The sequence below is a fragment of the Streptomyces vastus genome (assembly GCF_039532825.1).
GTDB classification, from domain to species: Bacteria; Actinomycetota; Actinomycetes; order Streptomycetales; family Streptomycetaceae; genus Streptomyces; species Streptomyces vastus.
Genome location: NZ_BAAASJ010000029.1, coordinates 1 through 57,671, shown reverse-complemented (window position 1 = coordinate 57,671; position 57,671 = coordinate 1). Strand labels below are relative to the sequence as shown.

The following is a 57,671-nucleotide window of genomic DNA, read 5'->3' as shown; positions in this document are numbered from 1 at the left end:
AACGCGGGCGGCGACGCGTCCGCCCCCGCGGCCACCGGCGGCGACGACAAGATCCAGATCCCGGATGACATCCAGGACAGGCTCAAGGAGCACGGGATCGACCTGGACCAGTGGAAGGGCGGCGCCTGGAAGAACTGGGACAAGGACGACTGGTTGCGCGAGGCCGGCGACTTCGTCAACCCGATCATCGAGGACCTGTGGGACCCGGACCGCATGCGCGAGGCCGAGGACCCGGACCAGGGCAAGGGCGTCGACGACAACGATCTGTCGGGTGACCAGGGCGTCACCGACCCGGAGCCGGCGCCCGTGGAGGCGCAGCCCGTTCAGGCGGCGTACCACGACAACGCCCCCGAGGCGGGCAAGGTGTTCTTCGACTCCCCGGAGGGCACGATGGTCTGCTCGGCAACTGTCGTCGAGGACCCGGCCCACCCGGGCAAGTCCAACCTAGTATGGACCGCGGGCCACTGCGTGCACGCAGGCAAGTCCGGCGGCTGGTACCGCAACATCGCCTTCGTGCCCTCGTACAACAACGACGCCAAGTCGGCGGCGGAACTCACGAACGCCACCAAGGAGGAGGTCGCTCCGTACGGCGTCTGGTGGGGTGACTGGGCGCAGACCTCGGACCAGTGGATCGAGCAGGGCGGCGCGACGGGCGGCCAGGGTGCCTCGTACGACTTCGCCGTCATTCATGTGACGCCGGAGGAGGGCAGGGGCGGCAAGTCTCTGGAGGAGACGGTCGGTTCGGCCCTTCCCGTGGGCTTCGACGCTCCCGCCGTGTCCGAGGTCGGCGGCATCACGGCGACGGGTTACCCGGCCGCGAAGCCGTTCGACGGCGAGACGATGCACCAGTGCAAGGATGAGCCGGGGCGGCTCTCACTCGCCAAGTCCGAACCGACGATGTACCGCATCGGCTGCACGATGACCGGCGGTTCGTCCGGCGGCGGCTGGGTGGCGACGGGCTCCGACGGCAAGCCCGCGCTGGTGTCCAACACCTCGATCGGCCCGGTGACCGCGGGCTGGCTGGCGGGCCCGCACCTGGGCGAGGAGGCCAAGGGGATCTACGACGCGGTGAGCGAGAAGTTCGCGACGCAGTGACCGCACGCTGACGCGTGAAGGCCCGCCCCCTATGAAAGGGGGCGGGCCTTCATCATGTAGCTCTCCGGTTTAGAGGCCCTTCGTGGTCAGACGGTGGCCGCCGGGACGTACGGTGCCAGTTCAGCCGCCAGTTCCTCGTGCACCCGTACCTTGAGCAGCGTGCCCTCCGGGGTGTGCTCCTCGGAGATCACCTCGCCGTCGGTGTAGGCCCGGGCGACGAGTCGGCCGTGGGTGTACGGCACGAGTGCCTCGATCTCGACCGAGGGGTGCGGGAGTTCGACGTCGATCAGCGCGAGCAGCTCGTCGATGCCCTGGCCCGTACGGGCCGAGACCGCGATGGAGCGCTTCTCGATCCGCAGCAGCCGCTGGAGCACCAGCGGATCGGCCGCGTCCGCCTTGTTGATCACCACGATCTCGGGCACGCCGGTCGCGCCTACGTCGCGGATGACCTCGCGTACGGCGGCCAGCTGCTCCTCCGGTGCCGGGTGGGCGCCGTCGACCACGTGCAGGATCAGGTCGGAGTCGCCGACCTCCTCCATCGTGGAGCGGAACGCCTCGACGAGGTGGTGCGGCAGGTGTCGTACGAACCCGACGGTGTCCGCGAGCGTGTAGAGCCGCCCGGTGGGCGTCTCGGCCCGGCGCACGGTCGGGTCGAGGGTCGCGAACAGCGCGTTCTCGACCAGGACGCCCGCGCCCGTCAGCCGGTTCAGCAGCGAGGACTTGCCCGCGTTGGTGTAGCCGGCGATGGCGACGGAGGGCACCTTCTTGCGACGGCGCTCGCGGCGCTGGATCTCGCGGCCGGTCTTCAGGGCCGCGATCTCCCGGCGCATCTTCGCCATCTTCTCGCGGATACGACGCCGGTCCGTCTCGATCTTGGTCTCACCGGGACCTCGGGTGGCGAGGCCGCCGCCCTTGCCGCCGCCCATCTGACGGGACAGCGACTGCCCCCAGCCTCGCAGCCTCGGCAGCATGTACTGCATCTGCGCGAGCGCGACCTGCGCCTTGCCCTCTCGGGACTTGGCGTGCTGGGCGAAGATGTCGAGGATCAGGGCGGTCCGGTCGATCACCTTGACCTTGACGACGTCTTCGAGGTGGATCAGCTGGCCCGGCGAGAGCTCACCGTCGCAGATGACGGTGTCCGCGCCGGTCTCGAGCACGATGTCACGCAGTTCGTTGGCCTTGCCGGAGCCGATGTACGTGGCCGGGTCCGCCTTGTCGCGGCGCTGGATCACGCCGTCGAGCACCAGAGCGCCGGCCGTCTCCGCGAGGGCGGCCAGCTCCGCGAGGGAGTTGTCCGCGTCGGCCGCCGTCCCCGAGGTCCACACCCCGACGAGTACCACTCGCTCAAGACGCAGCTGTCGGTACTCGACCTCGGTGACGTCTTCGAGTTCGGTGGACAGGCCCGCGACACGGCGCAGTGCCGCGCGGTCGGAGCGGTCGAACTGGTCGCCGTCCCACTCGCCGTCGATCGCATGGCTCCAGGCGACGTCCTCTTCCATCAGGGCATCGGCCCGAAGACGATCGGGGTGGTTCTGCACGAGGCTCTGCTTGTCCTGGGAAGGGGAAGAAGAGGAGGTCATTGGGTCCTTACGTCGATGGAGGTACCTGAGGGACGACGAGCTGCCGTCCGTTATTGGAGACAACGTCCGGGGTCGCCGGGAGATTCCCGGCCGTGGAGTCCGACCGGTGGATCATGCCGCAGACCCGGGATGCTGCGTCGTCGACCTGATGATGGTTGCACGGCACGCCTGTCTCGTCATCTGAGTTACCGGGTGCTCTTCATCTGCTTGGTCGAGGGCTGTCGCGCGTGCTTCGCGCCCTTCTCTGCGGGTGCGGCGCTGCGCCACTCCGGGTGCCCCGGCATGGGCGGTGTCTTCTTGCCGTACAGCCAGGCCGTGAAGAACGCGCTCAGATCGCGCCCCGCGACGGCCGAGGCGAGGTCCACGAAATCCGCGGTTGTCGCGGTGCCGTCACGGTGGATCCTCACCCAGCGCCGCTCCAGCCGCTCGAAGGCCGGGCGGCCGATCTCCTGGCGCAGCGCGTACAGGACCAGGGCGCTGCCGTCGTAGACGTTCGGCCTGAAGATGCTGATCTTCCGGCCGGGCTCGGGGGCCTTGGGTGCCGCCGGCGGGCCTCCGGCGGCCCGCCAGGTGTCGGACGCCCGGTATGCCTCGCGCATCCGTGTCTCAAGGGGCCTATCCGCAGTCTCCTCCGCGTACAGGGCCTCGTACCAGGTGGCGTGTCCTTCGCTCAGCCAGAGGTCGGACCAGGTGCGTGGGGTGACGCTGTTGCCGAACCACTGGTGCGCCAGCTCATGCGCCATGATCGACTCGACGTACCACTTCGGGTACTCAGGACGCGTGAAGAGCTCTCTCTCGAAGAGAGAGAGCGTTTGTGTCTCGAGTGCGAAGCCCGTCCGCGCCCCGGCGATCAGCAGCCCGTACGTCTCGAAGGGGTACCGCCCGACCTTGCCTTCCATCCAGGCGATCTGCTCGGGCGTCTCCTTGAGCCAGGGCTCCAGCTTCTCGCGGTCCTTGGAGGGCACCACGTCGCGTACGGGGAGATCGCCCGGTCCGCTCCTGTGCTGCACGGAGGAGCGTCCGATGGACACCTGGGTGAGCTCGGTGGCCATGGGGTGCTCGGTCCGGTACGCCCAGGTGGTGGTCCCCGCATGGCGGACCGCTTCCAGCGGCAGTCCGTTCGCCACGGCCGTGTATGCGTCGGGCGCGGTGACACGGATGGTGAAGATCGCCTTGTCGGAGGGATGATCGTTGCCCGGGAAGATCCGGTGCGCGGCGTCGATCTGGTTCGCCATGGCGAGCCCGTCCTCCGTCCGCACCCAGCCGCTCTCCACGTCCTCCCCGGGCGTCGGATCACTGTCGTGGCCCACCGTGATCCGCATCCGGCTGCCGGGCGCCAGCCGCTCCGCGGGCGTGACCACCAAGTCCTCCCCCGCGCTGCGGAACTCCGCGGGCACTCCGTTGACCTCGACGGATCGCACTGTTCCGTGCGAGTAGTCAAGATTGACCTTCTCCAACCAGTCCATCGCCCGGGCGTCGATCGTTGTGACGGCCGGCAGCGGCTCGCTGTTGTTCCCGGAATAGGTGAAGGCGAGGTCGTACGCCATGACGTCGTACCCGGGGTTGCCGAGGTGTGGGAAAAGGCGGTCGCCGATGCCGAGCGGTTCCGCCGGCGTGGGGCCGCTCGCGGCGATCAGGCAGAGGGAGGAGGCGGCGAGCAGCGCCCTACGGAGTGATCTGGCGGCATTCGGGAGCAGAGCCCGGGTCCTGGAGGTGAGCGGCATGAACCACGGCTATCAGCACCCGTCCGGCGTGCGGTGACGACTCGCGCCGCGCACACTCGAACGGGTGGCCGATAGCCTGCCGATGGCTTGCTACGGAGTCATCGCCCGGTGCTGAGCCCGGCCCACGTCGTACACACCCGGCACGTTGCGCATCGCCCGCATCAGCGCGGGCAGGTGTGCGGCGTCCGGGAGTTGGAGCGTGTACGTGTGGCGTACACGCTGCTGGCTGGGGGGTTCGACGGTCGCCGAGACGATGGCAACACCCTCCAGGGCGATGGCTTCGGTCAGGTCGGCGAGCAGATGCGGCCGTCCGAAGGACTCGGCGACCAGCGTGACACGGCACTCCGTGGTGTCACCCCAGCGCACGTCGACCTCCCTGCGCCCCGCGTCTTTCATACGCGCCACCACAGCGCACTCGACACGATGAACTGTCACCACTCCCCCGCGTACAGCGAAGCCGGTGACCTCGTCGGGCGGTACAGGCGTACAGCAGCCCGCGAGGCGTACGGTCGCACCGGGCTCGTCGACTACGGCGTTCGCGTCGGATGGCGGCGCGGCAGAGCCGTCGGCAGTCGGTCTGAGGGGCGCGGCGGAGATCTCCGCCTCCGGGGTGTCGCCGGGCGAGGGGTGCGTGGCGAGCCAGCGCTGGATGGCGATGCGCGCGGCGGGCGTACGCGCGTGCTCCAGCCACTCCCTGGAGGGCTCTGAGGACGCGTCCTGACCCATGAGCAGTTGCACGGTGTCGCCGTCCCGCAGGACCGTACTGAGCGTCGCCAGGCGGCCGTTGACCCGCGCGCCCATGCAGGCGTGCGCGTCCTCGCCGTACTGCGCGTACGCGGCGTCCACGCAGCTCGCGCCCGCGGGCAGCCCGATCGTGCCGCCGTCGGGGCGTAACACGGTGATCTCCCGGTCCTGGGCGAGGTCTTCGCGAAGCGTGGACCAGAACGTGTCGGGATCCGGCGCGGCCTCCTGCCAGTCGAGAAGGCGCGAGAGCCAGCCGGGGCGGGTGGGGTCCACGCGCTCGCCGTCACTGTCCAGTTGCTCCTCCGAAGGAGGAGCATAGGGATTGCCGAGCGCGATGACTCCGGCCTCGGCGACCTTGTGCATCTGGTGCGTACGGATGAGGACTTCGGCGACCTGGCCGGCCGTGGGGGTGCCCTCGGACGAGTCTGTTCGAGCCTGGGGGACGGAGACGGCCGTGTGCAGTGACTGGTACAGGTTGAACTTGGGGACGGCGATGAAGTCCTTGAATTCCGAGACCACCGGCGTGAGACAGGTGTGCAGTTCACCGAGGACTCCGTAGCAGTCGGCGTCCTCGTTCACGAGCACCAGGAGGCGTCCGAAGTCGACGCCGCGCAGCCGGCCGCGCTTGCGGGAGGTGCGGTGCAGTGAGACCAAGTGCCGTGGCCGGATGAGCACTTCGGCCTGCAGTCCGGCCTCGCGCAGGATCGTGCGCACCTTTTCCGCGATCTCCGCGAGGGGATCGTCGGCGCGCGCCGCGTTCTCGACGATGAGCTCCCTGGTGCGCTTGTACTCCTCGGGATGCAGGATCGCGAAGACGAGGTCCTCGAGTTCGGTCTTGAGTGCCTGGACGCCGAGCCGTTCGGCGAGCGGGATCAGCACGTCCCTGGTGACCTTGGCGATGCGCGCCTGCTTCTCGGGGCGCATGACGCCCAGGGTGCGCATGTTGTGCAGCCGGTCGGCGAGTTTGATCGACATCACGCGTACGTCGTTACCGGTGGCGACGAGCATCTTGCGGAACGTCTCCGGCTCGGCGGCAGCTCCGTAGTCGACCTTCTCCAACTTCGTGACGCCGTCGACGAGAAAGCGGACCTCCTCGCCGAACTCCTCCCTCACCTGATCGAGCGTCACCTCCGTGTCCTCGACGGTGTCGTGGAGCAGAGAGGCCGTCAATGTCGTGGTCTCCGCGCCGAGTTCGGCGAGGATCAAGGTCACGGCGAGCGGGTGTGTGATGTAGGGCTCGCCACTCTTGCGCATCTGGCCGCGGTGCGAGGACTCGGCGAGGACGTACGCCCGGCGCAGTGGCTCCAGGACGGCGTCGGGGTGGTGGGCGCGATGTGCCTCGACCACATGGCTGATCGCGTCGGGTAGCCGGCCGCGGCCCGCAGACCCCAGGAGTGCTGCCCGGCCGAGGCGGCGCAGATCGATGCGTGGGCGGCTCCTCCTGCGATGCGCTTCGGGCGCGATCGGGCCGGGCGTCGCGGGGTTCGTGGCCTCCGCACTCATGGGCACCTCCGGCTGCGTTGACCGACGGACGGGGCACCCCATGGCGTACACGGCTCTGGGGATGGTGTCGTTCCCCCGTCCGGGCCGGTGCTTGATGCTATCGAGCCCAGCACGCTCGGCTGACCGCCTCACGCCGAGCGTGAAACGGATCACCCATTCGAGCGATGGTTCAGGGGTTTACGGTTTCGAGCCACTCGGCGTCGATCTCGCCCTCGGCGACGATCACCGCGGGTCCGGTCATCTCGATCTCGCCGTCGGGCCGCTCGCTGATCACCAGGCGTCCGCCGGGCACATCGACGGTGTACGTGGCCGGAGTGCCGGTGACGCCGGGATCGGCGCCGTCCCGTCTCGCCGCCGCCACAGCGACGGCACACGCGCCCGTGCCGCACGAGCGGGTCTCGCCGGCGCCGCGCTCATGCACGCGCAGGGCGACGTGCTGGGGGCCGCGGTCGACGACGAACTCGACGTTCACCCCGTCCGGGTACGCGGACGCCGGGCTGAACGGCGGGGGTGCGAACAGGTTGCCTGCATGGTCGAGGTCGTCGACGAAGGCGACCGCGTGAGGATTGCCCATGTTCACGTTGCGCGCGGGCCAGCTGCGCTCACCCACGCTCACGGTTACATCTCCTTCGGGGAGGAGCGCCTTGCCCATGCCGACGGTGATGTCGCCCTCCTTGGCGATGTGCGCCCTCTTCACCCCCCCGCGCGTGGCGACCGCGATGTCTCCTTCGGTCACATGTCCGGCGCGCTGGAGGTAGCGCGCGAAGACCCGCACTCCGTTGCCGCACATCTCCGCGATCGAACCGTCGCCGTTGCGGTAGTCCATGAACCACTCCGCCTCGGCGGCCATCTTCCTGGCCTCGGGGTGCGCAGCGGACCGCACAACATGCAGCAGACCGTCCCCGCCGATGCCCGCGCGGCGGTCGCAGAGGGCGGCGACGGCGGCCGGGGGCAGGTCGATGGCGTTCTCGGGGTCGGGGACGATCACGAAGTCGTTCTCGGTCCCGTGTCCCTTGAGGAAGGCGATCCGCGTGCTCATTCCTCGATCGTACGGGGTGGGTACGACACCGCGGCCCGGGCCAGGGGGCTTCGGATGGGTCTCCGCGACGCCGCGGAGGTCCATCAGGAGCCCCCCGGCCTCAGCGCAGGCGGGCCACTCGCCACACGGCGAGGACGACGACCAGCGCGACGATCACGGCGTACGCGATCACGACCCGCCAGTCCGGGCGACGGCCGGAGCCGCGCTGCGGCAGGCCGGGCCAGGTGTAGCCGACGCGGCGGGCGGCCATCATGCCCCAGCCCGCGGCGCAGGAGGAGATCAGCAGGCCGAGCATGGCGATCATGGCACCGCTGTCGCCGAAGTCGAACGCCAGCGGGAAGGCGAACATCAGGGAGCCCAGCGCGGCCAGGCCCACGATGGGCGCGAGCTGCCAGATCCGCAGCCGGCGCTGCGGACGCAGCTCGACCTCGACCTCGGGCTCCGCGAACATCTCGTCGGGCCCGGGTCCGTCGGCGGTCACGCCGCCCGGGGTTTCGTCGGGCCCGTCGGGGCTCAATCGGTCCCCGTCCGAATCCTGCTGATCCCTTACGGTGTCGTGCTCCGTGCCTTGTGCGGTGTCGCGAGGGCCGGCCTCCATCGCCACGCGCCCTCCCAACTCGGACTCCACTTGGTCGATCGAAGCTCGATGATGGCACGGTGTCCGAGGCCGGGATGGCGGGCGGAGCGTCCCGATGCCATGACGTGATCAGGCTGTAACCGGTCGTTCGACCAATGTCAGGGCGTGCCGCGGAAGTTCCGTGAGATCCGCCGCGGCCCCACTGAGCCAATGCACCCGTGGGTCGCGCCTGAACCAGGAATCCTGACGGCGCGCGAAGCGCTTGGTGGCGCGTACGGTCTCGGCCCGCGCCTCGTCGTCGGTGCACTCGCCGGAGAGCGCCGCCAGAACCTGCTGGTAGCCGAGCGCCCGCGATGCCGTACGCCCCTCGCGCAGGCCTCGCGCCTCCAGCGCGCGCACCTCGTCGACGAGCCCTTCGTCCCACATCCGGTCCACCCGGCGGGTGATGCGCTCGTCGAGTTCGGGACGCGCCACGTCGACGCCGATCTGCACGGTGTCGTAGATGGAGTCGTGGCCGGGCAGGTTGGCGGTGAAGGGCTTGCCGGTGATCTCGATGACTTCGAGGGCGCGGACGATCCGGCGTCCGTTGCTGGGCAGAATCGCATGGGCCGCCTCGGGATCGGCGGCCGCCAGCCGGGCGTGCAGGGCACCCGAGCCGCGCAGAGTGAGCTCCTCCTCCAGGCGGGCCCGCACTTCGGGGTCGGTGCCGGGAAACTCCAGGTTGTCGACGGCCCCCCGGACATACAGGCCGGAGCCGCCCACGAGGATCGGCCAGCGCCCCTCGGCGAGGAGGGCGTCGATACGGGCGCGGGCGAGCCGCTGGTACTCGGCCACGCTCGCGGTCACCGTCACGTCCCAGATGTCCAGGAGGTGGTGCGGGATGCCTCGACGCTCCTCGGGCGTCAGCTTGGCGGTGCCGATGTCCATCCCTCGGTAGAGCTGCATGGAGTCGGCGTTGACGATCTCGCCGCCGAGTTGCTGGGCAAGCTGGACTCCCAGATCGGACTTTCCCGCCGCGGTGGGACCGACGACGGCGATGACCCGCGGGGCGGGGGCTGCACTACTCACCGCAACAGTCTCGCAAACCTCTGGGCGTCTCCTCGAACGAGTTACGTGACGCCACGGGTCCGGGGTCGTTGCCTGTTGCGAGGTTCCAGCCGCCGGTTTTGAGGACCGGCGGACCGGGCGACGCAATGGGACGCACCGGGCGGCACGGAATTTCGCCCACACGAGTAGGGTATGGAGTTGATATGGGCGTTTTTGCACGGCTTCTTCGGAAAGATAAGCCTAAGTCCAAGAGGCCGGAGGAGGCGTCAACCACTGAGCCGCAGGCCGACACCCTGACGGCCCACCCCGAGGCGAAGGCTGACACGGAAGAAGCGGCCGAGGAAGCTGAGCAGTCGGCCGATACCGAGGTCGGGTCCGTGGAGAAGTCCGCCGATACCGAGAACGGGGCTGCGGAGAAGTCGGCGGAGTCCCAGGACTCCGAGGCATCGGACGGCGTGGAGATCCCCAAGCAGCAGTCCGCCGAGGAGGCGGCCGACAACGAGGCCGACGAGGGCGCCCGCCAGTAACTGTCCCGCGCGGGACGGTGAATCATGGGTCTCCTGGAAAGTCTGAAGACCAAGCTCACGCCCGCCAAGGGAAAGGTCTCGCACCTCGCGCAGCAGCATGGGGGCAAGATCGGGCAGGGTCTCGACAAGGCCGCGAAGCTGGCAGACAAGAAGACAAAGGGCAAGTACAGCGACAAGATCCAGGCGGGCACGAGCAAGGCGAAGGGTGCCCTGGACCGGCTCGCGCACAAGGAGAGTGACCGGACGGACGGCGGCGTGACGCCTCCTCCACCCGCACCACCACCGCCCTCGGCATCCTGAAAGACAGCACATCGGCGGACGGCCAGGGAGCCCTTGGGGGTTCCGGGCCGTCCGTCGTGTTGTCGGCTTGTTGGCAGACGCCCAGCAAGCGACACAGACTCAGCGCCGCCGCCCCAGGGCTCAGTGTCCGCTTGTGACTCAGTGCCGGGCTCAGCTCCACCCCAGTGGCCCTCCGCCTACACCAGGCCGAGCCGCGCCCACTACGGCCGCGCCCGTCACCTCGCGCCTACGACCAGGCCGCCACCAAGTACCCCACGCCGTAAGGCGCGTCCTCGTACAGCAGGGCGCCGCTGAGCCCCGCGCCCTCGGCCGCTCCCGCGAGCACCTGCCAGGGCGCCCGGCCGGAGGCCATCAACTCCCGCGCCAGCGCGGCGTCCAGCGCCTCGAGCGCCGCCACGTCCGCCGCCGCCAGCGCACGCGCGACCTCCGCGTCGAACTCCGCCGCCCGCTCGTCCAGATACCCCGGTGCCTTGAGCGACCGGCACGCGCTGGCGTCGCCCATCACCAGCAGTGCCACCCTCTCGGCCCGCGCGACGATTTCCTTCCCGATCTGGATACACCGCTCGGCCGCGAAAGGTTCCCCCACACCGAGACCTTCCACAGGAGCGTGGGACCAGTCCGTTCGCTGCAGCAGCCAGGCGGCGACGGCGAGCGAGGCGGGAAGCTCACGCTCCGGCGCGGCCCAATCCGGCTTTCCTCCGCCCGGACCAACACCCTGAACAGCGCCCAGACGCACCTCGAGGGCCACGCCGAACCCGCCCAACGAACCTCGCGTGCCCTCCTGATACGGCCCTTGCCGACTCTGCTCGGCGGGGCCGACGACCACGAGCCGGTCGGGGCGGGCGGCGGCCAATACGCCGAGGGCCTCCGCACATGCCGCGCGCGCGATGTCCAACTCGGGCGCCGCGCCCGCGGCGACCTCGGGTACGAGCAGCGGCGGACAGGGGCAGACAGCGGCGGCGACCAGCATGATCGCCAGCCTACTGCCGCGGTTCCGAGTCGGAGTTCCAGACCAGCTCGGCGGCCCGGAGCACCATCTCGTGCGTGAACACAGCGCCTTGGACATACACGTAGTAGGCGTCACCGCCGAGGTAGCGGTAGATACGCCTGTGCCGCTCGCGCCGTCCCGACTTGTACGAGCGGGCGGTCTCGGCGAGCCTGCGCCCGGCGTCCTCGCGCGAGCCGTCGAACTCGGCGATCGTCTCCATCCCCGGCACCGAATCCCCCTTCGGTACTCCACCATGATCATCCAGCGCGCCATGCCCCCCTTCGCGCGTGCGGGTCAGTGTGCGGAGCAGCCCCCCGCTGGGGCCGGCAGCGGCGCGGGTACGCCTACGGCCGGCAGTCCGAGCATCACGCCCGCGGGCTTCGCGGTCTCGGTCGTGTTGCGCTTCTCCCAGGCGTCCCCCGCACGCGTGCGGCGCACATCGAGGACGGCGCCCTCGGCAAGCAGGTGGTGCGGGGCGGCGTAAGTGATCTCCACGGTGACCACGTCACCGGGGCGGACCTCGGTGTCGGGCTTGGTGAAGTGCACCAGGCGGTTGTCGGGAGCGCGGCCGGAGAGGCGGTGCGTGGCGCCGTCCTTGCGGCCCTCGCCCTCGGCGACCATCAGCTCCAGGGTGCGACCGACCTGCTTCTTGTTCTCCTCCCAGGAGATCTCCTCCTGGAGGGCGACAAGACGCTCGTACCGCGCCTGCACAACCTTCTTGGGGATCTGGTTCTCCATGGTGGCCGCCGGGGTTCCGGGACGCTTGGAGTACTGGAACGTAAACGCTTGCGCGAAGCGGGCCTCACGGACCACGTGCAGAGTCTGCTCGAAGTCCTCCTCGGTCTCTCCGGGGAAGCCCACGATGATGTCGGTGGTGATCGCGGCGTGCGGGATCGCGGCCCGGACCTTCTCGATGATCCCGAGATACCTGTCCTGTCGGTACGAGCGGCGCATCGCCTTCAGGACGGGGTCGGAGCCGGACTGAAGCGGCATGTGGAGCTGCGGCATCACATTCGGCGTCTCGGCCATCGCGGCGATCACGTCGTCCGTGAAGTCGCGCGGATGCGGCGAGGTGAAGCGGACGCGCTCCAGGCCCTCGATCTTCCCGCAGGCCCGCAGCAGCTTGCTGAAGGCTTCACGGTCGCCGATGTCGGAGCCGTAAGCGTTTACGTTCTGACCGAGCAGCGTGATCTCACTGACGCCCTCGCCGACCAGGGCCTCGATCTCGGCGAGGATGTCGCCGGTCCTGCGGTCCTTCTCCTTGCCGCGCAGCGCCGGGACGATGCAGAAGGTGCAGGTGTTGTTGCATCCGACGGAGATGGAGACCCACGCGGCGTACGCGCTCTCGCGGCGGGTCGGCAGCGTCGACGGGAACGCCTCGAGCGACTCCGCGATCTCGACCTGCGCCTCTTCCTGCACGCGGGCGCGCTCCAGGAGGACAGGCAGCTTGCCGATGTTGTGCGTACCGAAGACGACGTCTACCCAGGGCGCCTTCTTCACGATGGTGTCGCGGTCCTTCTGCGCGAGACAGCCGCCGACGGCGATCTGCATCCCTGGCCGCTTCGACTTCATCGGCGCGAGGCGGCCGAGATTGCCGTACAGGCGGTTGTCGGCGTTCTCCCGCACAGCGCACGTGTTGAAGACGACGACATCCGCGTCACCGTCCGCCCCCTCGGGCGCACGTACGTAGCCGGCGTCCTCCAGCAGCCCGGAGAGCCGCTCGGAGTCGTGGACGTTCATCTGGCACCCGTAGGTGCGCACCTCGTAAGTCTTCGCGCTCATCTCGTACACCAGAGTACGGGGTCCCCAGGCGCGCGTTGGCCGGGTATTCCGGGCCGTACGGTCCCCACGCGCGCGTAGCGGGTGCCTTGCTCGTCCGGCCCTGGTCATCCCCGTCGGTGAGCTGGCAGGATCGCGCGCATGTTCCAGGAACTCTCCCGTATCGGCAGACGTCGGGCCCTGCAGGTGTCGGCCGCCGCCTTCGTGGCCTTCGGGCTGCTGTTGTGGTGGCTGCTGCCCCTGGGCGAGAGTTCGCCGGGCGGCACGGTGGTCTTCAGCACGGGGACGCGTACCGGGGTCTACGAGCTGTACGGGAAGCTGCTGCGAAAAGAGCTCGCGAAGGACATGCCGGGCCTGGACGTGCAGCTGCGGAACAGCGAGGGGTCGAAGGAGAACCTGGAGTGGGTGGCTACCGGGAAGGTCGACTACACGATCGCGCAGGCCGACGCGGTGGAGCAGTACAAGCTTGACGGCGAGCCGGGCGCAGACCTGCTGCGCGGCTGCGCGCGGCTGTACGACGACTACGTGCACGTCGTCGTCCCGCGCGCCTCCTCCGTGGACTCCATCGCGGAGCTGCGGGGCAAGAAAGTGGCCGTCGGACCGGCCGGTTCCGGCGTGCGGCTGATCGCGGAGCATGTGCTCAAGGCGGCCGGCCTCGACCCGAAGAAGGACATCGAGCCACTGCCCGACGGCATACGAACGATGCCGGAGCTGCTCCGGGAGGGCAAGATCGATGCCTTCTTCTGGTCCGGGGGGCTCCCGACGTCTGCCGTGGCCGACCTCGCGACCAGCCTCGACATCAGGCTGGTCGAGATTGGTGAAGAACTCGTCGAGAAGCTGCACCAGCAGCGCGGGGCGTCCGGCTACTACCGGGCCGCCGTCATGCCCGCAGACGCCTATCCCAAGGCCCAGGACTCCCCAGTGCAGACGATTGCGGTGACCAACCTGCTCGTGACGCGCGTCGGCACCGATGCCGAGCTGACAGAGCGGCTGACCCAGACGGTGATCGACAGCCGCGACCGCATCGGTGGCCAGGTGCACGCGGCACAGCGGGTGGACCTCCGCACGGCGATCTACACCGACCCGCTGGATCTGCACGAGGGCGCGCGGCGCTACTACCGCTCGGTCAAGCCGTAGCAGACACCAGGCAGGCACTGAAGGGACCCGTACAAACGGCAGTGGTGAGGGGCAGCCCGGAAGGGACTGACGAAGCTCTCCGCAAGCCGTGGAGGCCCGCTCAAGCCGCAGGCCCCGAGCGCGGCACGGTCACCGTCACCCTCAGACCGTGCGGCTCGTGGCGGTCGTACGCGATCGAGCCGCCGCCCGCCGCGAGCAACGTCCGGGAGATGGACAGCCCGAGACCCGACCCCTTGATGTTCTGGTGGCCGGCGCTGCGCCAGAAGCGGTCGCCGATGCGGGCGAGTTCCTCGTCGCTGAGGCCCGGTCCGCGGTCGGTGACGACGATGGTCGAGACCTTGCCGTCGGAGGCTACCTCGACCTCGACGCACTCACCCTCGGGTGTGAACTTCAACGCGTTGTCGATCACCGCGTCCAGGGCGCTGGAGAGGGCGATCGGGTCGGCCCAGGCGGTCGTGGCGGGGCAGGCCCCGACGAGCCGTACGCCCTTGTCGTCGGCCACCGGCGACCAGGACGCCACGCGCTCGGCGGTCAGCTCGCCGATGTCGGTCAGCCGCAGGTCCGCCTCGGTGTGCTCAGCGAGGGCGAGGTCGAGGAGATCGTCCAGGACCTGGGCGAGGCGCTTGCCCTCGGTGCGGACAGAGGCGATCTCCTCGTTGCCCTCGGGGAGTTCCAGGGCGAGCAGTTCGATGCGCAGCAGCAGAGCGGACAGGGGGTTGCGTAGCTGGTGCGAGGCGTCGGCGACGAAGGCGCGCTGCTGTTCCAGTACGTCCTCGACGTTGTCGGCCATCTCGTTGAACGACCGGGCCAGGCGCCTGAGTTCCGGCGGACCTCCGGCGGCCGCGACCCGGGACTTCAGGCGCCCGGTCGCGATGTCGTGGGTGGTGGCGTCGAGGACGCGTACGGGCCTCAGCACCCAGCCGGTCAGGCGCAGCGCGGCGCCGAGCGCGAGGAGCATCGCGGCGGCCTCGCCCGCACCGATGATCAGCCAGCCGTACAGGATTCTTGAGCGCATCTGCCCGGTGGGCGAGTCGGTGACCACGACCGCCACGACGTCGCCGTCCCGGATGACAGGAGACGCGACGACGAGACGGTTGCGTTGCCACGGCCAGACCTGCGCGGGCTCGTGGCTGCGGCGGCTCGCGAGCGCCTCGTTGAACGAGTCGAGGACCTCACCTTCCTCCGGGTCGAGGACCTCACCCTCCTTCGGGAGGTTCCAGTTCGTTGGTGCGTGGGCCATCGGTCCTCGGCCGCGATAGAAGACGCCGGCCTTGATGCCGTACACCTTGTGGTATTTGACGAGTTCCTTCTGCAGGGTCTTACCGCGCTCGCCCGGGGGGGTGACCGGTGAGCCGCTCGGGCTATCGATGTCGACGAACTGTGCGAGCGACGCGAAGTGTGCCGTGTCGTCGATCCTGTCGACGACCACCCTCTGCTGCTGGGCCGCCGCCAGGCTCACGGCGAGTGGGATACCGAGGGCGAGCAGGACGGCCGCCATCAGGATGATGAGCAGCGGAAGGAGACGTGAGCGCACCTGAACCTGCTACGCCGCGGGCGCGACGAGCCGATAGCCGACGCCGCGCACGGTCTCGATCAGGGCGGGCATGCGCAGCTTGGAGCGCAGGGAGGCGACATGCACCTCCAGGGTGCGCCCGGTCCCTTCCCAGCTGGTGCGCCACACCTCGCTGATGATCTGCTCCCGCCGGAAGACCACTCCAGGGCGCTGGGCGAGCAGCGCGAGAAGGTCGAACTCCTTGCGGGTCAGTTGGACAACTGACCCGTCCACGCTGACCTGGCGGGTGGGCAGTTCGATACGTACGGGACCCAGGTGCAGTGAGGTCTCTATAGGGACAGTCGTTTCGTCGGGAACGGTGCGCCGGCTCACGGCGTGGATACGAGCGAGCAGTTCACCGGTGTCATAGGGCTTCACTACGTAGTCGTCGGCGCCTAGGTTGAGTCCGTGGATCCGAGAACGTACGTCGGAGCGCGCGGTCACCATGATGACCGGGATACTGGTGCGCTTACGGATCTTGCCGCACACCTCGTAGCCGTCCTGGTCGGGCAACCCCAGGTCAAGCAGGACCACTCCGAAACCCGCACCCTCCGGGACGAGCGCCTGGAGCGCCTCCTCCCCGCTGCGGGCGTGCGTGACGTCGAAGCCATGGCGCGCGAGGACCGCGGACAGAGCGGCGGCGACATGGTTGTCGTCCTCGACGAGGAGCAGTCGCATTCCGGCCCCCTTCGGTTCATCGGCCATACAGTCTCGGCGCGTAGAGATGGGCACGCGCGCGTGCACCAAGGCAGTCACGCCGATGCGCAAGTACGGCGTCAAGGGGGTTCGGGTCGCGGCGGGTTTCCGTTACCCAGCCGGTACGGACCGGAGGCGACCGTTCACGAAGAGTGTCCGGTTGCTACCAGATCGTTATGCTCAATTTCCCCTCAGATGTAATGACGCTGGTCGTACGGCGTTACTACTGTCCTCCGCAACCGAGGAGGACGGAGCAAGAGGCCGATGACCGAAGTATCGGTGACCAAGGACGCCGTACCCACGGCCGACGATCTGGTCGTGCTGAAGAACGTCAACAAGCACTTCGGCGCGTTGCACGTGCTCCAGGACATCGACCTGACCATCGCTCGTGGTGAGGTCGTCGTGGTCATCGGACCCTCCGGGTCCGGAAAGTCCACCCTGTGCCGCGCCATCAACCGCCTGGAAACCATCGAGTCGGGAACCATCTCGATCGACGGAAAGCCGCTGCCCGAGGAGGGCAAGGAACTCGCCCGGCTGCGTGCCGACGTCGGCATGGTCTTCCAGTCGTTCAACCTGTTCGCGCACAAGACGGTGCTCGAGAACGTGACGCTGGGCCAGCTCAAGGTCCGCAAGGCGGACAAGAAGGCCGCGGAGGAGAAGGCACGAGCACTGCTCGACCGGGTCGGTGTCACCGCCCAGGCCGACAAGTACCCCGCACAGCTCTCCGGCGGCCAGCAGCAGCGTGTCGCGATCGCGCGGGCGCTGGCCATGGACCCCAAGGTCATGCTCTTCGACGAGCCGACCTCGGCCCTCGACCCGGAGATGATCAACGAGGTCCTGGAGGTCATGCAACAGCTCGCACGCGACGGCATGACCATGATCGTCGTCACGCACGAGATGGGCTTCGCTCGTTCGGCTGCCAACCGTGTCGTCTTCATGGCGGACGGCCGAATCGTCGAGGAGGCTGTGCCGGACCAGTTCTTCAGCAACCCGCGCAGTGACCGTGCCAAGGACTTCCTGTCGAAGATCCTTCACCACTGACGACCTGCGCCACTCGCAACGACGGCATTCTCCTCACCACTCAAAGGATGTTCACCATGAAGCTTCGCAAGGTCACCGCCGCGGCGGCCACTGCGCTCGTCCTCTCCCTTACCGCGACGGCCTGTGGTGGAGACGGCGACAGCGACAGTGCCGACACCGGGTCGGGCTCCGGGGGCGGCGACAAGATCAAGATCGGCATCAAGTACGACCAGCCCGGTCTGGGCCTGAAGGAGCCCGACGGTTCCTTCTCCGGCTTCGACGTGGACGTGGCGACGTACGTGGCCAAGGAACTCGGCTACGACGCCAAGCAGATCGAGTTCGTCGAGACCAAGAGTGCTGACCGTGAGAACGCGCTCGCCCGTGACGACGTCCAGTTCATTGCGGCCACGTACTCCATCACGCCGGAGCGTCAGGAGAAGGTCGACTTCGCCGGCCCGTACCTGCTGGCCCACCAGGACCTGCTGGTCAAGGCGGACTCCGACATCACCGAGGCCACGGACCTCAACGGCAAGAACCTGTGTTCCGTGACCGGCTCGACCTCGGCACAGAACGTCAAGAACGACTTCGCTCCGAAGGCCAACCTCAAGCAGGTCGGCGGCTACTCCGAGTGCATCGCCGGCCTGCAGAGTGGCGCCGTGGACGCGGTCACCACGGACGACTCGATCCTCGCCGGCTTCGCCGCGCAGGAGCAGTACAAGGGTCAGTTCAAGCTCGCCGGCCTCAAGCTGAGCAACGAGAACTACGGCATCGGCGTGAAGAAGGGCGACACCGAGACCGTGAACAAGATCAACGCCGCCCTGGAGAAGATGGTCAGCGACAAGTCCTGGGACAAGGCGGTCACGGACAACTTCGGTCCGGCCAACTACAAGAACGAGCCCGCGCCGAAGATCGGCGACATCGTCAAGTAGCGCGAAGGTCCACTGGCGTGCCGTCGCCGACTGCGATCAAGGCGGCGGCACGCCGCGCTGTCCACGTAACGCCACACACCCGGAAGCGCGGGAAATCGTGTTCGACTTTCTTTCAGACTATGACGACCCGAGCCTGTTGGGCGCCTTCTGGACGACGGTACAGCTCACCGTCCTCTCCGGCGTCGGCTCCCTGGTCTGGGGCACCATCCTGGCCGCGATGCGGGTCAGCCCGGTGCCGCTCATGCGCGGGTTCGGCACGGCCTACGTCAACATCGTCCGGAACATCCCCCTGACCGTCATCATCGTCTTCACCTCGCTCGGCCTCGCCGATATCTTCCGTGTGACGATGGGTACGTCCGACTTCGACGTCCGGGCCTTCCGCCTGGCGATCCTCGGTCTCGTCGCCTACACCGCGGCCTTCGTCTGCGAGGCGATCCGCTCCGGCATCAACACGGTGCCGCTCGGACAGGCCGAGGCAGCCCGTGCCATCGGGCTGAACTTCACCCAGACCCTGCGGCTGATCGTCCTGCCGCAGGCGTTCCGTTCGGTGATCGGCCCGCTGGCCAACGTGCTGATCGCCCTGACCAAGAACACGACCGTGGCGGCCGCGATCGGCGTGGCCGAGGCCGCCCTCCTGATGAAGGAAATGATCGAGAACGAGGCCCAGACGCTGCTCATCGGCGCCGTCTTCGCATTCGGGTTCGTGGTACTGACCCTCCCGACCGGCCTCTTCTTCGGCTGGCTGAGCAAGCGACTGGCGGTGAAGCGATGAGCTCGGTTCTCTACGACACTCCGGGCCCCCGCGCCAAGCGGCGCAATGTACTCCTCTCGGTGGTCTTCTTCATCCTGCTCGCTCTGTTCCTGTGGTGGATCTGGCAGACGATGGACGACAAGGGCCAGCTGACGTGGGCCCTGTGGAAACCGTTCACCGAGTCCCAGGCCTGGACGACATATCTGCTGCCAGGCCTCGGCGACACGCTGAAGGCCGCGTCACTGGCCATGCTGATCGCCCTTCCTCTGGGTGCGGTCTTCGGTATCTCGCGCCTCTCCGACCACCGGTCGGTACGGGGTTCGGCCGGCGTGGTGGTCGAGTTCTTCCGGGCAATCCCGGTCCTGCTGCTGATGCTGTTCGCCAACGAGTTCTACGACCGCTTCACGAACGTCAGCAGCGAACAGCGGCCTCTCTACGCGGTCGTCACCGGCCTGGTGCTCTACAACGCGTCCGTCCTCGCCGAGATCGTACGAGCCGGCATCCTGTCCCTGCCCAAAGGCCAGTCGGAGGCCGCGAAGGCGATCGGCCTGCGTAAGGGCCAGACGATGACCAACGTCCTGCTGCCGCAGGCCGTCACGGCCATGCTGCCGGCCATCGTCAGCCAGCTCGTGGTCATCGTGAAGGACACCGCGCTGGGCGGCGTGATGATCGGGTTCACCGAGCTGCTCAACACGCGCGGCACACTCGCTGCCAACTACGCCAACGTCGTTCAAAGCTTCGTCGTGGTGGCGGTCATCTACATCGTGCTCAACTTCATCCTCACCAGCTTCGCGAGCTGGCTGGAGAAGAGGCTGCGGCGCAGCAAGAAGAGCACAGGCGCGGTCCTCGGGGCCGACAACGTGGACGACATCAACGCCGGCGAGGTGGGGGGCACGGCGGCGACCGGAGCCGGCGGCGGAACCTGATGGGAAGTCAAGCAGCGTGACCCGTACGGAGGCAGTGGCATGATCGCCACTGCCTCCGTCACTTGACGCAAACACCGGCAATAGGTTGCATACGTTCTGTGATCGCGCACCCCGCTCCACCTGCAAGTCCCGATAAGACACTCAGGACACCGCTCCGGGCAGGGGGAGCCACGCCGTGGACCCGGTGATCATCGTCGGAGCGGGGCCTGTCGGGCTCACGCTGGCGCTGGCCCTGGCGCGTCAGGAGGTGCCTTCCGTCGTTCTTGACGAGGGCCCCGGCAAGGACGAGCAGCGGCTCGCACGAACCGTCGTACTGCGCGAGGACACCGCCGCGCTGATGGAGCGGCTCGCGGGACTCCCGATCGCCGAGGCGGGATTTCGTTGGGCCGGATGGCGGTCGATGCGGCGCAAGCAGGTGATGCAGCAGATCACGTTCGGCGATGACGAGCCCGCGCCGCTGCACATCGCTCAGCACGTGCTGACGGCCGCCCTGCGGGACGCGATCGCGGGCGAGCGCCTGATCAAGGTCGCCGTGGAGAACCGCCTCGACTCGATAGAGCAGGAGAAGGCGGGCGTGACGGCGCACACCCGCGGCCCCAAAGGCACATGGTGGCGCGGCAGTTACCTGATCGGTTGCGACGGTCCGCGCTCGACCGTGCGCAAACTTCAAGACATCCGCTTCGCGGGACGTACGGCGGTGGAGCGGCACGCCGTCGCGGCGCTGCGTACGGAACTTCCGTGGCCCGGGGAGGCGTTGTTGCATCGGATGCCGCCGTGGCGGACGTCCGGGCCTTCGGCCGGGGAGGTGACCGGGCGTCCCCTCGCCGACGGCGTGTGGCGGCTGGACTGGCTGCTGCCGCCGGGGAAGGACCTGGTCACCCCCGATCTGCTGGTGGCGCGCGTCCGGGAGACCCTCGCAGGCTGGAGCGGGGGTTCCACTCCTCCGTACGAACTGCTCGACACCGGAGTCCACATCGTCCACCACCGCCTGGCCCGCCGGTGGCGGGCCGGCCGGGTCTTCCTCGCCGGGGACGCCGCACATCTGCTGGGCGCGCTCGGCGCCCAGGGGCTCGACGAGGGCCTGCGGGACGCCGACAACCTCGCATGGAAGCTGGCTCTCGCCTGGCACCACGGGCCGCATGAGGCGCTGCTCGACAGCTACCAGGTGGAGCGGCGCGCCGTCGTCGCCGCCCGGCTGCGCGCGGCCGACCAGTCGCTGCCGCTGCTGCGCGCCGGCGGAGGCCTGCGTTCCGTCGTGCCCGGCTCGGCGCGCGGCCATGATGCGCTGCTTACAGACGGTCACCTGGGACGCGGGCCGCTGGGCGCGCCGGGGGCGTACGCCGATTCGCCGCTCACGCCTCCACGCGCCGAGTCGGCGGTCGAGGTCGCAACAGAGGTGGGTGCCCCGGTCGTCGATGTGCGGGTGACGGCGGAGGACGGTTCGTTCGTGCAACTGCGGGATCGGCTGGGTCGTGACGTGCTCCTCGTGCTGTTGATCGCGCCGGGTACGGGTGTGTGGGAGCGCAAGCACTGGATGACGGCCGGGATCATGCCTCGCCTTGCGGCCGCCGTGACCGCGCTGCCGCACCCCGCCGAACTGCTCGTCGCGGAGGCCTATCCGGGCGCCGCCGCACACACAGTGCTGCTGATCCGCCCCGACGGACACCTGGTCACGGCGCTGAGCGGGGTGCGCCCGGCAGATCTGTACGAGGCCGCCGAGGCGACGCTGGGCAGACCACGGGCCACGGCCGAGGCCACGGCGGGAACGAGCTGAGCCGCCCCCTGTCCACACGGTGCCACCGAGCCGGTTGTCCATACGGCGACCCCGAGTTGACCGGCCCGCACCGCCATGGTGTACTCCGGACCGTGACAGACACCTGTGTGCACCTGTGGCGGAAGGTCCATGTGGACCTCGTCCGCTATGCGGGCTGCGTGTGTCACTCGTCCTGCTGAATTCGCATCCCAATCAACCGCGCGCGCCACCCACTGTTCGGCCCGCGCCCCCGCGCGAACACTCATCAGGACGGTACCCGTGTCTGTGTCACCCTCTGTCTCCGCTCCCACTGACACCACGCCCACTCGCGCCACCCCCACGCAGGCCGACCTGCTCGACTTCGTCCGGCGAACGGCCGCCGACACCGAGCTGATCGCCTCACTCCCCCTCGACCCCGAGGGTCGTACCTGGGTACGTCTGGAAGGCCCCGGCGGCAGCGAGGCCTGGCTCATCGGATGGCCGCCCGGCACCGGCACCGGATGGCACGACCACGCCGAGTCGGTCGGGGCCTTCCTCACCGCGTCGGGCGAGCTCAAGGAGAACTCGCTCACGGCCCGGCTGCCCACCGACGGCTGGAAGACCCTGGAACTCACCGATGGAATCGACCAGGAACGACGACTGCCGGCCGGCAAGGGACGCGCCTTCGGCCGCAACCATGTGCACGAGGTACACAACGAGTCCACCGAGCAGCACGCGATCTCCGTCCACGCCTACTACCCGCCGCTGCCCCGGATCCGCCGCTACAGCCGTACCGGCCAGATCATGCGCCTCGAGCAGGTCGAACGACCGAAGGACTGGCAGTGAGCACCGAACGACCCGTGGGAATAGACGAGTTGCTCGAGCGCGTTCGCTCGGACCTCGACCGCGTAGAGCCTGCGGATGCCTACCATGCCGCGCAGGCCGGCGAGGCTCTACTGGTCGACATCCGCTATGCCGCTCTGCGCGACCGTGACGGCCTGATCCCCGGCGCCCTCGTCGTCGAGCGCAACGAACTGGAGTGGCGACTCGACCCACAGGGCAGCCATCGCGCCCCCGAGGCCACGAGTCACGATCTCCGGGTCGTGGTGGTCTGCAACGAGGGCTACGCGTCGAGCCTCGCTGCCACGTCACTGCGGCAGTTGGGGCTGCGCCGGGCTACGGATCTGGTGGGGGGCTTCCAAGCGTGGCGGGCGGCTGGACTTCCGGTGACTGCCTAACTTGCACCGCCTCCTGCTGCGGTCCGGCGAACACCTGATGCCCGCCCACCCATAGGCGGCAGGGACGGGCGACCAGCGCCTCCCACCCACCCATGGGCCACTTCGCCCACCAGTTCCGCACGGCCTTGAGCGTGACATCGAACATCGCCGCGGCATCGTCACAACCCCGTTGCTCCACCAGCACGGCCACCGCCAGCATCCGCAACGCCTCCTGCGCCGAATGACAGGTGCCGCGCATACCCATCAGATTACCCATACGGCCTTCAACGGCACAGAACCGAATGTTTCGGATCAAGTGACGGAGTATGCCATCTCGCTTGACACGGACATCTTTGATGTCAAATGGCAAAATATTGCACCGGAGGGGGCTGCGGAGGCCTGAGGATTAACCACTCTTTCAAATCACGCCGGAAAGCCTCATGGGAGCACGCCTGGGCGAGCAGCGTGAGCCGCCTCATCACCCCTCCTTTCTGCGGCAACCTCAGATTTTCCTCAATAATCAAGAATGCGATTGCCCAGACAGTCTTGACCATGACAAGCTTCTTATCGACCAAGCGGGGTTCTCAAGAACCACTCGCTTACCACGAAGGAGCAAAAATCATGCATCGCAAAACGGGGGCCGGCCTCACCGTCGGCTTGATGACCCTCGGCGTATTCGCGCTCACGGCGCCGAGCGCACAGGCCGCATCCAAGCACGCCCATGTTGAACTCGGGAATCGCTGCTACGCCGACGTGTATGTCACAAATGACAACACAGCAGGACGCATTAAGGGCTTCTTCGGCGTATTCTGCCGAAATGGAGGAGAACTGTGGGTCACGCCGGGCATCAGGCTCACCAAGGGCGGAAGCTTTGTTAAGCGGGGGAGCCCGGGCATCCGCTCCATCAACAAAAACAAGGGCGTAAACTTCAGCCTCTTCACAAACAACTCCTCAGGAAAACAGTGCTACAAGGCACACCTTCAGGTACAAATTATCGCCCCCAATGGCGAGACAGCAAGCACTAAGGTCGCCAATACGGCATGCCTTAAGGTCTAACCACCCTGGGCACATGTGGGCCCGCCTCGCTTTGGAGGCGGGCCCACATGACATAATTGCAACTTGTTGGGATGAGGAGTATTTCGCCAGGCAGGTTGTGTTGGCCAGGGTCCCCTATCCGGGGAGCTCACCTCTTCTTCCTGTGCCCACGACCACTCTGAGCCCTTTTCGTGCGCCCAGCAGAACAGGAGGTGACACCGTGACGTCACGGTGTCACCTCCTGTTCTGCTGGGCGCACGAAAAAGCCTCACTGGCTTCCGTGTCTTAAGCGACCTGGACCCTCGCTCAACCTGCATGCCCCTCTCCGTCCAGATCCTGGCCTTCCGCCTCGAGCACCTCCCTGACCACGCGCAGGGCCATACTCTCCTCGTAACCCTTGCGGGCCAGCATTCCGACGAGCCGGCGAAGCCTCTTGTCTCGGTCTACCCCTCTTGTGGAGCGGAGCTTGCGGGCCACCAGCTCGCGGGCAGTCTGCTCCTCCTGCTCGGAGTCGAGCCGTTTCACGGCCTCGTCGATGAGGACCGAGTCGATCCCTTTGGTCCGCAACTCCTGTGCCAGCGCCCGCCGGGCCAGGCCCCGGCCGTGGTGCCGGGACTCCACCCAGGCGTCCGCGAAGGCGCTGTCGTTGATCAGGCCGACCTCTTCGAAGCGGGACAGCACCTCGTCCGCCACGTCGTCCGGGATCTCTCGCTTGCGCAGCGCGTCCGCGAGTTGCTTTCGCGTGCGCGGGGTCCCGGTGAGCAGACGCAGGCAGATGGCCCGCGCCCGCTCAGCCGGGTCCCCTGAAGGCTCCCCCGCCTCGGCCCTCGACGAGGAAGGGGGGCCTCCGTTCTTCGAGCCGCCGGACGACTCCCCGAAGCCGCGCCTCCGACGGCCACGAGACCGTCCATCACGGCCACCGCCCCGACTTACGCCGCTACTTGGCGCACCGTCATCGCGGGGCGAACCGTCACCACGGCGCGGGCCACGCCGGCCGTCACCGTCCGGATCACTGCCGTACGCCCCCTCGGCGCTCGCGCCAGTGCCGTCCAGCCCGTCACCGCCCATTGCCCTGTCTCCGCCTCCGACGGAGCCGACGTCACCTCGGTGGCTCTGCCCTTCCGGGCCACCGGGATAGACGTACTCAGCCCAGTCGGTTCGTCGCGTCACGGATCAGCTCTTGGGCGCCGCGGCCTTGGACTTGGTGGCCTTGGCCGCCGGAGCAGGCGCCGTCTTCACAGCCTCGTTCGGGACGGCCGAGACCGCCGCGTCCGCGCCCGGCTCGACAGTCGGCTCCACTGGCTTCACGCCGACGCCCAGCTTCTCCTTGATCTTCTTCTCGATCTCGTTGGCGAGATCGGGGTTGTCCTTCAGGAAGTTACGAGCGTTCTCCTTGCCCTGGCCGAGCTGGTCGCCCTCGTACGTGTACCAGGCGCCTGCCTTGCGGACGAAGCCGTGCTCCACGCCCATGTCGATCAGGCCGCCCTCGCGGCTGATGCCCTGCCCGTAGAGGATGTCGAACTCGGCCTGCTTGAAGGGGGGCGCTACTTTGTTCTTGACGACCTTGACACGGGTGCGGTTGCCCACCGCGTCCGTGCCGTCCTTCAGGGTCTCGATGCGGCGGATGTCCATGCGCACCGAGGCGTAGAACTTCAGCGCCCGGCCACCGGTCGTGGTCTCCGGACTGTTGTGCACCATGACGCCGTCCACGAAGTAGTTGTGCGTGCCCTCGACTTCGATGTCGAACTTCTTCATGGAACGCGTCGGCGGCTTGACGTGGATGTCGAGGATCCTCGACGCAACCAGGCGCTGTGTCTCCTCGATGAACTCCGGCTCGACACCGAATCGCCCACGGAAGCGCGGAAGGAGCTTGTACTCCATGGAGGGGTGCACGAAGGGAGCCACCATCTCCTGGAAGCGCGCCGAAGAGTCCGTGCCGAACTGTAGGACGGCCATCTGCCGCTCACCTGCGAACCGGAGGCGCACGTCCAGGCCATGCGTGTCTCGCAGATAGTCGACGATGCGCTCCCGTGAGCCTTCACTCATGGCTTCGACGCAGATCTCGATCCGACCCGAGCCTCCTTCCGTACGCTCCTGAAGCCCCTGAGAGCGCACCGTGAAGCAACCGTCATCCATGTACCAGACGGCCAGGGCCAGCGGGGTCAGCGCCTTGAGGTGCTCCCAGGTGATGTGCTTCCTGTCTCCGCCGAGGTAGACCACTTCCCTCAGCTCGTCCAGCTCTGGAAGCGGAGAGAAGTCCGCGAAGACCGCGCCCTTCTCGTTCTGTGTCCGAGAGCATCCGATGTTCCCGAGCAACGAGACCTTCCAGTCCAGGTACTCGGCCTGCTTGGCACCGTGCCCCATACGGAACCGAACTCCGGTGCGGCCCTTCCTGTTCGGGGAAAGGCTGCCGTCGCCCATCAGTGCCCCGAGGACGACCTGCTCCTGCTGCTCGCTCAGCGCCTTCTTCTCACTGATGAGCACGCGGTCTCCGGCGATCAGCTCACCCGCCTCACGCCAGCCTCCTGGGGTGCGGATCAAGTGGTTCTCCGTCGCGGCGAACTGCGCCTTGCCGTTCTTTCCGGACTTGGCCACGGTGAACTGCAGGAACCGCTCGGCGTTCCCGTTGTCGAACCAGTTGGTGATGCGTCGGGGGACGATCTTGTCGGTGTCCGGGTCGTAGGAGAGGACCTCAACATCCATCCGCTGGTTGACGATCTTGCCGATCTTCTCCTGCGTACCGTCGGCGAGGGTGACCCGAGTCGAGTAGTTGAAGCACCCGAACATCACCCCGATCTTCTCGCGCAGCTGGTTGATGAAGATCGCGGTGGTCTTGGACTGGTTGAGCGCGCTGGTGATCTTCCGGAGGGCCTGGCTCATCAGGCGGGCCTGCAGGCCCACGTGCGAGTCGCCCATTTCGCCCTCGATTTCCGCGCGCGGTACGAGGGCGGCGACGGAGTCGATGACGATGAGGTCGAGGGCGCCGGAGCGGACCAGCATGTCCACGATTTCCAGGGCCTGCTCGCCGTTGTCCGGCTGGGACAGGATCAGGTTGTCGATGTCGACGCCGAGCTTCTTCGCGTACTCGGGGTCGAGGGCGTGCTCGGCGTCCACGAAGGCGACCTGGCCGCCGGCCTTCTGCGCGTTCGCCACCGCGTGCAGCGTCAGGGTCGTCTTGCCGGAGGACTCCGGTCCGTACACCTCCACCACTCGGCCGCGCGGGATGCCGCCGACGCCGAGCGCTACGTCGAGTGCGGTCGACCCGGTGGGGATGACCTCGATGGGCTCGTTCGGCCGCTCGCCCATGCGCATCACTGCGCCCTTGCCGAACTGCCGTTCAATCTGTGCGAGTGCGGCTTCGAGGGCCTTCTCGCGGTCGGTTCCTGCCATGGGTTCCACCCGATTTGCTTGAGTCGATCGCTTCACGTCAAAGACGCTAACGCCTGCCACTGACAATGCGCCCCGACGCCCGTCCTGCCTGTGGATAACTCGGGCACTTCCCCGCGAAATCGCCGTCGAGAGCCCCGCCGGAGATTCCATAAGAATGGATGTTCGATTTTGGTGTCAAGCGCACCACCCGCCTCAACCGCGACCCGTGAGCGTGTGCGTGGATGCCCTACGAGGAGTCCCGCACGGCTCTCCCGGCCGCTTCCTCCTCCGCTTCCCCGTCCACGACCGGCTGCGTCCTCCCCGACCCGCGCCCCAAGCCTCGTATGCGCGCGAGGAGAGCGCCCGAGCCCCGCCTGCGGTGTCCGTGTACCCGAGGGTCGTCCGTGACGTCGTACCGCCGGACATACGCCCCCAGAAAGGCCTGCAGCGTGGCGACGGCGGGAATGGCGACCAGTGCGCCGACGGCGCCGAGCAGCGCGGTGCCCGCGATGACGGATCCGAAGGCGACTGCCGGGTGGACGTCCACGGTCCTGGCGGTCAGTTTGGGCTGCAGCACGTAGTTCTCGAACTGCTGGTAGATCACGACGAAGACCATCACCCACAGCGCGTACCAGGGATTGACCGTGAAGGCGATCAGCATGGGCAGGGCGCCGGCGAGATATGTGCCGATCGTGGGGATGAACTGCGAGACCAGGCCCACCCAGACGGCGAGCACGGGCGCGTAGTCCACGCCGAGGGACTCCAGCAGGATGTAGTGCGCTATGCACGAGATCAACGCCATCAGGCCGCGTGAGTAGATGTATCCCCCGGTCTTGTTGACGGCGATCTCCCACGCGCGCAGCACCTCGGCCTGGCGGGCGGGCGGCAGTACGGAGCACAGCGCGCGCCGCAGTCGCGGTCCGTCGGCGGCGAAGTAGAACGAGAACAGTGTGATCGTAAGGAGCTGGAAGAGACCGCCCACGACCTGGGCGGACACGTCCAGGACGCCGCCCGCGCTGTTCTGCACGTATCTGCGGAGCCAGTCGGAGCGGAGCAGGCTGTCCTGAATGTCGACGCGGCTTAGCTCCGTGTGGAAGGTCGTGTTGATCCAGCTGATCACCGAGTCGACGTACTTCGGGAAGTCCTCGACGATGTCGATGATCTGTCCGGCGAGCATCGAGCCGAGCAGGGTGACGAAGCCCGCGCTCGCGATCATCACTGCGAAGAACACGAGCGCGGTGGCCAGTCCTCTGCGTATGCCGTATCCGGCCATCCAGCTCACCGCGGGTTCGATGGCGAGCGCCAGGAAGAACGCGATCAGGATGTTGATCAGCAGCCCGGTCAGCTGGTGGAAGGCCCAACTGCCCAGCTGGAAGCAGGCGATGAGGGCGAGGGCGAGCAGCATGGCGCGCGGCAGCCAGCGTGGCATGCGGGTGCGCCCCGTCGGGTCTTCGGCCGAGGGCCGCGGGGGCGGCGGCGTGCCGAGCGGGGATGCCTGTTGGCCGACCTGGGCGGTCTCATCTGTGGATGCCACCGTACAAGTCTCACCTAAGCCACCGACAATCGGTCCCGGTCGTCGGATCTTCGTGGTCGGTCAGCGCTTTTCGTACGGAACGTTCATGGCCGTGCACACCGCGCGCCACACGTCCTTCGCCTCCCAGCCCGCGTCCAGCGCCTGGTGCACGGTGCGTCCTCCGAGCTCCGACATCACGTGATCGCGAGCGAAGGTGTCGGCGTACCCCTTGCCGAAGTGTTCCGCCATCCGCTGCCAGAAGACCGTCAACCGCATGACTTCAGTATCCCGCCCCTGAGAGTGGGGCCGAGCCGGGACCGCTTGTCGAGAACGCTTTCCGTCATACGGTCGGACCATGGCCGAAACTGGAGCATCCCCACTCCCCCCGAAGCGCCCGGCGCACTCCCCGCTCGCCCGCGCCGAGCACTTCGTCTGGCTCACCGCGCGTGTGCTGGAGCAGCGGCGTTTCGCGTACCACTTCCTCGGTGGCGGTGCCGACGCGGTGGAGACCGCGCTGGCCGCCTACCGCAATGAGGACGAGGGGTACGGCCACGCGCTTGAGCCCGATCTTCGTGGCCCGGTCAGCCAGCCCCTGCACACCGGGCACGCGCTGCGTGTCCTGGACTCGATCGGGCGGTGCGGCGGGCAGCGGGTGGAGCGCGTGTGCCGTTATCTGACCGCCGTGTCGACGAAGGACGGCGCGCTGCCGGCGATCCATCCCAGCCAGCGCGGCTACCCGGTGGCCCCCTTCGTACCGGTCGTGGACGATCCGCCCAGTGAACTCCTCGCCACAGGGCCCGTGGTGGGCCTGTTGCACCGCAATGAGGTGTGGCATGCCTGGCTGTTCAGGGCCACCGACTTCTGCTGGCAGGCGGTGGAGTCTCTGGAGAAGTCGCATCCGTACGAGATCGAGGCGGCCGTGGCCTTTCTGGACTCGGCTCCCGATCGTTCGCGCGCGGAGGCGGCTGCCGACCGGCTCGGTCGTCTGGTGCGCGAGCACCGGCTCGCGGCGCTGGACCCGGAGCGGTCTGAGGAGTTTCCGGTGGCGCCCGGTTACGCGCCGGGCGAGCACCACTTCGCGCACGACTACGCGAAGACACCGGACTCGCTCGCGCGCGCGTGGTTCACCGACGAGGAGATGGCGCGCTCGCTGGACTTTCTGGCCGACGCGCAGGAGGAGGACGGCGGTTGGCCGATCCGTTGGCGTCAGTGGGCGCCGGGCACGGTCCTGGAGGCGCGTCCGATCGTCACGATCGAGGCGTTGCGCACTCTGCGGGCGTACGGGCGCCCTGTCGGCTGACGTGTCCGGGGGGGGCTTCCAGGGCGGCGCGTACGTAAACCGGCCTCTACGCGCGCGTGCCGCCAATCGGCCTCCACGCGCGCGTGGCCGCCCTGTACGTCAGCCGGTCATCGCCCGCACCCCTGCCGTAACCACCACAGCCGCCGCGACGACGAGCAGGAAGGGAGCCCGCAGAATCAGCGCCACGGCGGCTGCCGCGAGCCCGGCGGCCTTCGCGTCCAGGACCAGGACCCGGCCGTCGGCGAAAGTCTGCTGGGCCGTGAGGGCGGCCAGCACGGCGACGGGCAGCAGGGCGGCCAGCCGTTGGACGAGCGGCCGTTCCAGGACACCCGCGGGGACGAGGAGACCGATGAGCTTGACGGCATAGCAGCCGACGGCGGTCACGGCGATCGCGATCCAGATGTTCAACGGTCCTCCCCTGGTGCCTCGTTGGCGGGCTTCCCAGCTGGCGTACGCCCCATGCGGCGGCCCTCCGCCCACAGGACGGCCGGGGCGGCGAGCGCGGCCACCAGGACGGGCACGCCGACGGGCAGTACGGGCAGAAGTCCGAGGCCGAGGACGACCGCGAGGCCCGCGACAGCCCGCTCCGTGGTCGTCTTGAGCATCGGCGCGAGGAGGGCCAGGAAGACGGCGGGCCCGGCGGCGTCCAGGCCCCATGCGTTGGTGTCGCCGATTGCTTCGGCCCCCAATGCGCCGAGCAGGGTGGTGAGGTTCCACAGCACGTAGAGGGTCAGCCCGGTGACGGTGAAGCCGATCCGCACGCTACGTCGTGTGGGTTGAGCGAGCGCTACGGCCGCGGTCTCGTCGATGACCCACTGGGCAGCGAACGGCCGCACCGCGCGCGGGAGGGCCAGCAACTGCGAAAGACGCAGCCCGTAGAAGGCGTTGCGCATACCGAGGAAGAAGGCGCCCGCGGCGGCGGTGAACGGGTTGCCTCCGGCCGCGAGCGCTCCCACGAGGGCGAACTGCGAGGCGCCGGTGAACACCAGGAGGCTGAGCGCGCAGGTCTGCAGCAGCGTGAGGCCGCTTCCTGCCGAGGTCACCCCGAAGGCGAAACCGGACAGTCCGACGGCGGTCCCGACTCCGAGGGCGTCTCGTACGACGGCGGCGTCGGGTTTTCCGCCGTCTTCACCAAGTGTGTCTGCGAGAGCTGTCTGTTCTGCCACGCCTTGGACGGTAGAAGGAGCCCCTCCTGTGGGTCTTGTACGTTCTTGCGCTCGCGCTGGTATGCCCCTGGCGGCACGCCCACGATCCGGGTGAAGTGGCGGTTGAGGTGCGGTTGGTCGGTGAAGCCCACGACGTGGGCGGCTTCTGCGGGCGCGGTGCCGGCGTCGAGGAGGTGGCGTACGCGGCGTACGCGGGCGTCGGTCAGCCAGGCGTGCGGAGGCATGCCGTAGGTGTCCCGGAAGGCGCGCAGCAGCGCGAAGGGGCTGGTGCCGAGGTCGGCGGCGAGCCGTTTCAGGGTGGGCGGGTCGGTCATCCGTTCCTCGAGGACAGCACGCGCGCGTGCAGCGATTCGGGCGCCCGCCGTGCGCGGGGCGCGCTGCGGGAGCGGCCCGCCGTTCAGTCGCAGCAGCCGGGTGACGGCGACTCTCAGCAGGGTGTCGGCGGCGAGTGCGTTGCCCTCGTCGGTTGCACGCAGCACTTGGTGGACCAGGCGTGCGGCGTAGGGGTCGTCGAGCACCGGGGTGGTGAATCCGGGGGTGCCGCGGATCACGGTGGTTTCGGCGGCGATCTCGGCCACCAGGTCGGGGGACGGGTAGACCGCCCCGTACCGCCAGCCCTCGGGACCGCCCGCGCGACCCGTGTGCGGGGTGTCGGGGTTGACCAGGGCCAGGGTGCCTGGTCCCGCGTACTGGTCGGCGCCGCCGTGATGGAACACCTCGACACCGTCGGCGATGGCGGCGATGACGAAGTTCTCGTGGGTGTGCCGGACGAAGGTTTTCCGGATGTACCGGGCGCGCAGCAGGTCGACGCCTGGCAGTTCCGGGTACTGCCAGTGCCGCGCTCGCTCACCCGAACCTGCCATGTGCCCATTCTGCGCCAGGTCGCCCGCTGGGTTCGGCGGGTTTCGGGCAGTACGGGTATGGCTGCCGCCAGGCCGGATTCGCCCTCCGCTGGGAGCCGAGACGGTTCGGGGTCACGACGGGTCCCGAACGGTGCGTACGCCCTCGTGGCAGCGCGGAGCGCCCCGCACCCAGCGCCGACCCTCGCCACAGCCGTGCCTCTGGCCCAAGCGCCTCGCGCAGACCCCCGACGCGAGACCGTTTTCGCAGGTCAGACGCATTGTCAGTGGCGGGGTGCAGGATGGGGGCATGGTCAGGTCTGCGCATGGTGCCCTCGACGGCTTCTCGCCCGCGACCCGCGGCTGGTTCGCGGGGGCCTTCTCCGCGCCCACCGACGCCCAGGCCGGGGCGTGGCGGGCCATCGGTGCGGGCTCGGATGTGCTCGTGGTCGCGCCGACCGGCTCCGGCAAGACGCTGGCCGCGTTCCTCGCCGCGCTTGACCAGCTGGCCTCCACGCCGCCGCCGGCCGACCCCAAGAAGCGCTGCCGGGTGTTGTACGTGTCGCCGCTCAAGGCGCTCGCGGTCGACGTCGAGCGGAATCTGCGCAGCCCGCTGACCGGCATCAAGCAGGAAGCGGTGCGCCTCGGGCTGCCCGAGCCCGAGGTGAAGGTCGGCATCCGTTCCGGCGACACCCCGCCCGCCGAGCGCCGCGCGTTGTCCACGCGCCCGCCGGACATCCTGATCACGACACCGGAGTCGCTGTTCCTGATGCTCACCTCGGCCACGCGCGACGCACTGACCGGTATCGAGACGGTGATCCTGGACGAGGTGCACGCGGTCGCGGGCACCAAGCGCGGCGCCCATCTCGCCCTGACCCTGGAGCGGCTCGACGAGCTGCTGCCAAAGCCTGCGCGCCGCATCGGCCTGTCCGCGACGGTGCGTCCAGTGGATGAAGTGGCGCGCTATCTCTCGCCGCGCCGCAAGGCGGAGGTCGTCCAGCCGCTGTCCGGCAAGGAGTTCGACCTGTCGGTGGTCGTTCCGGTCGAGGATCTCGCCGAGTTGGGGGGCTCCCGGGTCGCCGACTCCGACGAGGGTGCCGAGCGCCCGTCGATCTGGCCCCATGTCGAGGAGCGGATCGCCGATCTCGTCCAGGCGCACCGCTCGACGATCGTGTTCGCGAACTCCCGTCGGCTCGCGGAGCGGCTGTGCAACCGGCTCAACGAGATCGCGTACGAGAGGGCGACGGGTGAGCCTTTGGAGGAGCACCATGGCCCGGCCGAGCTGATGGGCGGTTCGGGCGCGGCCCAGGGCGCCCCGCCGGTCATCGCGCGCGCCCACCACGGCTCGGTTTCCAAGGAGCAGCGAGCGCTGGTCGAGGAGGACCTGAAGGCGGGCCGGCTGCCCGCGGTGGTCGCCACCTCCAGTCTCGAACTGGGCATCGACATGGGCTCGGTGGACCTCGTCGTGCAGGTCGAGTCCCCGCCGTCGGTGGCTTCCGGTCTCCAGCGCGTCGGCCGCGCGGGGCACCAGGTCGGGGCGGTCTCCACCGGTGTCGTCTTCCCCAAGTACCGAGGGGACCTCGTCCAGGCCGCCGTCGTCACCGAGCGGATGCGCACCGGCTCCATCGAGTCCCTCCGTATCCCCGCCAACCCCCTGGACGTGCTGGCCCAGCAGCTGGTCGCCATGACCGCCCTGGACACCTGGCAGGTCGACGACCTGCTCGCGACGGTCCGCCGGGCCGCACCCTTCGCGTCGCTTCCGGAGTCCGCGTTCACGGCGGTGCTCGACATGCTCGCGGGCCGCTATCCGTCCGACGCCTTCGCGGAGTTGCGGCCACGCGTCGTCTGGGACCGCGTTGCCGGGACGGTCACCGGCCGCCCAGGCGCGCAGCGCCTCGCCGTCACCTCCGGGGGCACGATTCCGGACCGCGGTCTCTTCGGGGTGTTCCTCGCGGGCGCCGACCCCAAGAAGGGCGGAGGCCGTGTCGGCGAGCTCGACGAGGAGATGGTCTACGAATCCCGCGTCGGCGATGTCTTCACACTCGGCACCAGCTCCTGGCGCATCGAAGACATCACGCGCGACCGCGTCCTCGTCTCACCCGCGCCCGGAGTGCCGGGCAGGCTGCCGTTCTGGAAGGGCGACCAGTTGGGCCGCCCCCTCGAACTGGGCCGCGCGGTGGGCGCGTTCCTCCGCGAGGTCGGCTCCCTCCCGAAGGACGACGCCCGGCTTCGGCTCCTCGCCGCCGGCCTCGACGCCTGGGCCGCCGACAATGTCCTGTCCTACCTGGCCGAACAGCGCGAGGCCTGCGGCCACATCCCGGACGACCGCACCATCGTCGTCGAGCGGTTCCGCGACGAGCTGGGCGACTGGCGAGTCGTCGTGCACTCCCCCTTCGGCGCCCAGGTCCACGCCCCCTGGGCCCTCGCGCTGGGCGCCCGCCTCTCCGAGCGGTACGGCATGGAGGCGCAGGTCATGCACGCCGACGACGGCATCGTGCTGCGCCTCCCGGACGCCGACCTGCTGGGCCTGGACCTGCTCGACCAGGAACCAAGGACGATGGGCACCGAGTATGACTCGGAGCAGGCCCCCGTGGGCGCGGCAGACGTCGCCTTCGACAAGGGCGAGGTCGACCAGATCGTCACCGACCAGGTCGGCGGATCAGCCCTGTTCGCGTCCCGCTTCCGCGAATGCGCCGCCCGCGCCCTGCTGCTGCCGCGCCGCAACCCCGGCAAGCGCACCCCACTGTGGCAGCAGCGCCAGCGTGCCTCCCAACTGCTCCAGGTGGCCAGCGAGTTCGGATCCTTCCCGATCGTCCTGGAGGCGGTCCGCGAGTGCCTCCAGGACGTCTTCGACGTCCCCGGCCTCGCGGAACTCATGGGCGACATCGAGTCCCGCAAGGTGCGGCTCGTCGAGGTCACGACACCCGAGCCGTCACCGTTCGCCCGGTCACTGCTGTTCGGGTACGTCGCACAGTTCCTGTACGAGGGCGACTCCCCGCTCGCCGAGCGACGCGCCGCCGCCCTGTCGCTGGACTCTCGGCTCCTCGCCGAACTCCTCGGCCAGGCCGAGCTGCGCGAGCTCCTGGACGCCGACGTCCTGACCGAGCTGGAGCGCGAACTCCAGTGGCTTACCGAGGACCGCCGCGTCAAGGACACCGAAGGCGTCGCGGACCTATTGCGCCTGCTCGGCCCCCTCACGGACGCGGAACTGACCGAGCGCGGCGCGGAACCGGAGTGGGCGCCAGAGCTTGCCGCGTCCCGCCGCGCCATCCGGGTCCGGATCGCAGGCGCCGACCACTGGGCGGCGATCGAGGACGCGGGCCGACTGCGTGACGCGCTCGGCACGGCGCTGCCCGTCGGCGTCCCGGAGGCCTTCACCGAGCCGGTCAAGGACCCGCTCGGCGACCTTCTCGCGCGGTACGCACGCACCCACGGCCCGTTCACCTCGACCGCGGCGGCGGCACGCTTCGGCCTCGGTACGGCGGTCACCGAGGGCGCTCTGCAGAGGCTCGCCGCGAGCGGCCGTGTCGTACAAGGAGAGTTCCACCCGGCCGGCATCGGCCAGGAATGGTGCGACGCGGCGGTGCTGCGGCGGCTGCGGCGCCGTTCGCTCGCGGCGCTGCGGCAGGAGCTGGAGCCGGTGCCGCCCGCCGCGCTCGCCCAGTTCCTGCCGCAGTGGCAGCATCTGGGCAGCGGGCACGGGCTGCGCGGCATCGACGGACTCGTACGCGCCGTCGAGCAGTTGCAGGGCGCCTCGGTGCCCGCCTCCGCGCTCGAGAAGCTCGTCCTGCCGTCCCGTGTCGCGAACTACGCTCCGGCGATGCTCGACGAGCTGACCGCGGCCGGCGAGGTGGTGTGGGCCGGAGCGGGCGCACTGCCGGGCAAGGACGGCTGGGTGTCGCTGTATCTGGCGGACGCGGCGCCCCTGCTGCTGCCGGCCCCGCATCCTCTGGAGCTGACCGCGCTCCATCAGTCGGTCCTGGACGCCCTCTCGGCGGGCTATGGACTCTTCTTCCGCCAGATCGCCGACCAGATCCGCGCCACCACGCACCCCGACGCCACCGACCCCCAACTCGCCGACGTCCTTTGGGACCTGGCCTGGTCGGGTCGGCTGACGAATGACACCCTCGCCCCTATGCGCTCCCTCCTGGGCTCTGGTCGCACCGCGGGTTCCACCGCACATCGCGCGAAGCGCACGGTGCCGCGCGGACGGTACGGCAGCCTGACGGCCGCGGCACGCCCCGCCTCCCGCACCGGCCCTCCCACCGTCGCGGGCCGATGGTCACTGCTCCCCGACCGCGAGGCCGACGCCACCGTGCGCGCCCACGCCCTGGCCCGCATCCTGCTCGACCGGCACGGCGTGGTCACCCGGGGTGCGGTCGCCGCGGAAGGGGTCGAGGGCGGCTTCTCGGCGACGTACCGCATCTTGTCCGCCTTCGAAGACAACGGACAGGCACGCCGGGGCTATGTGGTGGAGGGGCTCGGTGCCGCACAGTTCGCGATGGACGGCGCGGTGGACCGGCTTCGCGCGGCGGCCAACGCACGCGAGCGAGGCGCGACTCTGCCAGACGCGGCGTTCCCGGGCGCCAACGCCGGCTTCCAGGACCCCTACGCCGACGCCCCCTCCGACACCGGCTTCCCCGGCGGCCCCGCCTCGCGCCCCCGTCCGAGCAACGCCACCCGTGCCATCGTCCTGGCCGCCGCCGACCCGGCAAACGCGTATGGGGCGGCCCTCCCCTGGCCCGACCCCCCGGCCGACGCGGGTCACAAGCCCGGCCGCAAGGCGGGTTCCCTGGTCGTGCTCGTCGACGGCGAGCTGACCCTCTACATGGAGCGCGGCGGCAAGACCCTCCTGGCCTGGCCCTCCGCCTCGGACGACACCCCGCTGAACGACCCACGCCTGCGCATAGCCTCCGAGGCCCTCTCCGCAGCCGCTCGTGCGGGCTCCCTCGGCACGGTCACTGTGGAGCGTGTGAACGGCGTCTCGGCCCTGACGTCGCCCTTCGGCACCCTCCTGGAAGGGGCCGGTTTCCACGCGACGCCGCGGGGCCTGCGCATGCGCGCATAAGGCCACTCGGCGCAGTACACAAGCACCGACGGACCTGACGAAGCTCGGAGCACCAGGCGGCGCCGGACTGGCCACCGCCGCCTGCTTCCCTCCCCGACGCCCGCTCGCTCGCCTCCCAGCCGACCGCCGGCCGTCCCAGGCGACCAGCCGTCTCTCCCGCCCTCAGCCACACAACCCGACCGACACCCGCCCGCCAGCCTCCCCGCGTTCCCGGGCCAAGACGCCCCCGCCCACCCCATGCCACCCTGGACCCCATGCCCGAAGGAGACACCGTCTGGCAGACCGCCCGGCGCCTGCACACAGCGCTCGCGGGCCGCGTGCTCACCCGCTCCGACCTCCGGGTGCCCAAGTACGCCACGGCCGACCTCACCGGGCGTACCGTCCTGGACGTCACCCCACGCGGAAAACACCTGCTTACCCGTATCGAGGGCGGGCTGACGCTGCACACGCACCTGCGGATGGACGGTTCCTGGAAGGTGTACGCGCCCGGCGAGCGCTGGAGCGGCGGCCCCGGCCACCAGATCCGCGTGATCCTCGGCACCGCGGAGCACACAGCCGTCGGCTACCGGCTCCCCGTACTCGAACTGCTCCGCAGCACCGACGAGCATCGGGCCGTAGGCCACCTCGGCCCCGACCTCCTGGGCCCGGACTGGAACCCCGACAAGGCCCTGGAGAACCTCCTGCGCGACCCGACCCGCCCGCTCGGCGAAGCCCTCCTCGACCAGCGCAACCTCGCCGGAGTCGGCAACGTCTACAAGAGCGAGCTCTGCTTCCTGCTCCGGGCGACTCCATGGCTGCCCATCGGTGACCTCCCTGCCGAACGTGCCGCCCAACTGCCCGCCCTCGCCAAGAAACTCCTGGAAGCCAATCGCGACCGCCCCGCCCGCAGCACCACGGGACGCCGCGACCAGAACCTCTACGTGTACGGCCGCACACCCCGCCCCTGCCTGCGCTGCCGCACCTCGATCCGTACGGCGAACCAGGGCGACGGCTCCCGAGAACGTCCCACGTACTGGTGCCCGACATGTCAGTCGGGCCCAGCCCCCGATACGAGGCCTTCCTGATCACGTACACCCTCATCACGTACAACCCCTCCACGCACCATCCCACTCCCATTCCGTACGACTAATTGACGACCCGTCAGAAACTCTCATACGGTCCCTTCATGCCCGTCACGGCGTACGACCTCACCGGACGCACCGCTTTTGTCACCGGCGCCGCGAGCGGTATCGGCCGCGCCTGTGCCGTGCTGCTCGCGGAGGCAGGGGCTGTCGTCCACTGCGCGGACCGCGATGACCGGGGCCTCGACGAGACGGCGGCCCTGATCAAAGACAAGGGCGGCGTGGCCCACACATACGCCCTAGACGTCACCGACCGCGCCCGGCTCGGCCAGGCCGTCGCGGCCTGTGAGCGTCTCGACGTGATGGCCGCCGTCGCCGGGATCATGCACAGCAGCCCGGTCCTGGAGACCCGCGACGAGGACCTCGACCGAGTACTCGGCGTCAACTTCAAAGGCGTGCTGTATGCGTGCCAGGAGGCGGCCCGCGCCATGATCGCGTCCGGGACACGCGGCAGCATCGTCACCATGGCCTCGGGCGCTGTCGACACCGGAGGGCCCGGGCTGCTCTGCTACGGGGCGGCGAAGGCAGCCGTCGTCCAGTTGACGAAGACCCTGGCGACCGAGATGGGGGCGCACGGCATCCGCGTCAACGCGGTCGCGCCGGGCTGGATCCGCACGCCCATGACAGACCGCCATGACGACGAGTCCCAGGCGCGGATCGAGGCGTTCATGGCCCGGATGTCACCGCTGGGCCGGGTCGGCGAGCCGGAGGACATCGCGCACGCGGTCCTGTACCTCGCCTGCGACGCCTCGGCCTTCACGACGGGCCAGATCCTCCGCCCGAACGGCGGCGTGGCCATGCCTTGGTAGGCAGTGGCAATGCCTTGGTAACACCGGTGCCGATCCGCTCCCCAATCCGTGGCCCAGGCCTCGTGTCAGCCTTGGCCCGGGCTTTCGGCACACAGTGCACCGGAAGCAGACTCAACCCCCACCCCCCGGCCACGACCATCCCCTCCCACGCCCCGGCATCCGACGCAAACGCCCATCGCACCACTCCGCACCACCACAGCGCCCCGCCCCCGAGAGCCAGCCCCCACCGCCCTATTCGCACCGCTCGCCACGCCATGGCGCCACCTCCAACCCGCCAACCGACGCTAGACCGCGACTGTCAACCACCGGCAGGGCGCATCAATCCCCACGAGGCACACCCGGCGCACCCACACACCAAAGGCGCCGTCGCTCTGCTTCGAGCACCCCCAGCCCCTCAACCATCGCCGTCCCGGGACACACCGGCAAACGGTGCAAAAGTGATGAAATCGAAACGCGAATGCCCCGGCCGCCGCCCTCCAGCAACGCAAAAACCCCGACCGCACCCCTCCAGGTCTCCCCGGAGAGACCCCGATCGGGGCCCTCACACAGTTCTCAGCCGATTCTCAGCTCAGCCGGTTCTCAGCTCATGAGAGCCGGCTCACGACCGATCACAAACCAGCAGCCGTCAGGCGGCGACTACGTCGACCGCCTCGGCCGGCGCCTTGATCGTCACTCGTTCCGGTGGCACACCGGTCACTGACACGGAATTGAGCATCGGGCGTACTGGCGTTGGCACAGGCTCAGTGGCCGCTGCCGACCGGGCCAGCTCGGCGAGCGCGAGTTCGTCGCTCACTTCTCGCATGAGCTCGGACATCCGTACGTCCAGCGCGTCGCAGATCGCGGAGAGCAGCTCGGAGGAAGCCTCCTTCTGCCCCCGCTCCACCTCGGAGAGATAGCCGAGTGAAACTCGGGCGGACGAGGAGACTTCGCGCAGAGTACGGCCCTGGCGCTGGCGCTGCCGACGCAGCACGTCACCAAGCAGGCGACGGAGCAGAATCATCGGTGGCTCCCTCCTCGGGCCGTGTAGCCGCATCCTTCTCGCCCCACCGTACCGCCTTGCGCCGCGGCCGTGCGGGGAGCGATGTCGTGTTCACTCAGGGCTGCAAACATCAATTCCCCCCGTTCTGTTCCGTATCCTGTGCCCGCTCATTTCCCAGCTGTTCGTGCTCGAGCTCCTCCAGGAGAAGCCCGAGCACGCTCCGTACACTCTCCATACGGATTTCCGTCCGGCCGCCGTTCAACCGCAGCGCCGCCACTTTCCCGCCACCAAAACCGCCGCCGACCTCCGCGGAAGGCCCGTCGACGGCAATGAAAACCGTGCCGACGGGCTGCCCATCCTGGCTTTCGGGACCGGCGACACCGGTGGTCGCGAGGCCCCAGTCCGCGCCGAGCACCTTGCGTACACCGGCCGCCATCTGGGCCGCGACCTGCGGATCCACCGCCCCGCGCTGTTCCAGAAGGGTGGCGTCGACCCCGAGTACATCCTGCTTCACATCGGTGGCGTACGAGGTCACGGAGCCGCGGAAGGCCTTGGACGCCCCCGGCGCGGCTGTGATCTCCGCTGCCACCAGGCCACCCGTCAGGGATTCTGCGACAGCCAGCGTCTCGCCTCTCACTGTCAGTAGTCTCAGCACTTCAGCAGCTTGGGAAGCAGTCATTCCGCCTCCTTCGCCGCTGCTTTCCGCTCGGCGAGACCCTGGCGTCGCAGCACAATGGCTTGTCTCACATAGTCGAGCCCGGTCACCACGGTCAGGGCGACCGCCACAGCCATCACCCAGAACCTCAGGGTCGCCAATGGCCCCGTCAGCGCCAGGACGTACATCCCGACCGCCGTGCCCTGGGCGAGCGTCTTCATCTTGCCGCCGCGGCTCGCCGGAATGACGCCGTAGCGGATAACCAGAAAACGCAGCAGGGTAATTCCGAGTTCCCGCCCGAGGATGACACCCGTCACCCACCACGGCAGATCGCCGAGCGAGGACAGACAGATCAGCGCTGCCCCCATGATCGCCTTGTCGGCGATCGGGTCGGCGATCTTCCCGAAGTCGGTGACGAGGTTGTACGTACGCGCAAGGTGGCCGTCGAAGATGTCGGTGATCATGGCAACCGCGAAAGCGGCCCAGGCCCAGGCCCGCCATACCGGGTCGTACCCGCCCTCGGCCAGCATCAGCGCGACGAAGCCCGGCACGAGGACGAGGCGGAGCATGGTCAGGAGGTTCGCGACGTTCCAGAGGCTGGCCTGGTTCACGGCCACGGCGCCCAGCTTCCCGCCGCGCGACGACTTCGAGCCCTGAGCCCCGGAAGCGCCCGTACCGGGGGCACTGGCGGCAGCACCACGCGTGCCGGGCGTGCCGGGGCCGCCCGCCGCGGATGCCGGGACTCCCGTCATCTGGCAACCTCCTCAGGACCTGCGAACGAGCCGAGGAGCGGCTCGGCCACCAGGTCGACACCTTCCGTACCGACCACCTTCGCCTCGACCATACGACCGACCGTCAGACCCTCGCCGCTCGTGAACAGCACTTGGCCGTCGGTCTCCGGCGCCTGGTGCGCCGCACGGCCGATCGCGCCCTCGGCGGCGTCCAGCGACTCGACGAGCACCTCCACGGTCTCGCCGACGCGCTCCTCGGCCCGCTGCGAGACAAGCTCCTCCGCGAGCCGCGAGACCCGGGCCAGCCGCTCGGCGACGACGTCCTCGTGCAGCTTGTTCTCGTACGTCGCCGCTTCCGTGCCCTCCTCGTCGGAGTACCCGAAGACGCCGATCGCGTCCAGCCGCGCGCCGTTCAGGAAGCGCTCCAGCTCGGCCAGGTCGTCCGCGCTCTCGCCCGGGAAGCCCACGATGAAGTTGGACCGCACGCCCGCGTGCGGGGCCCTGGCGCGGATCGTGTCGAGCAGTTCCAGGAACCGGTCGGTGTCTCCGAAGCGCCGCATCGCGCGCAGCACGCCGGGAGCCGAGTGCTGGAAGGACAGGTCGAAGTAGGGCGCGATCTTCGGCGTCGAGGTCAGTACGTCGATGAGCCCGGGCCGCATCTCGGCGGGCTGCAGATAGCTGACCCGCACCCGCTCGATCCCGTCGACCTCGGCGAGCTCCGGCAGCAGCGTCTCCAGGAGCCTGATGTCGCCCAGGTCCTTGCCGTACGAGGTGTTGTTCTCGGAGACCAGCATGATCTCCTTGACGCCCTGCTCGGCCAGCCAGCGCGTCTCCCCCAAGACGTCGGACGGCCGCCGCGAGATGAACGAGCCGCGGAAGGACGGGATGGCGCAGAAGGAGCAGCGACGGTCGCAGCCCGAGGCCAGCTTCACCGAGGCGACCGGAGAACCGTCGAGACGGCGCCGAAGCGGCGCACGGGGGCCCGAAGACGGAGCAAGCCCCTCCGGAAGATCGGCCGGTCCGTGCCCGGGAAGCGCGACCTCGACGGCGGACTCCTGCCGCTCGGCAGGGCTGATCGGCAGCAGCTTGCGGCGGTCCCGCGGGGTGTGCGCGGCGTGGATCCCGCCGTTCAGGATCGTCTGGAGCCGGTCGGAGATGTCCGCGTAGTCGTCGAAGCCCAGCACGCCGTCGGCCTCAGGGAGAGCCTCGGCGAGCTCCTTGCCGTACCGCTCGGCCATGCAGCCGACGGCGACGACGGCCTGGGTTCTGCCGTGTCCCTTGAGGTCGTTGGCTTCCAAGAGGGCGTCGACGGAGTCCTTCTTGGCGGCTTCGACGAAGCCGCACGTGTTCACGACGGCGACGTCCGCTTCCTCGGCGTCCTTCACGAGATGCCAGCCGTCCGCCTCCAAGCGGCCTGCGAGCTCCTCCGAGTCCACCTCGTTACGAGCGCAGCCAAGAGTGACGAGTGCGACGGTACGGCGTTCAGGCATGGGCTCAAGACTACTTCGTCCCACTGACAGCCCACGTCGACGGGGTTGGCCGTCCTTGGCCAACCCCGTACCCGCCTGCCCGAAAAACCCGGTGCCCGTCTGCCCCTTAATGCCGTGCGACTCAGCCGACCTCGGGGTCGCCCTTCGTGTACGTCAGCCGCGCGACCTCTCCGGGCCGGAACTCGTCGTCGATCTTCTTGCCGTTGACGTACAGCTGGAGCACACCCGCGCGACCGAGGACGAGGTCGATCTTCTCCTTGTCCTGGAAGGTCTTGGAGTCACCCTGGTCCAGGAAGCCGTCGAACAGCCGTCGGCCGTTGTGATCGTGGGCCGAGATCCAGCTGCGGCCGTCGGGGGCGGTCACCTTGACGGTCACCTTGTCCTGCGGCGCGGCCGCGATGGCGCTGTCCGAGGCGTCGGGCGTGGGGTCGGCGGGCTTGTCCGGCTTACGGTCGGCGGACTTGGTGGCGGTGGGCTTGGAACCCTCTGCGGTCTGCGTCTTCGCATCGGCACCGTCGTCACCGCCGCTGAACAGCGTGAACCCGACGAAACCGATCACGGCGACGATCGCGGCGACCATGGCCGCCGTCCAGTTGGGCCGCTGGCGCTCCGGACGGATCCGTTCCGCCTCGAACAGCGGTGCCGCCGGCGTCGGGGCCGGACGCCCGCCGTGCTCGGCGGCGTACTGCGTGAGCAGCGGATCCGGATCGATGTGCACGGCGCGTGCCAGGGTCCGGATGTGACCGCGCGCGTAGACGTCTCCGCCGCAGGCGGCGAAATCGTCCTGCTCGATCGCCTGCACGATGGCGATGCGGACCCGGGTGGCGTTACTGACATCGTCGACGGTCAGCCCTGCATCGATACGTGCCTGTCGCAGCGCACTGCCGATCGAGGGACGGTCGTCTTCTTCGAAGGGACGCTTGTCCTCAGGGAAGTTGTCCTCAGGGGAGTTGCCGATGGACACGGGGGCGCCTTTCGAGCGTGTAGCCACCTGTGCTGGAAGTTCAGTCTATGGGGGGTGCCAAAGGGTGGGGCAACCGGGCGGTATGACTTTGTACTCCATCAGAATGGCTGGACATCCTGATGGTGGGACACGCACCTGTCCCACCTCTCAACTTGACGTGCGCAGAAGGGAAACGGTTGCTCGCCGCTTCTTTACGGATGAGTCACGTTCGCGCATCGTCGACCCACTCGCGCAGGGACCCGGCCCGCACCGATTCCTGACGGTGATTCCTTACGGTTGAGCCTCCCCACGGATCACCGCGAGCACTCCGTCCAGCTCGTCAGGTTTCACAAGAACATCACGAGCCTTGGAACCCTCGCTCGGCCCGACGATGTTGCGGGACTCCATGAGGTCCATCAGCCGCCCGGCCTTGGCGAACCCGACGCGCAGCTTGCGCTGGAGCATCGAGGTGGATCCGAACTGCGTGGAGACGACGAGTTCGGCCGCCTGGCACAGCAGGTCGAGGTCGTCACCGATGTCCTCGTCGATCTCCTTCTTCTGCTTGGTGCCGACCACGACGTCGTCCCTGAAGACCGGCGCCATCTGATCCTTGCAGTGCTGTACGACCGCCGCGACCTCGTCCTCGGTCACGAAGGCGCCCTGCATACGGACCGGCTTGTTGGCCCCCATCGGCAGGAAGAGCCCGTCGCCCTTGCCGATCAGCTTCTCGGCGCCGGGCTGGTCGAGGATGACGCGGCTGTCGGCGAGCGAGGAGGTGGCGAAGGCGAGCCGGGACGGCACGTTCGCCTTGATCAGACCGGTGACGACGTCGACGGAGGGCCGCTGCGTGGCGAGGACGAGATGGATACCGGCCGCGCGCGCGAGCTGCGTGATCCGCACGATGGCGTCTTCCACGTCCCTGGGCGCGACCATCATCAGGTCCGCGAGCTCGTCGACGATCACGAGCAGATACGGGTACGGGTTGAGCTCGCGCTCGCTGCCTTCAGGCAGCTTCACCTTGCCGTTCCTGATGGCCTCGTTGAAGTCGTCGATGTGCCGGTACCCGAACGCCGCGAGGTCGTCGTAACGCAGATCCATCTCCCGTACGACCCACTGCAGCGCCTCGGCGGCCCGCTTCGGGTTGGTGATGATCGGCGTGATCAGGTGCGGAATGCCTTCGTACGCGGTGAGTTCGACGCGCTTGGGGTCGACGAGCACCATGCGGACGTCCTCGGGAGTCGCCCTGACCATGATCGACGTGATCAGACAGTTGATGCACGACGACTTACCGGACCCGGTCGCTCCGGCCACCAGCACGTGCGGCATCTTCGCGAGGTTGGCCATCACATAGCCGCCCTCGACGTCCTTGCCGAGCGCGACCAGCATCGGATGGTCGTCCTCGGCCGCGTCGGCCAGCCGCAGCACATCGCCCAGGTTGACCATCTCGCGGTCGGTGTTGGGGATCTCGATGCCGACCGCCGACTTGCCCGGGATCGGGCTGATGATCCGCACATCCGGGCTGGCGACGGCGTACGCGATGTTCTTGGTGAGCGCCGTGATGCGCTCGACCTTCACGGCGGGGCCGAGCTCGACCTCGTACCGCGTGACCGTCGGGCCGCGCGTGAAGCCGGTGACGGAGGCGTCGACCTTGAACTCGGTGAAGACGGTGGTGAGCGACTCGACGATGGCGTCGTTGGCGGCGCTGCGTGCCTTGCCGGGGCCGCCGCGCTCCAGGAGGTCGAGCGACGGCAGGGAGTACGTGATGTCGCCGGAGAGCTGGAGCTGTTCGGCGCGCGGCGGGAGTTCGCGCGGCTCCTGAGGGGGCGCCTTGGTCAGGTCGGCGACCTCGGCCTTCAGCATCTCCTGCTTGGGCTTGCCGCCCTTGCTGCGCGCGGCCGGCACCGGCGTCGTCTCCTGGTGCCCGCCACCCGTGTCCTCGCGGTCCCCGCGATCCGCCCCGACGCCCTGCGTCAGATCAGCCACGAGCGCCGAGGGCGGCATCCCGTGCATCACGGCACCGTCGAGCGCCGCTGCGGCAGCTGCGGCAACGTCCACCGCGTCCCTCTGCCGGTCTGCGCCGGGTTGCTCCACAGGGGGCCGCCTGGAGCGGCTGCGGCGCTTGGAGAGCGCCTCCTGCTCGGCGCTGTCCGGGTCGTACTCCTCGGTCGCCCGAGGCGCGGAGCGGCGCTTTCGGGAGCGCGCGGGCAGCGCCTCGCGCCACTGGTCGTCGTAGCGCTCGTCGTCCTCGCTGAAGTCGCCCTCGGCCGTCTTCGGCTGTACGAGGCCGAGCTTGGTGCCGAGCAGCCGAAGGCGCTGCGGAATGGCGTTCACGGGGGTCGCCGTGACGACCAGGAGCCCGAAAACGGTGAGCAGCACGAGGAGCGGTACGGCCAGGATCTGGCCCATCGTGTACGTCAGCGGCGTCGCCGCGCCCCAGCCGATGAGCCCGCCGGCGTCCCGTATCGCCTGCATGCCGTCGCTGCGCGCGGGCGCGCCGCAGGCGATGTGGACCTGGCCGAGTACGCCGATGACGAGCGCGGACAGGCCGATGACGATACGTCCGTTGGCCTCTGGCTTCTCGGGGTGCCGGATGAGTCGTACGGCGATCACTGCGAGCAGGAGCGGCACCAGCAGGTCGAGGCGGCCGAAGGCGCCGGTCACCAGCAGCTCGACGAGGTCGCCGACAGGACCGCGGAGGTTGGACCAGGTGCCCGCGGCGACGATCAGGGCGAGGCCGAGCAGCAGCAGGGCGAGTCCGTCCTTTCGATGCGCCGGGTCGAGCCCCTTCGCGCCCCTCCCTATGCCTCGGAACACGGCGCCGACGGCGTGCGCGACAGCGAGCCAGAGGGCGCGTACGAGCTTGAACACACCCCCGGTGGGACTGGGCGCCGGCCTGGGTGGCGCTTTCTTGGCCGGGGCCTTCTTCGCAGGAGCCTTCTTGGCCGGGGCTTTCTTCGCAGGGGCCCTCTTCGCCGCAGCCTTCTTCGGAGCGGCCGCCTTCTTCGCGGTCGACTTCTTGGCTGCGGGCTGACGTGAGGCCATGAGGGTGAGGTTACCGGGGGAGACCTCTGCGGACACGTGTGCCTTGCGCTTCACCCATTCGTGTCGCCCCCAATGAGGCGTCAAGTTGACGGCACCTCAACCGTCGCACTGGCTCGCCGCCGTTGTGCAAACTCAGTTCTGCGAAGGCAGCGAAGCAGCGCCGTTCCCCGAGCCCGGTTCCAGCGCGTCAAGCGCCCTGCGCAGTCCCGTGAGTTTGCGCTCGAGATGCGCCGCGGTCGCCACCGCCGCCGCATCCGCCGAGTCGTCGTCGAGCTGCTTGGAGAGCGCCTCGGCCTGCTCCTCCACGGCCGCGAGGCGCGCGGAGAGTTCGGCGAGCAGTCCGGCAGGTTCCTTGGCCTCCGCGCTCTTGCCGCCACCGCCCTCCAGTTGGAGCCTCAACAGCGCCGCCTGCTCACGGAGTTGGCAATTCTTCATGTAGAGCTCGACGAACACGGAGACCTTCGCCCGCAGCACCCACGGGTCGAACGGCTTGGAGATGTAGTCCACCGCGCCCGCCGCGTATCCCCGGAAGGTGTGGTGCGGGCCGTGGTTGATGGCGGTGAGGAAGATGATCGGGATGTCCCGGGTCCTCTCCCGCCGCTTGATATGCGCGGCGGTCTCAAAACCGTCCATGCCCGGCATCTGGACATCCAGCAGAATGACCGCGAAATCGTCCGTGAGCAGTGCTTTGAGCGCTTCCTCCCCGGACGATGCCCGAACCAGTGTCTGATCGAGCGCAGAGAGGATCGCCTCCAGCGCCAGCAGATTCTCCGGCCGGTCATCGACCAGGAGGATCTTGGCCTTCTGCACCATGGCCCGTCCTCCTCGCCCCGGCAGTGCACCGGGCGCCGCCCCAGGGGACGACTCCCTTACGCCGCCCGTCCTTGTGCCGGTCATGGTAGCCGCACCCCGCCTGTCGCCACACCCTGTCACCGCGATGTCACTGTGCACGTAGCAGAAACGCGGCAGGAGACCAGAAGGTTCCCCGAATCTCGGGTTTCTACACAGGGCCGGGCACAGTCAGTCAACAGCACCGCGCGCCATGATCCCCCATGCTCACTGCGCACTTGAACAGGGGGACCCGATCCGGTCATCGCTCGCGCATCCACCGGTCCATCACCTCGAGCAGATGATCGGGATCGACCGGCTTCGTCACATAGTCGGAAGCCCCCGACTCGATCGCCTTCTCGCGGTCGCCCTTCATCGCCTTCGCGGTGAGGGCGATGATCGGCAGGCCGGCGAACTGGGGCATCCGGCGGATCGCCGTCGTGGTCGCGTACCCGTCCATCTCGGGCATCATGATGTCCATCAGGACGACCGTGAGGTCGTCATGCTGCTCCAGGACCTCGATGCCCTCGCGGCCGTTCTCGGCATACAGCACCGACAGACCGTGCTGCTCCAGGACGCTGGTGAGCGCGAACACATTGCGGATGTCGTCGTCGACGATCAGCACCTTCTCGCCCTCGAAGTGGAAGACGTCCCTCGGCCGGCCGGACGCCTCCTCACCGCGCGCGGCCCAGGGCTCCTGGATCTGGCCCTGCTGCCCCGACAGCACGGGCCGCTGCCCGGCAGAGGGCAGCGACCTGCGGCGCCGCCTGAAGAGTGCGGCGGCCCCATTCTGTGTCTCCTGGTACGACTTGACCTCGGCGGGCGTCTCCACAGGGGCCCCGTCGTCGACCTCCGCGGGCAGCGCGAGCGCTCCGTTGTCCATCGCCGGCGCCGCGAGCTGCGGGTAGCCCTGCGGCGGCAGTTCGCTCGCATGCAGTGGCAAATACAGGGTAAACGTGGAGCCCCGTCCCGGCTCGCTCTGCGCATGGATCTCGCCGCCCAGCAGCCGCGCGATCTCCCGCGAGATGGACAGCCCCAGTCCCGTACCGCCGTACTTCCTGCTCGTCGTGCCGTCCGCCTGCTTGAACGCCTCGAAGATCACCCGCATCTTGCTGGCCGCGATACCGATTCCGGTGTCGGTCACGGAGAACGCGATCAGATCGGCGTCCGCATCCCGTAGCGAGCCCGCCTCCAGGAGCTGCTCCCGGATGGCGACGGGAACGTCCGCGCCGGCGGGCCGGATGACCAGTTCGACCGCCCCCGAGTCGGTGAACTTCACCGCGTTGGACAGCAGGTTGCGCAGCACTTGGAGGAGCCGCTGCTCGTCCGTGTGCAGCGTGGCGGGCAGTTCGGGAGAGACGCGTACGGAGAAATCGAGGCCCTTCTCTGCCGTCAGCGGACGGAAAGTGGCCTCTACGTAGTCGACGAGTTGGACCAGAGCGATCCGCGTCGGCGATACGTCCATCTTCCCCGCCTCGACCTTGGACAGGTCGAGGATGTCGTTGATCAGCTGGAGCAAGTCGGAGCCGGCTCCATGGATCGTCTCGGCGAACTCGACCTGCTTCGGAGTGAGGTTGGAGTCCGCGTTGTCGGCGAGCAGTTTGGCGAGGATGAGCAGCGAGTTGAGCGGCGTACGCAGCTCGTGCGACATGTTGGCGAGAAACTCGCTCTTGTAGCGCATGGAGACCGCGAGTTGCTCGGCGCGCTCCTCCAGGACCTGCCGCGCCTCCTCGATCTCGGTGTTCTTGACCTCGATGTCGCGGTTCTGCCGGGCCAGCAGCTCGGCCTTCTCCTCCAGTTCGGCGTTGGAAGCCTGAAGGGCCTTCTGCCGGTTCTCCAACTCGGCCGACCGCTCCCTCAGTTGCTCGGTCAGCTCCTGCGACTGCTTGAGCAGCACCTCGGTCTTGGTGTTGACGGCGATCGTGTTGACGCTCGTCGCGATCATCTCGGCGATCTGGTTGAGGAAGTCCTTCTGGATCTGCGTGAACGGCTGGAACGACGCCAGCTCGATCACCCCCAGAACGGTCCCCTCGAAGAGCACCGGCAGCACGATGACATGCGCCGGAGGCGCCTCACCGAGCCCGGAGGCGATCTTCAGGTACCCCGGCGGCACATTGTCGACGAGAATCGTCCGCTTCTCCTTGGCGGCCGTCCCGATCAGCGTCTCTCCGGGCCGGAACGACGTCGGCATGGACCCCATGGAGTAGCCGTAGTGCCCGAGCATGCGCAGTTCGTACGAGTCGTCGCCCGCGGCGCCCACATCCTTGCCGTCGTCCAGCGGCATCGCCAGGAAGAACGCGCCGTGCTGCGCCGAGACCACCGGAGTCAGCTCGCTCATGATCAGCGAGGCCACGTCGGCGAGGTCGCGGCGGCCCTGCATCAGACCGGAGATACGGGCCAGGTTGCCCTTCAGCCAGTCCTGTTCCTCGTTGGCGATGGTGGTGTCGCGCAGGTTGGCGATCATCTTGTTGATGTAGTCCTGAAGTTCCTGGATCTCGCCGGAGGCGTCCACGTCGATCTTCAGGTTGAGGTCGCCGCGGGTCACCGCGGTCGCCACGCGCGCGATGGCGCGTACCTGCCGGGTCAGGTTCCCTGCCATCTCGTTCACCGACTCGGTGAGGTCGCGCCAGGTGCCGTCGACGTCGCGCACGCGCGCCTGGCCGCCCAACTGCCCCTCGGTGCCCACCTCGCGGGCGACGCGGGTGACCTCTTCGGCGAAGGACGAGAGCTGGTCGACCATCGTGTTGATGGTGGTCTTGAGTTCCAGGATCTCGCCGCGTGCGTCGATGTCGATCTTCTTGGTCAGGTCGCCCTTGGCGATGGCCGTGGTGACCATCGCGATGTTGCGCACCTGGCCGGTCAGGTTGGACGCCATGCCGTTCACGGACTCGGTGAGGTCCTTCCACGTACCGGCGACCCCCGGAACGTGCGCCTGACCGCCGAGGATGCCGTCCGTGCCCACCTCACGGGCCACCCGCGTCACCTGGTCGGCGAACGAACTCAGCGTCCGCACCATCGTGTTGACCGTGTCCGCGAGCTGGGCGACCTCGCCGCTCGCCTCGACCGTGACCTTCTTGGTGAGGTCGCCGTTGGCCACCGCCGTCGCGACCTGGGAGATGTTGCGCACCTGGCCGGTGAGGTTGTTGGCCATCACGTTGACGTTGTCGGTCAGGTCCTTCCAGATGCCGGAGACACCGGGCACCCGCGCCTGACCGCCGAGACTGCCGTCCGTGCCCACCTCACGGGCCACCCGCGTCACTTGCTCGGCGAAGTTGGACAGCTGGTCCACCATCGTGTTGACGGTGGTGACCAGGGCGAGGATCTCGCCCTTCGCGTCGACGGTGATCTTCTTGGACAGGTCGCCGTTGGCGACCGCCGTGGTGACCTCGGCGATGTTCCGCACCTGAATGGTGAGGTTGTTCGCCATGAAGTTGACGGACTGCGTGAGGTCCTTCCAGGTGCCGGAGACACCCTGCACCTCGGCCTGACCGCCGAGGATGCCTTCCGTGCCTACCTCACGGGCCACCCGCGTGACCTGCTCGGCGAAGTTCGAGAGCTGGTCCACCATCGTGTTGAGGGTGTTCTTCAGCTCCAGGATCTCCCCGCGCGCGTCCACGTCGATCTTCTGCGACAGGTCACCGCGCGCCACCGCGGTCGCGACCTGCGCGATGTTGCGCACCTGGGCGGTGAGGTTGCCGGCCATACCGTTCACGGAGTCGGTCAGATCGCGCCACACGCCGGCGACACCGGGCACCTGGGCCTGACCGCCCAGCCGGCCCTCCGTGCCCACCTCGCGGGCCACCCGGGTCACCTGGTCGGCGAACGCCGAGAGCTGGTCCACCATCGTGTTGAGGGTGTTCTTCAGCTCCAGGATCTCCCCGCGCGCGTCCACGTCGATCTTCTGCGACAGGTCACCGCGCGCCACGGCCGTCGTCACCTGGGCGATCTGCCGCACCTGGGAGGTGAGGTTGCCCGCCATGAAGTTGACGGAGTCGGTGAGCTCCTTCCACGTGCCGGAGACTCCGTCCACGCGGGCCTGGCCGCCAAGCCGGCCCTCGGTGCCCACGTCCCGGGCCACACGCGTGACCTCGGCGCCGAACGCGGAGAGCTGGTCCACCATCGTGTTCACGGTGTTCTTCAGCTGGAGCATCTCGCCGGAGACGTCCACCGTGACCTTCTGCGACAGGTCGCCGTTGGCCACCGCCGTCGTCACCTGCGCGATGTTCCTCACCTGTCCGGTGAGGTTCCGGAACGCCGTGTTGACGGAGTCCGTCAGGTCCTTCCACGTACCGGCCGCGCCCGGCACCGCCGCCTGGCCGCCCAGCTCACCCTCGACGCCGATCTCCCGCGCCACTCGCGTGACTTCAGCACCGAAGGACGACAGCTGGTCGACCATCGTGTTGACGGTGTTCTTCAGCTCCAGCATCTCGCCGGCGACCTCGACGCTGACCTTCTGCGACAGGTCACCGTTGGCCACCGCCGTCGTCACCGCGGCGATGTCCCGAACCTGAGTGGTGAGATTCCGGAAGACCGTGTTCACCGAATCGGTGAGGTCCTTCCACGTTCCCGCCGCACCCGGCACGTTCGCCTGCCCGCCGAGCCGTCCCTCGCCGCCGACCTCGTTGGCCACACGCGTGACCTCGTCCGCGAACGTACGCAGCGTCTCGGTCATCTGGTTGATCGTCTCGGCGAGCTGCGCCATCTCACCGCGCGCCGAAACCGTCACCTTCTGCGACAGGTCACCGTTGGCGACCGCCGTCGTCACCTGCGCGATCCCGCGGACCTGAGCCGTCAGATTGCCGGCCATAAGATTCACCGAATCGGTGAGGTCCTTCCACACACCGGCCACACCGGGCACCTGCGCCTGGCCGCCGAGCTCGCCCTCCGTGCCGACCTCGCGCGCGACTCGCGTCACCTCGGAGGAGAACGAGGAAAGCTGGTCCACCATCGTGTTGACGGTGTTCTTGAGTTCCAGCATCTCGCCGGCCACATGAACCGTGACCTTCCGGGACAAGTCACCCTTGGCGACCGCCGTCGTCACCAGCGCGATGTCGCGAACCTGAGCCGTCAGCCGGTACGCCATCGTGTTGACCGAATCCGTGAGGTCCTTCCACGAACCGGACATCCCGCGCACACGGGCCTGCCCGCCCAGCTTGCCCTCCGTGCCGACCTCACTGGCCACACGCGTGACCTCGTCGGTGAACGTGGACAACTGGTCGACCAGGTTGTTGACCGTACGACCCACCTTCAGGAACTCCCCGCGCAGCGGATGCCCACTGCCGTCCGGGGCCTGCGCCCGCAGTTCCATACGCGGCGACAGATCACCGTCGGCCACCGCGGACAGCACCCGCCCGACCTCGGAGACCGGGCGCACGAGGTCGTCGACCAGTGCGTTGGACGCGTCGATCGCCGAGGCCCAGGACCCCTCGCAGACGCCCGTCTCCAGGCGCTCCGTGAGCTTTCCCTCGCGGCCGACCATGCGCCGTACGCGCGACAGTTCGCCCGTCAGATGCAGATTGCGGTCGGCCACCTCATTGAAAACTGCCGCAATTTCGGACATAACGCCGTCACCGGACACGGTCATCCGCTTGCGGAAGTTCCCGTCCCGCATCGACTCCAGGGCCACGAGCAGTCTGTTCAGCGCAGCGGTGTCCACCTCGGTGGTTCCGTTGCGCGGTTTGCGCTGGTTACTCAGGGACTGTCCGCCTTTCGCGCGCGCTTTGTCGCCCCGCGTCGCTGCGCCAGACTCCACTGTGTCCCTCCCGCAAGGGTCGACCATTATTGCTCGGGGTGTTCGGGCAGTGCACTGCGTGCTTGGACCATCTCTTGAAGCCTGCCCAGTGTTTCACCGTGCCTGAACCAGGCCATAACAGTTCGGCAGCTTCGCACATCGTCCGCACACACCCTCCCGGACGGAAACACTGTGGTGACCGGCATCCGCATGGACGGCGAAGGTAAGTAACCTTGCATGCGGCTGTCCAGCCACACCGGTCCGTCCGGCCTGGGCGGTGGCACGAGCACGAGCGGGCAGGCATCGGAGGGGCGGCCTCACCATGACCACCGGAGTGCATCCTGGGGGACAGCCCCAGGATCCCGGACCGACAGGAAACCGCCGTCTGCCGCGGCAGGGGCGAGTCGGCCACGAAGCCCTGCCCGAAGAGACCCGGACAAGGAGTGCTGTGATCACCGCTCGCGCGGCCGCCAGCTTCGACCCCGTCGGACGGTCCGTCGCAACCGCTCGGTCGTTCGTCCGCGACACCCTCCAGGGCTGGGGTTTCGGTGACATCGTCGACGACGCCGTGGTCCTCACCAGCGAACTCGTCACCAACGCCGTGGTGCATGCGGGCACGTCCGCCGATGTCCTGTGTCTGCGCACCGAGGACGGCGTACGCATCGAAGTAGCGGACCGCTACCCGGAGCGAGAGATTCCACTCCAGGCGGCGGCCGTCAACATGGGCAGCCCCGACCGCGAAGGTGGACGAGGCCTCCAGCTGTGCGCGGCCCTGGCCGCCTGCTGGGGTGTCGAGTACACGCCCACCCACAAGCAGGTCTGGTTCCAACTCGACCTCCCCGACCGCCCGGTGGGCACCCGTGCGGCCGGCCCCTCGCTGCCCGCCGACCTCCTGCCCCTCGCCGACGGCCGCGTACGCGTCGCCGTCGTCCAGATCGACCGCTCCGGCGCCATCTCCGCCTGGAGCGAGGACGCGGAGGAGCTCTTCGGGTACGCCGCCGAGCAGGTCATCGGCAAGCCGCTGACCGACCTCGCGGCCTGGCCGCACACCCCCGGCACCAGCACCGGCATCGCCGAAGCCCTCCAGCTCTCGCGCTGGGAGGGCAGTTACGGCATCCGCGGCGCCAACGGCCGCGTGACGCCTGTGTACGCCTCGCATCTGCGCGTCCGCGACACCGGCGGCGAGCCCTCCACCGTCTGCCTCCTCGTACGGGATCACGAGCGCGCCGTCCTTCAGACTCCCCTGCGCGTACCCGCCGCGGACTCGGCGACACTCTCAGAAGGCGGTCAGGGCACCGACCCCTTCGAGGTGTTCATCGGCTCCCCGGCCCCGGACGATCTCGACGGCCTCCTCCAGCGCACCGTGGAGCGCGCCCGCGACATGCTCGACGGCGACTCCGCCTTCCTCCTCCTGGCCACCGACGACGAGACCGAACTGGAGGTACGTGCCTCCACCGGGCTCCCCTCCGCCCGCCAGCGCTTCGCTCGCGTCCCCGTGGAGGCGGGCCCCGGCCGGTACGGCTCGGCCCGGATGCCGGCCGTCCACGACGACCTCACGGCCGTTCCGGGCGCCGTACCGCTGCTGAGCGGCACGGGCATGCGGTCGGTCGTCACGGTCCCACTGAAAGTCGAGGGCCGCCTCACAGGCTCGCTCGGCGTCGCGGCCGAGTCCCCTGCGCGGTATTCAAACGAAGAGGCCCTGCGCCTCCAGTTCGCCGCCGACCGCATCGCCCTCGCCGTCGAATCGGCCCGCCTGGGCGAGCTGGAGCGTCTGCGCCGGGGCTCGCTGTCCTTCCTCGTAGAGGCCTCCGACCTCCTCGCGGGCACCCTGGACCGCGATCAGACACTGGCCCTCATGGCACAGATGACGGTCCCGACCCTGGCCACCTGGTGTGCCGTCTACACGATTGCCGACCAGGCCTCGGACCCGTATCTCTCGTACGTCCTGCATGAAGACGAGGAGCGCATCGACGGCCTCAAGGCGCTCCTCTCCAAGATTGCCCCTCCTGACCCGGTCCCGACCCCTGGTGCCCGCGTCTGGTCGGCCCCGGCCGAGGCGGCCCACGAGGCGGCCCTGCGCACCTCCATGCGCAGCCTGGGCCGCGGAGAGCCCGCGACGGTCAGCTCCGGCATCGGCACCACCCTCGCCACGGCCTCGGCGGTCGGCGGCGAGACGGTCGTACTCCCCCTGGTGGCCCGCAATCGCGTCATCGGCATGCTGACGCTCGGCAAGCCGACGGACGAACACTTCCGTCAGGAGATCCTGGAACTCGCCGAGGACCTCTCCCGCCGGGCCGCCCTGGCCCTGGACAACGCCCGCCTGTACTCCGAGCGCATGGCCATCAGCCAGTCCCTCCAGCGCAGCCTCCTGCCGCCCGAGCTCCCGGTCATCGAGGGTGTGGAGGTCGAGGTCATCTACCGCGCGGCAGGCGAGGGCAACGAAGTCGGCGGCGACTTCTACGACGTCTTCCCGATCCGCGACGGCGCGTACGGCTTCGCCATCGGCGATGTCTGCGGTACGGGACCGGAGGCCGCCGCCGTCACCGGCCTGGCCCGCCACGCCCTCCGCCTCCTCGCCCGCGAGGGTTTCGGCGGCCCGGCCGTCCTGGAGCGCCTCAACTCCGCGATCCTCGACGAGGGCGCCCGCAGCCGCTTTCTCACGCTCCTGTACGGCGAGTTGTGGCCCCAGGACGACGGCAGCGCCGTCCTGAAGATCGTCTGCGCCGGCCATCCGCTCCCGCTGCGCCTGCGCCAGGACGGCACGGTCGAACCGGCCGCCGAACCGCAGCCCCTCCTCGGCGTGATGGACGACCTCGAGCTGTACGAGCAGACAGTGACGCTCGATCCGGGCGATGTCCTCCTGTGTGTGACGGACGGCGTCACCGAACGCCGCGAAGGCACCCGCATGTTGGGCGACGACGGCCTCACGGACGTCCTCACCACCTGCACGGGCTTGACCGCCGGCGCGGTCGCCGCCCGCATCATGCGCGCGGTCGAACGCTTCGCCTCCGACGCCCCGTCAGACGACATGGCGATCCTGGCCATGCGCGTGCCGGGCCTCCACAAGGATTGACACAACAGCTGACGCGCTGAAGTCCCAGAACAAGTCCAGGCATACGAAAAGGCCTCCGCCCAATCGGGCGGAGGCCTTCCCGTCAGAGCCCCCAAACGGAATCGAACCGTTGACCTTCTCCTTACCATGGAGACGCTCTACCGACTGAGCTATAGGGGCCTGTCACGCTCTCGGGTTTCCCCGCGGCGACGCCATAGATCATACCCCGAACAGCAGAGTGCTCCCACCATGTTCGACACCGGGCGCGACTAGAAGGCAGGCTGCAACAACCCACCGAGCGCATTGCACGCAGACACCATTCGATGCATCTCACGCTTCGTCAAAGCAGCCTCCACGGGCAGCGCCAGCGTCTCATCGGCGGCGCGCTCGGTCTCCGGCAGATACACGTCCCGCCGGAATCCGGGCATCCGGTGCACAGGCGTCTTCACCGGCACCCAGCACTCAACTCCCCTGGCGCGCACGGCCCGTGCGAAAGCGTCCCGGTCCGGCCGCCCATTGCCCGGCACCCGCACAACGTACTGCTGGTACGTATGCCCCACGCCACCCTCCGGCGTCCGCACCCCGCTCAACCGCCTGTCCAGATAAGCGGCATGAGCCCTGCGCTGCTCGACCTCGTCGTACGGTGCCTTCGACTCGCTCAGCTCCAGCACCAGGAGACCATGCCGCTGCCCAGCGCGCCGCAGCCCGGCGAGGTCAGCAGACCGACCGAAGCGGTGTACGGCGACGACAGCCACCGTCCGCGGCCCGACGACAGCATCGACGGCGGCGGCATCAAGGCAGTACGTGGCCGGGTCGATGTCAGCGAACACCGGCATCGCACCGGTCAGGCTCACGGCCTCGGCGACCTCGACGTTCCCGAACGCCGGCACGATGACCTCGTCACCAAGTCCGACGCCCGCGGCCCTGAGCATTCCTACAGTCCCCATGCCCGGGATGCTTCTCGCGCAACGTGAACGCCAAGTGACGCACAACAAAAAAGAGCTGGTCCCCAAACCGAAGTTCGGGGACCAGCTCTTTCAATTTTTGTTCGGCGGTGTCCTACTCTCCCACAGGGTCCCCCCTGCAGTACCATCGGCGCTGTAAGGCTTAGCTTCCGGGTTCGGAATGTAACCGGGC

44 protein-coding genes, 1 tRNA gene, 1 rRNA gene and 4 pseudogenes (1 of these 50 running past the window's edge) are annotated in these 57,671 nt (G+C 68.7%); 18 read left to right on the top strand and 32 right to left on the bottom strand.

Annotated elements, in window-relative coordinates; translation table 11 throughout:
- On the top strand, window positions 1-1,095 hold the 3' portion of the coding sequence (locus ABD357_RS13500) for a trypsin-like serine peptidase (protein ID WP_344390057.1). 138 nt of this gene lie to the left of the window's left edge; 1,095 of the gene's 1,233 nt are visible here — the last part of the coding sequence; its start codon lies off the left edge, out of view; the stop codon is at window positions 1,093-1,095.
- Between the two features lie 86 nt (window positions 1,096-1,181).
- On the opposite strand, the gene hflX is transcribed toward ABD357_RS13500, so the two are convergent.
- The 6 genes from hflX to miaA form a co-directional block, all read right to left on the bottom strand.
- Window positions 1,182-2,675 carry a GTPase HflX gene (hflX, locus tag ABD357_RS13495; RefSeq protein ID WP_344390056.1) on the bottom strand — a complete coding sequence of 498 codons (1,494 nt, stop codon included), beginning with the start codon at window positions 2,673-2,675 and terminating at the stop codon, window positions 1,182-1,184.
- Window positions 2,676-2,860: 185 nt separating this feature from the next.
- Window positions 2,861-4,399, bottom strand: a complete 1,539-nt coding sequence (locus ABD357_RS13490) for a M1 family metallopeptidase (protein ID WP_344390055.1) — start codon at window positions 4,397-4,399, stop codon at window positions 2,861-2,863.
- 90 nt (window positions 4,400-4,489) lie between these two features.
- Complete coding sequence (locus tag ABD357_RS13485) at window positions 4,490-6,646, bottom strand: RelA/SpoT family protein (RefSeq protein ID WP_344390053.1); 2,157 nt, start codon at window positions 6,644-6,646, stop codon at window positions 4,490-4,492.
- 169 nt (window positions 6,647-6,815) lie between these two features.
- Window positions 6,816-7,685 (bottom strand): diaminopimelate epimerase, encoded by an 870-nt coding sequence (dapF, locus tag ABD357_RS13480; protein WP_344390052.1) that lies wholly within the window; start codon window positions 7,683-7,685, stop codon window positions 6,816-6,818.
- A gap of 100 nt (window positions 7,686-7,785) precedes the next feature.
- Entirely contained in the window at window positions 7,786-8,283 is a 498-nt protein-coding gene (locus ABD357_RS13475; RefSeq protein ID WP_344390065.1) for a hypothetical protein, read from the bottom strand.
- 108 nt (window positions 8,284-8,391) lie between these two features.
- Complete coding sequence (gene miaA, locus ABD357_RS13470; RefSeq protein ID WP_344390051.1) at window positions 8,392-9,330, bottom strand: tRNA (adenosine(37)-N6)-dimethylallyltransferase MiaA; 939 nt, start codon at window positions 9,328-9,330, stop codon at window positions 8,392-8,394.
- 356 nt (window positions 9,331-9,686) lie between these two features.
- Between miaA and ABD357_RS13465 the strand changes: the two genes are divergently transcribed.
- Window positions 9,687-9,836: a gliding motility protein gene (locus tag ABD357_RS13465; protein ID WP_344390050.1), complete on the top strand. Its 150-nt coding sequence runs from the start codon at window positions 9,687-9,689 to the stop codon at window positions 9,834-9,836.
- 24 nt (window positions 9,837-9,860) lie between these two features.
- Window positions 9,861-10,136 carry an antitoxin gene (locus tag ABD357_RS13460; RefSeq protein WP_344390048.1) on the top strand — a complete coding sequence of 92 codons (276 nt, stop codon included), beginning with the start codon at window positions 9,861-9,863 and terminating at the stop codon, window positions 10,134-10,136.
- Window positions 10,137-10,362: 226 nt separating this feature from the next.
- Here the strand turns inward: ABD357_RS13460 and ABD357_RS13455 are convergent, their stop codons facing one another.
- The 3 genes from ABD357_RS13455 to miaB form a co-directional block, all read right to left on the bottom strand.
- Entirely contained in the window at window positions 10,363-11,106 is a 744-nt protein-coding gene (locus ABD357_RS13455; RefSeq protein WP_344390047.1) for a class III extradiol dioxygenase subunit B-like domain-containing protein, read from the bottom strand.
- Between the two features lie 10 nt (window positions 11,107-11,116).
- Window positions 11,117-11,344: a hypothetical protein gene (locus tag ABD357_RS13450; RefSeq protein ID WP_344390045.1), complete on the bottom strand. Its 228-nt coding sequence runs from the start codon at window positions 11,342-11,344 to the stop codon at window positions 11,117-11,119.
- 74 nt (window positions 11,345-11,418) lie between these two features.
- Window positions 11,419-12,906 carry a tRNA (N6-isopentenyl adenosine(37)-C2)-methylthiotransferase MiaB gene (miaB, locus tag ABD357_RS13445; protein ID WP_344390044.1) on the bottom strand — a complete coding sequence of 496 codons (1,488 nt, stop codon included), beginning with the start codon at window positions 12,904-12,906 and terminating at the stop codon, window positions 11,419-11,421.
- 138 nt (window positions 12,907-13,044) lie between these two features.
- On the opposite strand from miaB, the gene ABD357_RS13440 reads away from it, so the two are divergent.
- Window positions 13,045-14,040 carry a TAXI family TRAP transporter solute-binding subunit gene (locus ABD357_RS13440; RefSeq protein WP_344390042.1) on the top strand — a complete coding sequence of 332 codons (996 nt, stop codon included), beginning with the start codon at window positions 13,045-13,047 and terminating at the stop codon, window positions 14,038-14,040.
- 100 nt (window positions 14,041-14,140) lie between these two features.
- Here ABD357_RS13440 and ABD357_RS13435 read toward each other — a convergent pair whose 3' ends face one another.
- A complete protein-coding gene (locus tag ABD357_RS13435; RefSeq protein WP_344390041.1) occupies window positions 14,141-15,574 on the bottom strand; it encodes a sensor histidine kinase in 1,434 nt (477 codons plus the stop codon).
- 9 nt (window positions 15,575-15,583) lie between these two features.
- Window positions 15,584-16,270 carry a response regulator transcription factor gene (locus ABD357_RS13430; RefSeq protein ID WP_344390040.1) on the bottom strand — a complete coding sequence of 229 codons (687 nt, stop codon included), beginning with the start codon at window positions 16,268-16,270 and terminating at the stop codon, window positions 15,584-15,586.
- A 282-nt stretch (window positions 16,271-16,552) separates the two neighbouring features.
- On the opposite strand from ABD357_RS13430, the gene ABD357_RS13425 reads away from it, so the two are divergent.
- From ABD357_RS13425 to ABD357_RS13395, 8 genes are all read left to right on the top strand, one after another.
- A complete protein-coding gene (locus ABD357_RS13425; protein WP_344390039.1) occupies window positions 16,553-17,329 on the top strand; it encodes an amino acid ABC transporter ATP-binding protein in 777 nt (258 codons plus the stop codon).
- A gap of 56 nt (window positions 17,330-17,385) precedes the next feature.
- Entirely contained in the window at window positions 17,386-18,237 is an 852-nt protein-coding gene (locus ABD357_RS13420; RefSeq protein WP_344390038.1) for a glutamate ABC transporter substrate-binding protein, read from the top strand.
- A 97-nt stretch (window positions 18,238-18,334) separates the two neighbouring features.
- Window positions 18,335-19,009, top strand: a complete 675-nt coding sequence (locus tag ABD357_RS13415; protein WP_344390037.1) for an amino acid ABC transporter permease — start codon at window positions 18,335-18,337, stop codon at window positions 19,007-19,009.
- Window positions 19,006-19,914, top strand: a complete 909-nt coding sequence (locus ABD357_RS13410) for an amino acid ABC transporter permease (protein ID WP_344390035.1) — start codon at window positions 19,006-19,008, stop codon at window positions 19,912-19,914. Before ABD357_RS13415 ends, ABD357_RS13410 begins: the two co-directional genes overlap by 4 nt.
- Before the next feature lie 175 nt (window positions 19,915-20,089).
- Entirely contained in the window at window positions 20,090-21,688 is a 1,599-nt protein-coding gene (locus ABD357_RS13405; protein WP_344390034.1) for an FAD-dependent monooxygenase, read from the top strand.
- A gap of 92 nt (window positions 21,689-21,780) precedes the next feature.
- Entirely contained in the window at window positions 21,781-21,867 is an 87-nt protein-coding gene (locus ABD357_RS44685) for a putative leader peptide (RefSeq protein ID WP_425584853.1), read from the top strand.
- Window positions 21,868-21,946: 79 nt separating this feature from the next.
- Window positions 21,947-22,492 (top strand): cupin domain-containing protein, encoded by a 546-nt coding sequence (locus ABD357_RS13400; RefSeq protein ID WP_344390033.1) that lies wholly within the window; start codon window positions 21,947-21,949, stop codon window positions 22,490-22,492.
- Complete coding sequence (locus tag ABD357_RS13395) at window positions 22,483-22,884, top strand: rhodanese-like domain-containing protein (protein ID WP_344390064.1); 402 nt, start codon at window positions 22,483-22,485, stop codon at window positions 22,882-22,884. Before ABD357_RS13400 ends, ABD357_RS13395 begins: the two co-directional genes overlap by 10 nt.
- A 338-nt stretch (window positions 22,885-23,222) precedes the next feature.
- Here ABD357_RS13395 and ABD357_RS13390 read toward each other — a convergent pair whose 3' ends face one another.
- On the bottom strand, window positions 23,223-23,417 hold the full coding sequence (locus ABD357_RS13390; RefSeq protein WP_344390032.1) for a hypothetical protein: 195 nt from the start codon (window positions 23,415-23,417) through the stop codon (window positions 23,223-23,225).
- Between ABD357_RS13390 and ABD357_RS13385 the strand changes: the two genes are divergently transcribed.
- A complete protein-coding gene (locus ABD357_RS13385) occupies window positions 23,416-23,919 on the top strand; it encodes a hypothetical protein (protein WP_344390030.1) in 504 nt (167 codons plus the stop codon). The two genes, ABD357_RS13390 and ABD357_RS13385, sit on opposite strands and share 2 nt — an antisense overlap.
- A 285-nt stretch (window positions 23,920-24,204) precedes the next feature.
- Here the strand turns inward: ABD357_RS13385 and recX are convergent, their stop codons facing one another.
- From recX to ABD357_RS13355, 6 genes and pseudogenes are all read right to left on the bottom strand, one after another.
- The gene (gene recX, locus ABD357_RS13380; protein WP_344390028.1) at window positions 24,205-25,068 is read right to left on the bottom strand and encodes a recombination regulator RecX; all 864 of its coding nucleotides are present in this window, start codon (window positions 25,066-25,068) and stop codon (window positions 24,205-24,207) included.
- Window positions 25,069-25,071: 3 nt separating this feature from the next.
- A pseudogene (locus tag ABD357_RS13375) lies at window positions 25,072-25,602 on the bottom strand (recombinase RecA family protein); the annotation flags it as partial.
- Window positions 25,603-25,608: 6 nt separating this feature from the next.
- Window positions 25,609-26,439 (bottom strand): annotated as a pseudogene (locus ABD357_RS13370) (LAGLIDADG endonuclease); the annotation flags it as partial.
- A pseudogene (gene recA, locus ABD357_RS13365) lies at window positions 26,440-27,288 on the bottom strand (recombinase RecA); the annotation flags it as partial.
- A 226-nt stretch (window positions 27,289-27,514) separates the two neighbouring features.
- Window positions 27,515-28,801, bottom strand: a complete 1,287-nt coding sequence (locus ABD357_RS13360; RefSeq protein WP_344390027.1) for an AI-2E family transporter — start codon at window positions 28,799-28,801, stop codon at window positions 27,515-27,517.
- A gap of 60 nt (window positions 28,802-28,861) precedes the next feature.
- Window positions 28,862-29,056, bottom strand: a complete 195-nt coding sequence (locus ABD357_RS13355) for a DUF3046 domain-containing protein (RefSeq protein WP_344390026.1) — start codon at window positions 29,054-29,056, stop codon at window positions 28,862-28,864.
- A 79-nt stretch (window positions 29,057-29,135) separates the two neighbouring features.
- Here ABD357_RS13355 and ABD357_RS13350 point away from each other — a divergent pair, with 79 nt between their 5' ends.
- Window positions 29,136-30,080: a hypothetical protein gene (locus tag ABD357_RS13350; protein WP_344390025.1), complete on the top strand. Its 945-nt coding sequence runs from the start codon at window positions 29,136-29,138 to the stop codon at window positions 30,078-30,080.
- A gap of 99 nt (window positions 30,081-30,179) precedes the next feature.
- Here the strand turns inward: ABD357_RS13350 and ABD357_RS13345 are convergent, their stop codons facing one another.
- The 3 genes and pseudogenes from ABD357_RS13345 to ABD357_RS13335 form a co-directional block, all read right to left on the bottom strand.
- Window positions 30,180-30,488, bottom strand: a complete 309-nt coding sequence (locus tag ABD357_RS13345) for an AzlD domain-containing protein (RefSeq protein WP_344390024.1) — start codon at window positions 30,486-30,488, stop codon at window positions 30,180-30,182.
- Window positions 30,485-31,246: an AzlC family ABC transporter permease gene (locus ABD357_RS13340; protein ID WP_344390022.1), complete on the bottom strand. Its 762-nt coding sequence runs from the start codon at window positions 31,244-31,246 to the stop codon at window positions 30,485-30,487. Before ABD357_RS13340 ends, ABD357_RS13345 begins: the two co-directional genes overlap by 4 nt.
- A 113-nt stretch (window positions 31,247-31,359) precedes the next feature.
- Window positions 31,360-32,109 (bottom strand): annotated as a pseudogene (locus ABD357_RS13335) (AraC family transcriptional regulator); the annotation flags it as partial.
- Window positions 32,110-32,395: 286 nt separating this feature from the next.
- On the opposite strand from ABD357_RS13335, the gene ABD357_RS13330 reads away from it, so the two are divergent.
- From ABD357_RS13330 to ABD357_RS13320, 3 genes are all read left to right on the top strand, one after another.
- Complete coding sequence (locus ABD357_RS13330; RefSeq protein WP_344390021.1) at window positions 32,396-37,153, top strand: ATP-dependent helicase; 4,758 nt, start codon at window positions 32,396-32,398, stop codon at window positions 37,151-37,153.
- Between the two features lie 254 nt (window positions 37,154-37,407).
- Entirely contained in the window at window positions 37,408-38,217 is an 810-nt protein-coding gene (locus tag ABD357_RS13325) for an Fpg/Nei family DNA glycosylase (RefSeq protein ID WP_344390020.1), read from the top strand.
- A gap of 101 nt (window positions 38,218-38,318) precedes the next feature.
- Window positions 38,319-39,083 (top strand): SDR family NAD(P)-dependent oxidoreductase, encoded by a 765-nt coding sequence (locus tag ABD357_RS13320; protein WP_344390018.1) that lies wholly within the window; start codon window positions 38,319-38,321, stop codon window positions 39,081-39,083.
- A 625-nt stretch (window positions 39,084-39,708) separates the two neighbouring features.
- Here ABD357_RS13320 and ABD357_RS13315 read toward each other — a convergent pair.
- From ABD357_RS13315 to ABD357_RS13280, 8 genes are all read right to left on the bottom strand, one after another.
- Window positions 39,709-40,083 (bottom strand): helix-turn-helix domain-containing protein, encoded by a 375-nt coding sequence (locus ABD357_RS13315; protein WP_344390017.1) that lies wholly within the window; start codon window positions 40,081-40,083, stop codon window positions 39,709-39,711.
- 109 nt (window positions 40,084-40,192) lie between these two features.
- Entirely contained in the window at window positions 40,193-40,741 is a 549-nt protein-coding gene (locus tag ABD357_RS13310; protein ID WP_344390016.1) for a CinA family protein, read from the bottom strand.
- On the bottom strand, window positions 40,738-41,469 hold the full coding sequence (gene pgsA, locus ABD357_RS13305; RefSeq protein WP_344390015.1) for a CDP-diacylglycerol--glycerol-3-phosphate 3-phosphatidyltransferase: 732 nt from the start codon (window positions 41,467-41,469) through the stop codon (window positions 40,738-40,740). The genes ABD357_RS13310 and pgsA overlap by 4 nt, the downstream gene beginning before the upstream one ends.
- On the bottom strand, window positions 41,466-42,938 hold the full coding sequence (rimO, locus tag ABD357_RS13300) for a 30S ribosomal protein S12 methylthiotransferase RimO (RefSeq protein ID WP_344390014.1): 1,473 nt from the start codon (window positions 42,936-42,938) through the stop codon (window positions 41,466-41,468). The genes pgsA and rimO overlap by 4 nt, the downstream gene beginning before the upstream one ends.
- A 121-nt stretch (window positions 42,939-43,059) precedes the next feature.
- Complete coding sequence (locus tag ABD357_RS13295) at window positions 43,060-43,902, bottom strand: helix-turn-helix domain-containing protein (RefSeq protein WP_344390012.1); 843 nt, start codon at window positions 43,900-43,902, stop codon at window positions 43,060-43,062.
- Window positions 43,903-44,172: 270 nt separating this feature from the next.
- Window positions 44,173-46,923, bottom strand: coding sequence for a DNA translocase FtsK (locus tag ABD357_RS13290; protein WP_344390011.1), 2,751 nt, complete (start codon window positions 46,921-46,923; stop codon window positions 44,173-44,175).
- Between the two features lie 132 nt (window positions 46,924-47,055).
- Window positions 47,056-47,736 (bottom strand): response regulator, encoded by a 681-nt coding sequence (locus ABD357_RS13285; RefSeq protein ID WP_344390009.1) that lies wholly within the window; start codon window positions 47,734-47,736, stop codon window positions 47,056-47,058.
- 277 nt (window positions 47,737-48,013) lie between these two features.
- On the bottom strand, window positions 48,014-53,503 hold the full coding sequence (locus ABD357_RS13280) for a HAMP domain-containing protein (protein WP_344390008.1): 5,490 nt from the start codon (window positions 53,501-53,503) through the stop codon (window positions 48,014-48,016).
- 301 nt (window positions 53,504-53,804) lie between these two features.
- Between ABD357_RS13280 and ABD357_RS13275 the strand changes: the two genes are divergently transcribed.
- Window positions 53,805-56,555, top strand: coding sequence for a SpoIIE family protein phosphatase (locus ABD357_RS13275; protein ID WP_344390006.1), 2,751 nt, complete (start codon window positions 53,805-53,807; stop codon window positions 56,553-56,555).
- A gap of 86 nt (window positions 56,556-56,641) precedes the next feature.
- On the opposite strand, the gene ABD357_RS13270 is transcribed toward ABD357_RS13275, so the two are convergent.
- The 3 genes from ABD357_RS13270 to rrf form a co-directional block, all read right to left on the bottom strand.
- A tRNA-Thr gene (locus ABD357_RS13270) sits at window positions 56,642-56,714 on the bottom strand.
- An 89-nt stretch (window positions 56,715-56,803) separates the two neighbouring features.
- Window positions 56,804-57,466, bottom strand: a complete 663-nt coding sequence (locus ABD357_RS13265; protein ID WP_344390061.1) for a DegT/DnrJ/EryC1/StrS family aminotransferase — start codon at window positions 57,464-57,466, stop codon at window positions 56,804-56,806.
- Between the two features lie 114 nt (window positions 57,467-57,580).
- A 5S ribosomal RNA gene (gene rrf, locus ABD357_RS13260) occupies window positions 57,581-57,671 on the bottom strand; the annotation flags it as partial.

Bases quoted from the DNA above. Each gene is read 5' to 3' on its own strand.
- hflX (WP_344390056.1), bottom strand. From the start codon at position 2,675: ATGACCTCCTCTTCTTCCCCTTCCCAGGACAAGCAGAGCCTCGTGCAG.
- ABD357_RS13490 (WP_344390055.1), bottom strand. From the start codon at position 4,399: ATGCCGCTCACCTCCAGGACCCGGGCTCTGCTCCCGAATGCCGCCAGA.
- ABD357_RS13485 (WP_344390053.1), bottom strand. From the start codon at position 6,646: ATGAGTGCGGAGGCCACGAACCCCGCGACGCCCGGCCCGATCGCGCCC.
- dapF (WP_344390052.1), bottom strand. From the start codon at position 7,685: ATGAGCACGCGGATCGCCTTCCTCAAGGGACACGGGACCGAGAACGAC.
- ABD357_RS13475 (WP_344390065.1), bottom strand. From the start codon at position 8,283: ATGGAGGCCGGCCCTCGCGACACCGCACAAGGCACGGAGCACGACACC.
- ABD357_RS13460 (WP_344390048.1), top strand. From the start codon at position 9,861: ATGGGTCTCCTGGAAAGTCTGAAGACCAAGCTCACGCCCGCCAAGGGA.
- ABD357_RS13455 (WP_344390047.1), bottom strand. From the start codon at position 11,106: ATGCTGGTCGCCGCCGCTGTCTGCCCCTGTCCGCCGCTGCTCGTACCC.
- ABD357_RS13450 (WP_344390045.1), bottom strand. From the start codon at position 11,344: ATGGAGACGATCGCCGAGTTCGACGGCTCGCGCGAGGACGCCGGGCGC.
- miaB (WP_344390044.1), bottom strand. From the start codon at position 12,906: ATGAGCGCGAAGACTTACGAGGTGCGCACCTACGGGTGCCAGATGAAC.
- ABD357_RS13440 (WP_344390042.1), top strand. From the start codon at position 13,045: ATGTTCCAGGAACTCTCCCGTATCGGCAGACGTCGGGCCCTGCAGGTG.
- ABD357_RS13430 (WP_344390040.1), bottom strand. From the start codon at position 16,270: ATGCGACTGCTCCTCGTCGAGGACGACAACCATGTCGCCGCCGCTCTG.
- ABD357_RS13425 (WP_344390039.1), top strand. From the start codon at position 16,553: ATGACCGAAGTATCGGTGACCAAGGACGCCGTACCCACGGCCGACGAT.
- ABD357_RS13420 (WP_344390038.1), top strand. From the start codon at position 17,386: ATGAAGCTTCGCAAGGTCACCGCCGCGGCGGCCACTGCGCTCGTCCTC.
- ABD357_RS13410 (WP_344390035.1), top strand. From the start codon at position 19,006: ATGAGCTCGGTTCTCTACGACACTCCGGGCCCCCGCGCCAAGCGGCGC.
- ABD357_RS13385 (WP_344390030.1), top strand. From the start codon at position 23,416: ATGACAAGCTTCTTATCGACCAAGCGGGGTTCTCAAGAACCACTCGCT.
- ABD357_RS13390 (WP_344390032.1), bottom strand. From the start codon at position 23,417: ATGGTCAAGACTGTCTGGGCAATCGCATTCTTGATTATTGAGGAAAAT.
- ABD357_RS13355 (WP_344390026.1), bottom strand. From the start codon at position 29,056: ATGCGGTTGACGGTCTTCTGGCAGCGGATGGCGGAACACTTCGGCAAG.
- ABD357_RS13350 (WP_344390025.1), top strand. From the start codon at position 29,136: ATGGCCGAAACTGGAGCATCCCCACTCCCCCCGAAGCGCCCGGCGCAC.
- ABD357_RS13330 (WP_344390021.1), top strand. From the start codon at position 32,396: ATGGTCAGGTCTGCGCATGGTGCCCTCGACGGCTTCTCGCCCGCGACC.
- ABD357_RS13325 (WP_344390020.1), top strand. From the start codon at position 37,408: ATGCCCGAAGGAGACACCGTCTGGCAGACCGCCCGGCGCCTGCACACA.
- ABD357_RS13320 (WP_344390018.1), top strand. From the start codon at position 38,319: ATGCCCGTCACGGCGTACGACCTCACCGGACGCACCGCTTTTGTCACC.
- ABD357_RS13315 (WP_344390017.1), bottom strand. From the start codon at position 40,083: ATGATTCTGCTCCGTCGCCTGCTTGGTGACGTGCTGCGTCGGCAGCGC.
- ABD357_RS13310 (WP_344390016.1), bottom strand. From the start codon at position 40,741: ATGACTGCTTCCCAAGCTGCTGAAGTGCTGAGACTACTGACAGTGAGA.
- pgsA (WP_344390015.1), bottom strand. From the start codon at position 41,469: ATGACGGGAGTCCCGGCATCCGCGGCGGGCGGCCCCGGCACGCCCGGC.
- rimO (WP_344390014.1), bottom strand. From the start codon at position 42,938: ATGCCTGAACGCCGTACCGTCGCACTCGTCACTCTTGGCTGCGCTCGT.
- ABD357_RS13290 (WP_344390011.1), bottom strand. From the start codon at position 46,923: ATGGCCTCACGTCAGCCCGCAGCCAAGAAGTCGACCGCGAAGAAGGCG.
- ABD357_RS13285 (WP_344390009.1), bottom strand. From the start codon at position 47,736: ATGGTGCAGAAGGCCAAGATCCTCCTGGTCGATGACCGGCCGGAGAAT.
- ABD357_RS13275 (WP_344390006.1), top strand. From the start codon at position 53,805: ATGACCACCGGAGTGCATCCTGGGGGACAGCCCCAGGATCCCGGACCG.
- ABD357_RS13265 (WP_344390061.1), bottom strand. From the start codon at position 57,466: ATGCTCAGGGCCGCGGGCGTCGGACTTGGTGACGAGGTCATCGTGCCG.